The 53,785-nt window shown below is 57.8% G+C and carries 61 protein-coding genes and 2 tRNA genes (1 of these 63 cut by a window edge); 42 read left to right on the top strand and 21 right to left on the bottom strand.

Translation table 11 applies throughout. The annotated features are described in order from the left end of the window. On the top strand, nucleotides 1–154 hold the 3' portion of the coding sequence (locus ACR0DS_RS17165) for a copper chaperone PCu(A)C (RefSeq protein WP_209505710.1). Its footprint begins 320 nt before the window's first position; 154 of the gene's 474 nt are visible here — the last part of the coding sequence; the start codon falls outside the window, past its left edge; it ends in the stop codon at nucleotides 152–154. A 92-nt stretch (nucleotides 155–246) separates the two neighbouring features. On the opposite strand, the gene ACR0DS_RS17160 is transcribed toward ACR0DS_RS17165, so the two are convergent. Both ACR0DS_RS17160 and ACR0DS_RS17155 read right to left on the bottom strand, forming a co-directional pair. Continuing rightward, nucleotides 247–855: an HdeD family acid-resistance protein gene (locus ACR0DS_RS17160; protein WP_480560335.1), complete on the bottom strand. Its 609-nt coding sequence runs from the start codon at nucleotides 853–855 to the stop codon at nucleotides 247–249. Between the two features lie 62 nt (nucleotides 856–917). Next, on the bottom strand, nucleotides 918–1,616 hold the full coding sequence (locus ACR0DS_RS17155) for an NAD-dependent deacylase (protein WP_480560333.1): 699 nt from the start codon (nucleotides 1,614–1,616) through the stop codon (nucleotides 918–920). 27 nt (nucleotides 1,617–1,643) lie between these two features. Between ACR0DS_RS17155 and ACR0DS_RS17150 the strand changes: the two genes are divergently transcribed. Next, nucleotides 1,644–2,087, top strand: a complete 444-nt coding sequence (locus ACR0DS_RS17150) for a low molecular weight protein-tyrosine-phosphatase (RefSeq protein ID WP_480560331.1) — start codon at nucleotides 1,644–1,646, stop codon at nucleotides 2,085–2,087. Here ACR0DS_RS17150 and ACR0DS_RS17145 read toward each other — a convergent pair. Both ACR0DS_RS17145 and ACR0DS_RS17140 read right to left on the bottom strand, forming a co-directional pair. Further along, nucleotides 2,084–3,037 (bottom strand): LysR family transcriptional regulator, encoded by a 954-nt coding sequence (locus ACR0DS_RS17145; protein WP_267365618.1) that lies wholly within the window; start codon nucleotides 3,035–3,037, stop codon nucleotides 2,084–2,086. The two genes, ACR0DS_RS17150 and ACR0DS_RS17145, sit on opposite strands and share 4 nt — an antisense overlap. A gap of 65 nt (nucleotides 3,038–3,102) precedes the next feature. Next, nucleotides 3,103–3,411, bottom strand: coding sequence for a hypothetical protein (locus ACR0DS_RS17140; RefSeq protein ID WP_480473632.1), 309 nt, complete (start codon nucleotides 3,409–3,411; stop codon nucleotides 3,103–3,105). A 190-nt stretch (nucleotides 3,412–3,601) separates the two neighbouring features. Between ACR0DS_RS17140 and ACR0DS_RS17135 the strand changes: the two genes are divergently transcribed. From ACR0DS_RS17135 to ACR0DS_RS17125, 3 genes are all read left to right on the top strand, one after another. Continuing rightward, on the top strand, nucleotides 3,602–4,618 hold the full coding sequence (locus tag ACR0DS_RS17135; protein ID WP_480555988.1) for a hypothetical protein: 1,017 nt from the start codon (nucleotides 3,602–3,604) through the stop codon (nucleotides 4,616–4,618). Between the two features lie 163 nt (nucleotides 4,619–4,781). Then, the gene (gene lepA / locus ACR0DS_RS17130; protein WP_480560328.1) at nucleotides 4,782–6,581 is read left to right on the top strand and encodes a translation elongation factor 4; all 1,800 of its coding nucleotides are present in this window, start codon (nucleotides 4,782–4,784) and stop codon (nucleotides 6,579–6,581) included. Nucleotides 6,582–6,699: 118 nt separating this feature from the next. Further along, the gene (locus ACR0DS_RS17125; RefSeq protein WP_480560326.1) at nucleotides 6,700–7,626 is read left to right on the top strand and encodes a S1 family peptidase; all 927 of its coding nucleotides are present in this window, start codon (nucleotides 6,700–6,702) and stop codon (nucleotides 7,624–7,626) included. Nucleotides 7,627–8,192: 566 nt separating this feature from the next. On the opposite strand, the gene ACR0DS_RS17120 is transcribed toward ACR0DS_RS17125, so the two are convergent. The 4 genes from ACR0DS_RS17120 to ACR0DS_RS17105 all read right to left on the bottom strand — a co-directional run bounded on the left by ACR0DS_RS17120 (nucleotide 8,193) and on the right by ACR0DS_RS17105 (nucleotide 11,183). Further along, complete coding sequence (locus ACR0DS_RS17120; protein ID WP_480616872.1) at nucleotides 8,193–8,957, bottom strand: hypothetical protein; 765 nt, start codon at nucleotides 8,955–8,957, stop codon at nucleotides 8,193–8,195. Nucleotides 8,958–9,395: 438 nt separating this feature from the next. Then, complete coding sequence (locus ACR0DS_RS17115; RefSeq protein WP_480560322.1) at nucleotides 9,396–9,812, bottom strand: type II toxin-antitoxin system Phd/YefM family antitoxin; 417 nt, start codon at nucleotides 9,810–9,812, stop codon at nucleotides 9,396–9,398. Nucleotides 9,813–10,643: 831 nt separating this feature from the next. Next, a complete protein-coding gene (locus ACR0DS_RS17110; RefSeq protein ID WP_209505735.1) occupies nucleotides 10,644–10,781 on the bottom strand; it encodes an entericidin A/B family lipoprotein in 138 nt (45 codons plus the stop codon). 60 nt (nucleotides 10,782–10,841) lie between these two features. Further along, complete coding sequence (locus ACR0DS_RS17105; RefSeq protein ID WP_209505737.1) at nucleotides 10,842–11,183, bottom strand: ArsR/SmtB family transcription factor; 342 nt, start codon at nucleotides 11,181–11,183, stop codon at nucleotides 10,842–10,844. 359 nt (nucleotides 11,184–11,542) lie between these two features. On the opposite strand from ACR0DS_RS17105, the gene ACR0DS_RS17100 reads away from it, so the two are divergent. The 6 genes from ACR0DS_RS17100 to ACR0DS_RS17075 all read left to right on the top strand — a co-directional run bounded on the left by ACR0DS_RS17100 (nucleotide 11,543) and on the right by ACR0DS_RS17075 (nucleotide 15,427). Then, nucleotides 11,543–12,175 (top strand): ATP-dependent Clp protease proteolytic subunit, encoded by a 633-nt coding sequence (locus ACR0DS_RS17100; RefSeq protein WP_480484514.1) that lies wholly within the window; start codon nucleotides 11,543–11,545, stop codon nucleotides 12,173–12,175. 132 nt (nucleotides 12,176–12,307) lie between these two features. Then, a complete protein-coding gene (clpX, locus tag ACR0DS_RS17095) occupies nucleotides 12,308–13,576 on the top strand; it encodes an ATP-dependent Clp protease ATP-binding subunit ClpX (RefSeq protein WP_209505741.1) in 1,269 nt (422 codons plus the stop codon). A 195-nt stretch (nucleotides 13,577–13,771) separates the two neighbouring features. After that, on the top strand, nucleotides 13,772–14,134 hold the full coding sequence (locus ACR0DS_RS17090; protein ID WP_480560320.1) for a RidA family protein: 363 nt from the start codon (nucleotides 13,772–13,774) through the stop codon (nucleotides 14,132–14,134). Nucleotides 14,135–14,214: 80 nt separating this feature from the next. Beyond that, nucleotides 14,215–14,598, top strand: a complete 384-nt coding sequence (locus ACR0DS_RS17085; RefSeq protein ID WP_267364687.1) for an NADH:ubiquinone oxidoreductase subunit NDUFA12 — start codon at nucleotides 14,215–14,217, stop codon at nucleotides 14,596–14,598. A gap of 11 nt (nucleotides 14,599–14,609) precedes the next feature. After that, on the top strand, nucleotides 14,610–15,062 hold the full coding sequence (mlaD, locus tag ACR0DS_RS17080) for an outer membrane lipid asymmetry maintenance protein MlaD (protein WP_267364689.1): 453 nt from the start codon (nucleotides 14,610–14,612) through the stop codon (nucleotides 15,060–15,062). Continuing rightward, the gene (locus ACR0DS_RS17075; RefSeq protein WP_480488407.1) at nucleotides 15,059–15,427 is read left to right on the top strand and encodes a DUF2155 domain-containing protein; all 369 of its coding nucleotides are present in this window, start codon (nucleotides 15,059–15,061) and stop codon (nucleotides 15,425–15,427) included. The genes mlaD and ACR0DS_RS17075 overlap by 4 nt, the downstream gene beginning before the upstream one ends. Here the strand turns inward: ACR0DS_RS17075 and aat are convergent. From aat to ACR0DS_RS17055, 4 genes are all read right to left on the bottom strand, one after another. After that, nucleotides 15,373–16,014: a leucyl/phenylalanyl-tRNA--protein transferase gene (gene aat / locus ACR0DS_RS17070; protein WP_245222579.1), complete on the bottom strand. Its 642-nt coding sequence runs from the start codon at nucleotides 16,012–16,014 to the stop codon at nucleotides 15,373–15,375. The genes ACR0DS_RS17075 and aat overlap by 55 nt on opposite strands. Nucleotides 16,015–16,062: 48 nt before the next feature. Continuing rightward, nucleotides 16,063–17,412 carry an acetyl-CoA carboxylase biotin carboxylase subunit gene (gene accC, locus ACR0DS_RS17065; protein WP_209505751.1) on the bottom strand — a complete coding sequence of 450 codons (1,350 nt, stop codon included), beginning with the start codon at nucleotides 17,410–17,412 and terminating at the stop codon, nucleotides 16,063–16,065. A 9-nt stretch (nucleotides 17,413–17,421) separates the two neighbouring features. Then, nucleotides 17,422–17,916: an acetyl-CoA carboxylase biotin carboxyl carrier protein gene (accB, locus tag ACR0DS_RS17060; RefSeq protein ID WP_480560318.1), complete on the bottom strand. Its 495-nt coding sequence runs from the start codon at nucleotides 17,914–17,916 to the stop codon at nucleotides 17,422–17,424. A gap of 151 nt (nucleotides 17,917–18,067) precedes the next feature. Next, on the bottom strand, nucleotides 18,068–18,604 hold the full coding sequence (locus ACR0DS_RS17055; protein WP_209505755.1) for a LuxR C-terminal-related transcriptional regulator: 537 nt from the start codon (nucleotides 18,602–18,604) through the stop codon (nucleotides 18,068–18,070). 208 nt (nucleotides 18,605–18,812) lie between these two features. Between ACR0DS_RS17055 and ACR0DS_RS17050 the strand changes: the two genes are divergently transcribed. The 5 genes from ACR0DS_RS17050 to ACR0DS_RS17030 all read left to right on the top strand — a co-directional run bounded on the left by ACR0DS_RS17050 (nucleotide 18,813) and on the right by ACR0DS_RS17030 (nucleotide 24,713). After that, nucleotides 18,813–20,105, top strand: a complete 1,293-nt coding sequence (locus ACR0DS_RS17050; protein WP_480560316.1) for a helix-turn-helix domain-containing protein — start codon at nucleotides 18,813–18,815, stop codon at nucleotides 20,103–20,105. Nucleotides 20,106–20,182: 77 nt separating this feature from the next. Next, nucleotides 20,183–20,563, top strand: coding sequence for a response regulator transcription factor (locus tag ACR0DS_RS17045; RefSeq protein ID WP_480484506.1), 381 nt, complete (start codon nucleotides 20,183–20,185; stop codon nucleotides 20,561–20,563). Continuing rightward, complete coding sequence (locus ACR0DS_RS17040; RefSeq protein ID WP_480560314.1) at nucleotides 20,560–20,868, top strand: hypothetical protein; 309 nt, start codon at nucleotides 20,560–20,562, stop codon at nucleotides 20,866–20,868. The genes ACR0DS_RS17045 and ACR0DS_RS17040 overlap by 4 nt, the downstream gene beginning before the upstream one ends. Continuing rightward, nucleotides 20,868–23,546 (top strand): ATP-binding protein, encoded by a 2,679-nt coding sequence (locus tag ACR0DS_RS17035; protein WP_480560312.1) that lies wholly within the window; start codon nucleotides 20,868–20,870, stop codon nucleotides 23,544–23,546. Before ACR0DS_RS17040 ends, ACR0DS_RS17035 begins: the two co-directional genes overlap by 1 nt. A 78-nt stretch (nucleotides 23,547–23,624) precedes the next feature. Continuing rightward, the gene (locus ACR0DS_RS17030; protein WP_480560310.1) at nucleotides 23,625–24,713 is read left to right on the top strand and encodes a FliM/FliN family flagellar motor C-terminal domain-containing protein; all 1,089 of its coding nucleotides are present in this window, start codon (nucleotides 23,625–23,627) and stop codon (nucleotides 24,711–24,713) included. A gap of 12 nt (nucleotides 24,714–24,725) precedes the next feature. Here the strand turns inward: ACR0DS_RS17030 and ACR0DS_RS17025 are convergent, their stop codons facing one another. The 4 genes from ACR0DS_RS17025 to ACR0DS_RS17010 are packed head-to-tail and all read right to left on the bottom strand — an operon-like array spanning nucleotide 24,726 to nucleotide 26,927. Continuing rightward, nucleotides 24,726–25,157 carry a protein tyrosine phosphatase family protein gene (locus ACR0DS_RS17025; RefSeq protein WP_267366616.1) on the bottom strand — a complete coding sequence of 144 codons (432 nt, stop codon included), beginning with the start codon at nucleotides 25,155–25,157 and terminating at the stop codon, nucleotides 24,726–24,728. A 9-nt stretch (nucleotides 25,158–25,166) separates the two neighbouring features. Continuing rightward, nucleotides 25,167–25,601, bottom strand: coding sequence for a DUF6691 family protein (locus ACR0DS_RS17020; RefSeq protein ID WP_267366618.1), 435 nt, complete (start codon nucleotides 25,599–25,601; stop codon nucleotides 25,167–25,169). Further along, the gene (locus ACR0DS_RS17015; protein WP_480488395.1) at nucleotides 25,601–26,029 is read right to left on the bottom strand and encodes a YeeE/YedE family protein; all 429 of its coding nucleotides are present in this window, start codon (nucleotides 26,027–26,029) and stop codon (nucleotides 25,601–25,603) included. Before ACR0DS_RS17015 ends, ACR0DS_RS17020 begins: the two co-directional genes overlap by 1 nt. 34 nt (nucleotides 26,030–26,063) lie before the next feature. Then, on the bottom strand, nucleotides 26,064–26,927 hold the full coding sequence (locus ACR0DS_RS17010) for an MBL fold metallo-hydrolase (protein WP_480560308.1): 864 nt from the start codon (nucleotides 26,925–26,927) through the stop codon (nucleotides 26,064–26,066). A gap of 244 nt (nucleotides 26,928–27,171) precedes the next feature. Between ACR0DS_RS17010 and ACR0DS_RS17005 the strand changes: the two genes are divergently transcribed. After that, nucleotides 27,172–27,387, top strand: a complete 216-nt coding sequence (locus tag ACR0DS_RS17005) for a hypothetical protein (RefSeq protein ID WP_209505776.1) — start codon at nucleotides 27,172–27,174, stop codon at nucleotides 27,385–27,387. A 9-nt stretch (nucleotides 27,388–27,396) separates the two neighbouring features. Here the strand turns inward: ACR0DS_RS17005 and ACR0DS_RS17000 are convergent, their stop codons facing one another. Together ACR0DS_RS17000 and ACR0DS_RS16995 are read right to left on the bottom strand one after the other, a co-directional pair. Next, complete coding sequence (locus ACR0DS_RS17000) at nucleotides 27,397–27,615, bottom strand: hypothetical protein (protein WP_209505778.1); 219 nt, start codon at nucleotides 27,613–27,615, stop codon at nucleotides 27,397–27,399. After that, nucleotides 27,608–27,844 (bottom strand): hypothetical protein, encoded by a 237-nt coding sequence (locus ACR0DS_RS16995; protein ID WP_480560306.1) that lies wholly within the window; start codon nucleotides 27,842–27,844, stop codon nucleotides 27,608–27,610. The genes ACR0DS_RS17000 and ACR0DS_RS16995 overlap by 8 nt, the downstream gene beginning before the upstream one ends. 17 nt (nucleotides 27,845–27,861) lie before the next feature. Between ACR0DS_RS16995 and ACR0DS_RS16990 the strand changes: the two genes are divergently transcribed. Further along, nucleotides 27,862–28,125, top strand: coding sequence for a DUF2312 domain-containing protein (locus tag ACR0DS_RS16990; RefSeq protein ID WP_480560304.1), 264 nt, complete (start codon nucleotides 27,862–27,864; stop codon nucleotides 28,123–28,125). Nucleotides 28,126–28,395: 270 nt separating this feature from the next. Here the strand turns inward: ACR0DS_RS16990 and ACR0DS_RS16985 are convergent. Next, a tRNA-Thr gene (locus ACR0DS_RS16985) sits at nucleotides 28,396–28,470 on the bottom strand. An 83-nt stretch (nucleotides 28,471–28,553) separates the two neighbouring features. Here ACR0DS_RS16985 and ACR0DS_RS16980 point away from each other — a divergent pair. The 16 genes from ACR0DS_RS16980 (at nucleotide 28,554) to ACR0DS_RS16905 (ending at nucleotide 38,281) form a co-directional block, all read left to right on the top strand. After that, nucleotides 28,554–28,709, top strand: a complete 156-nt coding sequence (locus tag ACR0DS_RS16980; protein WP_209505784.1) for a hypothetical protein — start codon at nucleotides 28,554–28,556, stop codon at nucleotides 28,707–28,709. 6 nt (nucleotides 28,710–28,715) lie between these two features. Continuing rightward, nucleotides 28,716–29,984, top strand: coding sequence for a UDP-N-acetylglucosamine 1-carboxyvinyltransferase (gene murA / locus ACR0DS_RS16975; protein WP_480560302.1), 1,269 nt, complete (start codon nucleotides 28,716–28,718; stop codon nucleotides 29,982–29,984). Continuing rightward, nucleotides 29,981–30,457 (top strand): DUF2948 family protein, encoded by a 477-nt coding sequence (locus ACR0DS_RS16970; protein WP_480560300.1) that lies wholly within the window; start codon nucleotides 29,981–29,983, stop codon nucleotides 30,455–30,457. The genes murA and ACR0DS_RS16970 overlap by 4 nt, the downstream gene beginning before the upstream one ends. Further along, nucleotides 30,458–30,979 carry a GNAT family N-acetyltransferase gene (locus ACR0DS_RS16965; RefSeq protein WP_480560298.1) on the top strand — a complete coding sequence of 174 codons (522 nt, stop codon included), beginning with the start codon at nucleotides 30,458–30,460 and terminating at the stop codon, nucleotides 30,977–30,979. 61 nt (nucleotides 30,980–31,040) lie between these two features. Beyond that, entirely contained in the window at nucleotides 31,041–32,342 is a 1,302-nt protein-coding gene (gene hisD, locus ACR0DS_RS16960) for a histidinol dehydrogenase (RefSeq protein WP_480560296.1), read from the top strand. A gap of 98 nt (nucleotides 32,343–32,440) precedes the next feature. Further along, nucleotides 32,441–32,920, top strand: coding sequence for a UPF0262 family protein (locus ACR0DS_RS16955; protein WP_171722821.1), 480 nt, complete (start codon nucleotides 32,441–32,443; stop codon nucleotides 32,918–32,920). A 3-nt stretch (nucleotides 32,921–32,923) separates the two neighbouring features. Continuing rightward, nucleotides 32,924–33,382, top strand: coding sequence for an arsenate-mycothiol transferase ArsC (locus ACR0DS_RS16950; RefSeq protein WP_209505795.1), 459 nt, complete (start codon nucleotides 32,924–32,926; stop codon nucleotides 33,380–33,382). After that, the gene (locus ACR0DS_RS16945; RefSeq protein WP_480560294.1) at nucleotides 33,379–33,777 is read left to right on the top strand and encodes a ketosteroid isomerase-related protein; all 399 of its coding nucleotides are present in this window, start codon (nucleotides 33,379–33,381) and stop codon (nucleotides 33,775–33,777) included. Before ACR0DS_RS16950 ends, ACR0DS_RS16945 begins: the two co-directional genes overlap by 4 nt. Further along, nucleotides 33,770–34,363, top strand: coding sequence for a GNAT family N-acetyltransferase (locus tag ACR0DS_RS16940; RefSeq protein WP_480560292.1), 594 nt, complete (start codon nucleotides 33,770–33,772; stop codon nucleotides 34,361–34,363). Before ACR0DS_RS16945 ends, ACR0DS_RS16940 begins: the two co-directional genes overlap by 8 nt. Before the next feature lie 157 nt (nucleotides 34,364–34,520). Then, a complete protein-coding gene (locus tag ACR0DS_RS16935) occupies nucleotides 34,521–34,979 on the top strand; it encodes a hypothetical protein (protein WP_480488378.1) in 459 nt (152 codons plus the stop codon). A gap of 174 nt (nucleotides 34,980–35,153) precedes the next feature. Next, nucleotides 35,154–36,029 carry a carbon-nitrogen hydrolase family protein gene (locus ACR0DS_RS16930; RefSeq protein ID WP_480560290.1) on the top strand — a complete coding sequence of 292 codons (876 nt, stop codon included), beginning with the start codon at nucleotides 35,154–35,156 and terminating at the stop codon, nucleotides 36,027–36,029. A 91-nt stretch (nucleotides 36,030–36,120) separates the two neighbouring features. Further along, nucleotides 36,121–36,339 (top strand): translation initiation factor IF-1, encoded by a 219-nt coding sequence (infA, locus tag ACR0DS_RS16925; protein ID WP_005978431.1) that lies wholly within the window; start codon nucleotides 36,121–36,123, stop codon nucleotides 36,337–36,339. A gap of 11 nt (nucleotides 36,340–36,350) precedes the next feature. After that, the gene (locus tag ACR0DS_RS16920) at nucleotides 36,351–36,929 is read left to right on the top strand and encodes a Maf family protein (protein ID WP_480560288.1); all 579 of its coding nucleotides are present in this window, start codon (nucleotides 36,351–36,353) and stop codon (nucleotides 36,927–36,929) included. After that, entirely contained in the window at nucleotides 36,926–37,948 is a 1,023-nt protein-coding gene (locus tag ACR0DS_RS16915) for a ribonuclease E/G (protein ID WP_480560286.1), read from the top strand. The genes ACR0DS_RS16920 and ACR0DS_RS16915 overlap by 4 nt, the downstream gene beginning before the upstream one ends. After that, complete coding sequence (locus ACR0DS_RS16910) at nucleotides 37,945–38,127, top strand: DNA gyrase inhibitor YacG (RefSeq protein WP_480488370.1); 183 nt, start codon at nucleotides 37,945–37,947, stop codon at nucleotides 38,125–38,127. Before ACR0DS_RS16915 ends, ACR0DS_RS16910 begins: the two co-directional genes overlap by 4 nt. A gap of 79 nt (nucleotides 38,128–38,206) precedes the next feature. Continuing rightward, a tRNA-Phe gene (locus ACR0DS_RS16905) sits at nucleotides 38,207–38,281 on the top strand. A gap of 27 nt (nucleotides 38,282–38,308) precedes the next feature. Here the strand turns inward: ACR0DS_RS16905 and ACR0DS_RS16900 are convergent. Next, a complete protein-coding gene (locus ACR0DS_RS16900; RefSeq protein WP_480560284.1) occupies nucleotides 38,309–39,433 on the bottom strand; it encodes a tyrosine-type recombinase/integrase in 1,125 nt (374 codons plus the stop codon). A 611-nt stretch (nucleotides 39,434–40,044) separates the two neighbouring features. Here ACR0DS_RS16900 and ACR0DS_RS16895 point away from each other — a divergent pair. The 8 genes from ACR0DS_RS16895 (at nucleotide 40,045) to ACR0DS_RS16860 (ending at nucleotide 53,355) form a co-directional block, all read left to right on the top strand. Further along, on the top strand, nucleotides 40,045–40,467 hold the full coding sequence (locus ACR0DS_RS16895) for a helix-turn-helix domain-containing protein (protein ID WP_480616870.1): 423 nt from the start codon (nucleotides 40,045–40,047) through the stop codon (nucleotides 40,465–40,467). A gap of 668 nt (nucleotides 40,468–41,135) precedes the next feature. After that, a complete protein-coding gene (locus ACR0DS_RS16890) occupies nucleotides 41,136–42,383 on the top strand; it encodes a MotA/TolQ/ExbB proton channel family protein (RefSeq protein ID WP_480560280.1) in 1,248 nt (415 codons plus the stop codon). Between the two features lie 5 nt (nucleotides 42,384–42,388). Next, nucleotides 42,389–43,192 (top strand): hypothetical protein, encoded by an 804-nt coding sequence (locus tag ACR0DS_RS16885; RefSeq protein WP_480560278.1) that lies wholly within the window; start codon nucleotides 42,389–42,391, stop codon nucleotides 43,190–43,192. Continuing rightward, a complete protein-coding gene (locus ACR0DS_RS16880; protein ID WP_480560276.1) occupies nucleotides 43,193–44,203 on the top strand; it encodes a hypothetical protein in 1,011 nt (336 codons plus the stop codon). Then, the gene (locus ACR0DS_RS16875) at nucleotides 44,200–49,704 is read left to right on the top strand and encodes a hypothetical protein (RefSeq protein ID WP_480560275.1); all 5,505 of its coding nucleotides are present in this window, start codon (nucleotides 44,200–44,202) and stop codon (nucleotides 49,702–49,704) included. Before ACR0DS_RS16880 ends, ACR0DS_RS16875 begins: the two co-directional genes overlap by 4 nt. A gap of 550 nt (nucleotides 49,705–50,254) precedes the next feature. Further along, nucleotides 50,255–51,070, top strand: a complete 816-nt coding sequence (locus ACR0DS_RS16870; RefSeq protein ID WP_480560273.1) for a HipA family kinase — start codon at nucleotides 50,255–50,257, stop codon at nucleotides 51,068–51,070. Then, entirely contained in the window at nucleotides 51,067–51,957 is an 891-nt protein-coding gene (locus ACR0DS_RS16865; RefSeq protein WP_480560271.1) for a DUF3037 domain-containing protein, read from the top strand. Before ACR0DS_RS16870 ends, ACR0DS_RS16865 begins: the two co-directional genes overlap by 4 nt. A 216-nt stretch (nucleotides 51,958–52,173) precedes the next feature. Then, the gene (locus ACR0DS_RS16860) at nucleotides 52,174–53,355 is read left to right on the top strand and encodes a DUF3800 domain-containing protein (RefSeq protein ID WP_480560269.1); all 1,182 of its coding nucleotides are present in this window, start codon (nucleotides 52,174–52,176) and stop codon (nucleotides 53,353–53,355) included. A 76-nt stretch (nucleotides 53,356–53,431) separates the two neighbouring features. Here ACR0DS_RS16860 and ACR0DS_RS16855 read toward each other — a convergent pair whose 3' ends face one another. Continuing rightward, nucleotides 53,432–53,692, bottom strand: a complete 261-nt coding sequence (locus tag ACR0DS_RS16855) for a hypothetical protein (RefSeq protein WP_480560267.1) — start codon at nucleotides 53,690–53,692, stop codon at nucleotides 53,432–53,434. Nucleotides 53,693–53,785: the final 93 nt, after the last annotated feature.

Here is a 53,785-nt window from a genome sequence, read left to right as displayed (position 1 = left end):
CCATGTGATGTTCATGGGTCTGACGGCCCCGTTCGAACAGGACGCCATGGTGCCGGTCACGCTGATCTTTGAAAAGGCAGGCGAGGTCGAGATCGAGATCCCCGTCGATCTGGAGCGTCAGGACAAAGGCGGCCACGGATCACATTCGAACTAGGGCAGCGCCTGTCTTCGGGCTGCGCTGCGGCCCTCATCCATGCGTCAGGCCGGGCTCTGCCCGGCCTGTTTTCCACGCGGCTGCGGACAGTGCTATTTGTTGATGGTTTTCATACCGACGCGGTCGCCCGCCTGCCGGAATCGCGAAGCCAGCCAGAACATCACAGCGGCCATGGCCAGCGCCGAGAATGCGATACCCCATCCCAGCGCAACCAGCGCCACCGCTGGCCAGATCATCAGGACAAGCCCGACGACAAGCGCGACAAATCCCGAGACGCGCATGGAACCGCGCTGCGGGTCATTTGGATGCATCTGCCCGGCAGCCGCCAGGGATCCGATCCCGATGATCAGCGCCCATCCGCCCAACAGGAAAAACGCCAGTTTCACCGTGCCTTCCGGCCAGATCAGCAGGATAAGCCCGATCAGAAGCGCGCCGATCGCGGCACCACCCAGCACCCCGCGACGACCAACACCCAAAAGCGTCAGCCCACCGTCGAGGATCAGCAAAACACCGACCAGCCGCAGCAGCAGCGCGATGCTGCCCGATGGCCAGAACAGCGCCGCGATGCCCACAAGCCCGGCCAGCACCCCGCGCAGCAGAAAAGTCCACCACAGGCTGGAAAGCTGTTCCCCCAGCATGTCACGCCCGGCCATGCTGCCGTCATCCAGGATTTCACCGGTGCGGGGGTCTTGATCAGTCATGGCGCATCCTCCAGTCGCTATCGCAGATAGTGTACACAAATTAAGCCAGCGTTGTCTGTAGCTTAAGAATTTTCCGCAAGAAGCTGACCGACCCATCGCGGAACCGTTTCGGATGCCCTGCCGACAATGCGCTCGTCAAAGCCCGACGCCCCGGACGTCGGCTCCAGATTGATCTCGACCGTCCGCGCACCCGCCGCCTGCGCCTCGTGGACAAAGGCCGCCGCCGGATAGACCTGACCCGAGGTGCCGATGGCGGCAAAGATCGATGCGTTGGCAAGGTGGTCGTAGATGTCGTCCATGTAATAAGGCATCTCGCCGAACCAGACCACATCGGGCCGGGCGGTGGGCTGGCCGCAGGCGGGGCAGGGTTCGGCGACGGCCATCTCGGGCGGGGCGGGCCAGCGATGATCACACCCGGAACACAGGGCACCCGCCAATGTGCCATGCATGTGGATGACACCCCTCGCACCGCCCGCTTCATGCAGGCTGTCGACGTTCTGGGTCACGATCACGACCTCTGCGGGCCAGCCCTGCTGCAACCGGGCCAGCGCCATGTGGGCCGCGTTGGGTTGCACAGCGGCGGCCTGAACGCGGCGCGCATTGTAAAACCCCTGCACCAAGGCGGGATCGCGGGCAAAGCCGTCGGGCGTGGCCACATCCTCGATCCGGTGCTGCGCCCACAGCCCGCCTTCGTCGCGGAAGGTGCTCAGCCCGCTTTCAGCCGAAATCCCGGCCCCGGTCAGAATGACGATCTTTCCCATATCCCCTCCGCGCGTTACACCTTGGCCATGACACACCGTATCCTCTTTGTCTGCCTGGGCAATATCTGCCGCTCTCCCGCGGCCGAAGGCGCCTTTCGCGCCCGCGCACCGCATCATGCAACCGACAGTGCCGGAACCATGGGCTGGCACGCGGGCAATCCGCCCTATGGCCCGATGCAGAAGGCCGCAAACCGCAGAGGCGTCGACCTCGGCGACCTGCGCGCGCGCCAGTTCACCGCCGCGGATTTCGACCGGTTCGACCTGATCATCGGCATGGATGCCCAAAACATCGCCGATATCGAAGACCTGCGCCCACCGGGCAACGGCACACCGGTTCGCCTGTTAACGGATTTCGCCCCTCATACCGGTGCCGATCACGTACCCGATCCGTATTACACGCGGGATTTCGACGGCGCGCTGGACCTGATCGAGGCCGCAGTTGACGGGCTTGCCACCCATCTGGACACCTAGCCGCCGGTCACCCGCAACTGGCCACTCAGCCAGGGCAGCTTGGCAAGCGCCGGGTCCACGATCTGGTTCTGCATCAGACGCCGGGTCATGCCCGCAACCTCCTGCGGGACCTGATCGGACCACTCGGTGCGCGCCAGCAGAGATATGTTGCGCGAGAAATCCCCGAACGGGGCAGGGTGCGCCTCCAGCCCCTCATGGAACCGCGCCGCGCGCATGAAGCCCAGCGGCGTGGTGATCGCCCAGCCCAGACCCCGCGCCACCATGGCCATCAGCGCCATGTGCGAGCCGATCTCGAACCGTTCCTCGAACACCTGCGAGCGGCGCGCCAGATGCGCCTCGATCTGGCGGCTGATCAGCTGTTCGCGGGCATAGCGCAGAAACGGCAGCCGCTCCTGCACGGCCTCGACGCCCCCCGATCCCTGCGGGGCCACCAGAATGAACGGATCATGGACCAGCGGGTATTCGACCACCCCCTCCAGCACTTCGCCGCTATGGGCGGTGACCGCCATATGCAGGCGCTGCTCGGCCAGCGCCTCGAACAGATCAAGGCTCGACAGGGTGATCAGCTTGAATTTCGACCGGGTCAGGCTGTCGGCCAGCAAGGTGGCCAGCCGCGGTGTCAGATCATTGTCGAAATCGTCGATCAGCCCGATCGACAGCGTGGTCAGATGCCCCAGATCCATGACCGACAGCTCGCTCTGGGCCATGTGCAGCTCGGACAGAACCGCCTCGGCCCGCGCAAGGAAACTGCGCCCCGCCTGCGTCAGCCGCATCGGTCGCCGCCCGTGATCGACCAATTCGGTCCCCAGCGCGTTTTCCAGATTGCGCAATTGCTGCGAAACGGATGGCTGGCTGAGCCCCGTGATCTCGGCAGCCTGCGCCACCGATCCCGTCCGCGCCAATGCCTCGAACACTTCAAGGCCCCGCAGGGTCAGCCCTTTCATTACCATGCAATACACCTTTCGCTGCGCCTTTCTGGGGCGCAGCGTGGATCAGGTCAAGCATTCTGAACGGGTTAGCTGCAGATCGCCTGCGCCATCTGGCCAAAGTTCTGGTACCGATCCCACAGCGCATCATCGCGCGCGGATTTCGACATCTTCAGCACCTGCGCCTGATGGGGGTCCTTGAACCATTTCGCCACGGTCTTCTGATCACTGCGCGTCAACGCCTGATCCGCCACGCGCTGAATGCAGCTGCACCGGTCCCGCGTCGCCGCCGAGCGGTCCGACGCCATGCACGCCTGCCTGATCTGCGCCGCATCCGCGACCTGAGCCACCGCCGTCAGCGATGCCGCACAAAATGCGATAATGAGGAACTGTTTCATACTCGAGCCTCGTTTTTGCCTGCCCGGACGGGTCTGGCGCCCCTCTCGGTCTGCGGCGGAGTATGAATCAAACGGGGGGTGGGATCAATTGTTTTGACAGTCAATTCAAGCGGTGCTGAATTGACGAGGATAAAAACAACGCACTAAAATACTTCGGAAGTTAATATGAGCAGTCAATTCAAGGGATAGGATGGTGATTTCTATCAAATCTTTTTTTATGTCAGTGCTACTTTGTTTGTCTCCGATAGCGGCCTTGTCGGATACGTCTTTTTTGCAAGGCGAGGATGCGCCGGAATTCAAGGAGGCGGTTAAGGCCTGGTTGGACGGTGATGATTTGGCAGCATTGCAAAGTTTCTCTGAACAGGCGCAACAGGGGAACGCAGCGGCTCAAATATTACTATCGAGCATTGCAAGCCAGAGTAGTTTTCACGCGCATGTAACTTCTGAAATGGATCGCAAGGACCGCATTGCTCTGTTACGAAAACCCGGTGGCCTATCGGGCAAGTCATGGCTCACAGAGGCACAAAACTCTGAACCATTGGCCCTTGCTTTACTGCAAGTGGCCAAATTCGAAGATAAAGCGCCCGCTATCGCAGCGCTAGTCGAACTTGGTGAGCCAATAACAGCAATGTTTGCCGCGCAATCCATGCTTTACGATGGAAGAGGGGCTGATTTGGTTGAGGTTTTGCAAGGCCTGGATCGCAAATTGCCTGAAGAAGCTGGCATATTCTTGTACTGGGCGTCGTACCTGCAGTCACATAGTTCGGATGGTCCAAATTATGGAGGTTCGGCATCGCTGGCCTGGCTTAATACTGGAGATGATCGCTTCAAAGCGGCTGAGTTAGCTTGGGGCATATTCACTCCAAGAGAATTGATAAATGACACCGACATCAGAGAGGCAGCGGCTGAATTGAGCGCGGAGGTAGTAGCTTGGACCCCCATTCGTAACTTTTGTAGTGACTACTGTGCGGAAGAGGTTCCCGATTGCACCGTCACTGCAGCTGCGTTGCTCGCCTCACCTTATTCTCCAAGAAGCCCGCTACAGAGCTTGATCGCCAATGAAGACTATTGGTCGAGTGATCGCATTGAAGGCGACGTTGCGCGTTCAATTCTTGACATCCGGGATGTGGAGTTTGCTTCAGAGTATACGTACAATCAGTGCTTTACATCCAACATGCAGGCCCTTCAGCGAGCGCATTGGCCTTGAAACGGTATTTCGCCGCAATGCAAGTTTATCTCCTGCATCAAGTTTGGTGCTAAGTACAATCCTTGAAGCGATTTGTATGCGATTGGCAATGAAGTTGTATTGGTCGCGGCAGATCATCTTGAACCATTGACCACAGCCCATTTCCGACGCATATCCCCACTCCATGACAGACCTCGCTCATATCCGCAATTTCTCCATCGTCGCGCATATCGACCATGGCAAATCCACCCTTGCTGACCGGCTCATCCAGGAGACCGGGACAGTGCAGGATCGTGACATGAAGGAACAGTTGCTCGACAGCATGGATATCGAGCGCGAGCGTGGCATTACCATCAAGGCCAACACCGTTCGCATCGACTATACCGCCGAGAATGGCGAGACATATGTGCTGAACCTGATCGACACCCCCGGCCACGTGGATTTCGCCTATGAGGTCAGCCGGTCGATGCGCGCGGTCGAAGGCTCGCTGCTGGTTGTGGACAGCACCCAAGGGGTCGAGGCGCAGACGCTGGCCAATGTCTATCAGGCCATCGACGCCGATCATGAGATCGTGCCGGTGCTGAACAAGATCGACCTGCCCGCCTCCGATTGTGACCGCGTGGCCGAGCAGATCGAGGACGTGATCGGTATCGACGCAAGCGACGCCATCCGGGTCAGCGCCAAGACCGGGCAGGGCATCCACGAAACGCTGGAGGCGATCGTGCACAAACTGCCCGCGCCGCAGGGTACTCTGGACGCGCCGCTCAAGGCGATGCTGGTGGATTCGTGGTACGACGCCTATCTGGGCGTCATCGTTCTGGTCCGCATCATGGACGGCACGTTGAAAAAGGGGATGCGGGTCAAGTTCATGTCGAATGGCACCCTGCACCATGTCGACCGCGTCGGTGTCTTCCGCCCGCAAATGCAGATGATCGACAGCCTCGGCCCGGGCGAGATCGGGTTTCTTACCGCCTCGATCAAGCAGGTCCGTGACACCCGCGTCGGCGATACCATCACCAATGACCGGGGCGGCGCCGAAGTCGCGCTGCCGGGCTTCAAACCCGCACAGCCGGTGGTGTTCTGTGGCCTATTCCCGGTGGATTCCGCCGAATTCGAAGACCTGCGCGACGCGATCGAGAAGCTGGCGCTGAACGACGCCTCATTCTCGTATGAGATGGAAACCTCGGCCGCGCTTGGCTTTGGCTTCCGCTGCGGCTTCCTGGGCCTTCTGCACCTCGAGGTCATCCGCGACCGGATCGAGCGTGAATACGATATCGACCTCATCACCACCGCGCCCAGCGTGATCTATCACGTCTACATGAAAGACGGTGAGATGATCGAGCTGCACAACCCCGCCGACATGCCCGACCTGTCCAAGGTCGACCACCTTGAGGAACCGCGCATCAAGGCGACCATTCTGGTGCCCGACGAATATCTCGGCGACGTGCTGAAACTCTGCCAGGACCGCCGCGGCATCCAGATGGACCTGACCTATGCGGGCCAGCGCGCCATGGTCGTCTATGACCTGCCCCTGAACGAGGTTGTCTTTGACTTCTACGACCGCCTGAAATCGGTGACCAAGGGCTATGCCAGCTTTGACTACCAGATGACCGGCTACCGTCAGGACGCGCTGGTCAAGATGTCGATCCTTGTGAATGACGAACCGGTCGACGCGCTGTCGACCATGGTTCACCGCGACCGGGCCGAGATGCGGGGCCGCGCGATGTGCGAAAAGCTCAAGGACCTGATCCCGCGCCACATGTTCAAAATCCCGATTCAGGCCGCCATCGGAGGCAAGGTCATCGCCCGCGAGACCCTGTCCGCCCTGCGCAAGGACGTGACCGCCAAATGCTACGGCGGCGACGCCACCCGGAAACGCAAACTGCTGGACAAGCAGAAGGCGGGTAAAAAGAAGATGCGTCAGTTCGGGAAGGTGGATATCCCGCAGGAGGCGTTTATTTCAGCGTTGAAGATGGACAGCTAAAAGCTGTCGATTTTAACGGTGGGTGGGCGAAAGCGGTTGGCGCAGCCAACTGCGTGCCCACACGTCATTTTATAGGGTAGAACCGTTTGTAAGAAATAGTTGATTGGATTTTCGGATCGTGAAACGAACTCGCGAAAGAGTTTTGAAAAGTATTGAACGGCGACTGCGCTTGAGGCGTCACAGTCATAAACGTGCGACCGATGCTGTGTTTCCTATCACGCTTCGAAGAATTTATCCGACCGGAGGCGAGCATAGCTGTTCTAGTATTGGGACGGCATTTATCGTGAAGTCTTATGACGATCCGTGTTGGTATCTGATTTCAAACTATCATTGCTTTGCAGGAAAAGATCCGTCTTCAGGAAAAGAATTCGGATCCTTTGTTCCAAATTTTGTTGATGTGGAATTTAGATATGAAGTCCCCTCCGATCGAGAAGGGTTTGTAAAAATTTCGTCGATGCCAGTACGCTTTCCCCTTTTGAAGGATGATGACACACCGCTTTATTGGGACCTGCTAGCGGAAGAAGAAAAAACTTATAGAGCTGACTTAGCAGTATTACCGATTGATATCCCTAAATCGCTGCCAAACATACCTGATTCAAGGATTCTAGCTGATCATACCGCGTTTTGGAGTCTCAATGTTGGCGCGAAACTGTCGGTTGGTGAAGATTGCTTTGTTGTTGGCTTTCCCAAGGGGCTGCAGGGTGACGGCCGTATGCCCGTTTGGAAGCGGGCATCAATAGCTTCTGAGCCGGACAATACTTATGATGAGAAACTTGCATTTCTTGTTGATACAGTAACGCGAAAGGGAATGTCCGGATCGCCGGTTGTTGTTCGAAAACCTAAAGATATGGATCAACTGGCTCGATTGCCGGGAGATTTGTCTGAGTTAATGGAAGAGAAATTGGTTGGCGTATATTCCGGGCGAATTGGGAAAGGCGAAGAGGAGGTGCAGTTGGGAATTGTTTGGTCAATTGAGTTGGTCGATTTGTTGATAGCTTCGTTGCCAAACGAAATAGAGATATCTCGACCAGTTTTCCATAATTAACCCACCCGCCCGGCGGCACCGCCGGGCCGCGCCGACCCGTCCCCATGGGGCGGCGCGTTTGCGCCACCCCTCGGGTCGGTCGCGTCCCTCTGTTCTGCTGATCAGCCGTCTGGCCAAGACTGGGTTGCCGAGTTAGGTTCTCAAGATGAATTTTTCTTATCGAAATGTGCTGGAACGCAGACCAATCGTAACCATAGCACTGACATTTCTTTCGTTTTTCGTTATCGGAAGTTTTTTGAACTCATACCATGTCGCGCGGTCTGATTGGGGTTTTAACCCCGTATGGTTGGCTGAGGCAGGTTTGGGTGTATGGATGATTTACACTGTCCTTCAGATCGGTGCCTATTTAGTCAGGACGTTTCGATAGGGTCGTAGGGCGGGCTTCAGCCCGCCAATCCTCCACTCCGCCATCTCCCCGATCCCAAACCAACACGCATGGAAAGGCTGTATCCGGTGGCGGGCTGAAGCCCGCCCTACGGGGTGGGGTTGGTATCAGCGCTTGCGTCCTTGGGGCTTTGGCCGGGTCGCTACCCTCGGGTCTGCGGATCAACCGTCTGACCCACACCTCACCCGCGCGGCACCAGATGCAACCATTGCATCGGAAAGCCGCGTCCCTCAGACAGGATCGGCCATTTGAAATCATCCCCCAACCGGATGATCTCGTCCATCTCGGACGTGTCGCGCACGCTTCCGTCCACATAGGTGATATCAAAATACCCGGCGCAGAACGCTTCGATCGCTTTCAGTTTCGCATTACCATCCTCCACCATCTGGGGGTGCAGTTCGATCAGAAACTCCGATCTGCGGAAATGCGTCAGAAAATCTTCGGTCAACAGGCGGAATTCGACGCCCTCGATATCGATCAGAAAGAAGATGTCCGCCGGGTCGGGGGCCACGCTCGCGATATTTTCCACCGTGTCCGTCAGCGCATCCCCAAACACCGTCACGCGGTCGCCCACGCCGTTATGTTCCGCCGTTTCGCGGATGACATCCCGGCCTTTTGCCGAAACCTCAAAGCACACGCTTTTTTCGAACTGCCCGGCGGCCACCAGCCCGACGCCCCAAAAGCCGTCCGCCGCGCCGATATCCACCAGCACCGGCTTGTCCGAGCTGCTCAGCACCTTCAGGTTCTGCTGCTCATACAGGCCAAAGATTTTCGTGGCCGTATCCGAATGCCCGCCCCAGAATGCGTTTTCGACAAAGCGAAACCCCTTCATCGGCCCGCACAGCACCTGTCCGCGGCTTTGTTCCAGCACGAACAGTGAAAACTCGTTGCGGAACTTGCGCACAACGCTCTTGAACTCTCGATGTTGTCGTTTTGGAAATCGCATGTTCTGTCTGGGGCTTTTCAAGTTGGATCGGACGCCCCTGGATGAGGGCAGTTGCCTGAAACCCCTGTTTAAGTTGTGGCGCGCGGTGTTGGAAGGAAAAACGCAATGCGCGATACCGGGCAGGGTGGGGTTTTCTTCTTGCCCACCTTTCCCGCGCATAAACCCTTGATGAAGTTTCCTTCAGACAGGTTGCAACCGCCGCGCGCGCTTCCAATCTCAGTCACAGGCCAGCACGGCCCGCACCCCAAAGAAGGGTGCCGATCATCAGATCAGAGATTTCCGTAGCCTGCACACCGGGACTGTTTTCGACCCCGTTCCGGCCCGTCAGGTGAACCGAAGCGTTTCCGGCCCGGTCGGGTTGTTAAGGGGTATAAGCCGCCGTTGCTCACGGATTTCGGCGGAGGGGGTGTTGGTATCACCGCCGGGCCGGAACGCTTCTCAGAAACGGAACCAGCGTCTCCAGAGTGAGGAGACAGGCCGGGCGGCCAGTTCACCGCCTGCGACAGGATCCAGACCGCCCCGCGCAAGAATGCGGCGTTCCTCGGCGCGGGTCATCTGGATCTCGCGGACCTTCAGCGCGGCCTCGCGCGCGGTGACAAAGCGGCCGTCCGGTCCCGGTTCCATGCCGGGGATGTTGCGCCCCTTCGACCACATCCCGCGCAGCCCCGACAGCGGGTGCTTCCATCCGATCTCGTCGTCATCCTGCAACTGCCAGATCCGGTTGGCCTCGGTCATCGAGACCAGCGCGGCCAGCGGCTTGCCGTGTCGGGTCAGGATGATCACCTCACGCGGGTCCTGGGCGCGGGTGATCAGCGGCCCCAGATGGGCGCGGGCATAGGAAATGGTGCAGCGCATCGGCGAATCTCCGTCTGTACGATTCGTAAGATTGGGGGTCCGAGCGTTGTACAAATCGCACAATTTTGGCCTAACGGGCCGCGCGGAGCGCTTTGCACCCGCAGCATCGCAGGAATTTCGGGTGCCGGGGTCACGTCCGGTTTTTTCCGCCCTCAACCCTTCGCGGGATCGGGGATTCTCGGGTTATCCACAAAACTCTCCCGCCGGATATCAACATCTTATCCCCGTCTAATTTTCATGCTGCAGTGCTATTTTCTTGTCGGATGCAGGGCGTGGTGCAACAGTCATCTCACCGCACAGGGTCTTCGGAACCGGGGCGGGACGCAAAGGCCAAGGGGGTCTGAGCAGAGAAGGGCGGGTCTTAGGATTTGCGTTTAGCTGCAAAGGCTTACCGGTAGGTGATCAGCCGGAAATGGGTCTTGGACCCAGGTCGGGTGGCCATCTTCTCAGACGGCCAATGCATGTCGCGATGGACCTTAGGGGACAAAGCGGCGGCTGCAGTCTCTCAGGGGGCTGGGGCGACTGGATCGGAGTGCTCCTCGGGGTACGTCGACCCGGTAAGGCGTCAGGGCGTATCCGAAAGGATACATGCAAAGACCGCGTCTGCGCACCTGACGCCTTTTCCTTTGCCGAAATTCGGTTTCATACAGGCTACCACGCACCCCTGCCGAATGGGAACGGGGCTCTTCTGCGTGCGCGAAAGAGCCCCGATTTAGTGTCAGATATGCAATGCCGCGTCTATGCACCTGTAGGTCTAGACTACTGCGTATGGGCGCACTCTTCAACCATATATTGCGTTAATGTCCGGGTTGCCCGCAAGATAAGCGCGTATTACAGGCTTTCCTGCACGTCCGAAGCTGCGTTCTGGATTGCATCCCCGGCCTTTTCGATATCTTTGCCCGCGCCTTTGGCGGTTTCGCAGGCGGTCAGTGCAAACAGGCTCAGGCCAATCAGAATTACGCGGATCATGTGTGTCTCCTCAGTGCTCGATACGGATTCGGTAGCACCTTTCTCGACACCAAGCCAGAGCTAGCCTCTGTCGTCACCGCAGAACAGCTCGTACACCACCTCAAGCATCCGGCGCGGGCGATCATCTGCCAACCGGTAAAAGATGGTTTTGCCCTCTCTGCGCGGTATCACTAGCCCCTCCAGACGCAGGCGGGAAAGCTGTTGCGAAACAGCGGCTTGTCTGGCGGACAGCAGTTCCTCCAGTTCGGTGACAGATTTCTCACCGGACACCAGGTGGCACAGGATCATCAGCCGGCCTTCGTGACTGATTGCCTTGAGGAAGTTGGACGCGCGTGTCGCGTTATCGACCATACGATCCAGGTCGTGTTGCGGCATGTCCTGGGACAGCTGTGGAAGTGCCATCGAATGTGTTCCTTGTGAACCCTTTGACCGGGCATAGTTTCCGTTACGTAAAGCTCGTCGCCTGCGAGCCACTTCAGTACATGTTTCGATCAATTATTGCTATATGTATGAATCAAAAAACCGTGATGAAAAAAGGGGAACCCGCAGCCGTTTTCCCCGCAGCCCCTTTAGCGGGGCGCAATCATGGATAGGGTGCTGCTACGGGACAGCGGCAGGTGTGACAATCTTATTGACGGCGATCCACATTCATTCCGCGTTCTCACCGACACCCCCTTGCAGCCCCCCGGAGCCAACACTAAGACTCAGGTAACACTTGTTGGGATAATGTCCCGATCCACAGCAAAACAGGCAGGTTACGAATGTTCGATCCCGTAGATACCTACATGAATACGCTTGTTCCCATGGTCGTTGAACAGACCAGCCGGGGCGAGCGCGCGTATGATATTTTCTCCCGCCTGCTGAAAGAGCGGATCATCTTCATCAACGGCCCGATTCACGATGGCATGAGCCATCTGATTGTGGCGCAGCTGCTGCACCTTGAGGCGGAAAACCCCAACAAGGAAATCTCGATCTACATCAACTCGCCCGGTGGCGTGGTGACCAGCGGTTTGTCGATTTACGATACAATGCAGTATATCAAGCCGAAATGTTCCACGTTGGTGATCGGTCAGGCGGCCTCGATGGGATCGGTTCTGCTGGCCGGCGGCGAGAAAGGGATGCGCTTTTCGCTGCCCAACAGCCGGATCATGGTGCACCAGCCCAGCGGCGGATATCAGGGTCAGGCCAGCGATATCATGATCCACGCAGCCGAGACGCAAAAGCTCAAGGATCGCCTTTATGATATCTATGTGCGTCATACCGGGCAGACAAAAAAGGCGGTTGAAAAAGCGCTGGACCGTGACAATTTCATGAGCCCGGAAGAGGCCAAGGAATGGGGTCACATCGACGAGATCGTGGAAAACCGCGCAAAAATGGACGCGGATGAGGTCTGAGTTTCGGAGCCTGCACCACCAGTGCAGGAACCATTTTGAGATTGTAGCGGCCAAAGCGCTGGCCTAAGCTGCACGAACAGGCGAAAACGCATTCCCGCCGGGGGTGCTGGGATGAGGCCCGAAAGGTAGATCATGGCGACGAATTCAGGCGGTGACGGGAAAAACACGCTCTACTGCAGCTTCTGCGGCAAAAGCCAGCATGAGGTGCGCAAGCTGATCGCAGGCCCGACCGTTTTCATCTGTGATGAATGTGTCGAACTTTGCATGGACATCATCCGCGAAGAGACAAAGGCCAGCGGGCTGAAATCTTCGGACGGCGTTCCGACGCCCAAGGATATCTGTGAGGTGCTGGACGATTATGTGATCGGTCAAGCCACCGCAAAACGCGTCCTGTCGGTCGCGGTCCACAACCACTACAAACGTCTGAACCACGCCCAGAAAGCGGGCAATGATATAGAACTGGCGAAGTCCAATATCCTGCTGATCGGCCCCACCGGCTGTGGCAAGACGCTGCTTGCGCAGACGCTGGCCCGGATACTGGATGTTCCCTTTACCATGGCCGATGCCACCACGCTGACCGAAGCCGGTTACGTGGGCGAGGATGTGGAAAACATCATTCTCAAGCTGTTGCAGGCCAGCGAATACAATGTCGAACGCGCGCAGCGCGGTATCGTCTATATCGACGAGGTCGACAAGATCACCCGCAAATCCGAGAACCCGTCGATCACACGCGACGTGTCCGGTGAAGGCGTACAGCAGGCGCTGCTGAAACTGATGGAAGGCACCGTGGCCAGCGTTCCGCCGCAGGGCGGCCGCAAACACCCGCAGCAGGAATTCCTGCAAGTGGATACCACGAACATCCTGTTCATCTGTGGCGGCGCTTTTGCGGGTCTGGACCGGATCATTGCACAACGCGGCAAGGGCTCGGCCATGGGTTTTGGCGCCGATGTGCGTGACAATGACGAGCGCGGCGTGGGCGAGATCTTCAAGGATCTGGAACCTGAAGATCTGCTGAAATTCGGCCTGATCCCGGAATTCGTGGGCCGTTTGCCGGTTCTGGCAACGCTGGAGGATCTGGACGAGGAAGCACTGGTCACCATCCTGACCAAGCCGAAGAACGCCCTGGTCAAGCAATACCAGCGCCTGTTCGAGCTGGAAGATGTTGAGCTGGGCTTCACCGATGACGCGCTGAAGGCGATTGCCAAGAAAGCCATCGAGCGCAAAACCGGTGCGCGCGGCCTGCGGTCAATTCTCGAGGATATCCTGCTGGACACCATGTTCGAACTGCCGGGCATGAAAAATGTCAGCGAGGTTGTGGTGAACGAAGAGGCGGTGATGTCCGACGCGCAGCCGCTGTTCATCTATGCCGATGCGGCCAAGGAATCGGCCTCAGCGGGTTGAGGCCGGTCTTTTCGCGGCGGCGGTGGGACTTCAGTTGAACAGGTTCAGGGGGCTCTGCCCCCGCTGCCCTTCGGGCATCTCCCCCGGGATATTTATAGCCAGATGAAGCTGGGGATCCGTCGCTCGTACGCGAAGGCATGCGCAATCAGGCAGCGGGAGCTTAAGCAAGCTTTCGAACAACAAAGGTGACGGGTTATGACAGTGAAGCGCATTTCTTCGGGCGGTGAGTTTGAGGCGAAAGTCGGCTATTGCCGTGCGGTGGTTGCGGGCGGCTGGGTTCATGTCGCCGGGACCGTCGGGCAGGGCGACGACGTGGTGGCGCAATGCCGGTCAGCGCTGGACATCATCGGCAAGGCACTGGCTGAGGCGGGCGCGGGTTTTGAAGATGTGGTTCGGGTCACCTACATGTTGCCGGACCGCAATGAGTTCGCGCCGTGCTGGCCGGTTCTGGCCGAGACGTTTGGCGCCAATCCACCGGCTGCGACGATGATCGAATGCGGTTTGATTGATCCGAAGTACCGGATCGAGATCGAAGTGACCGCCTTCCTGCCGCAGTGACACTGGAAGCCCAAGGGGCACTGGACCTTGGCGAGCCTTTGGTCCATACCTTCTCTCGACCGAAATGCCGGAGGCAGCCGATGGGAATCCTGAACAGTCTTTTACGAGCCGTGACCTGGTGGAACGGGTCAACACTGAACACGCAGCTTTATACGGCGCGCAAGGGTGTGAAAGTGGGCGAAGACAATGAAGGCAATGTGTTTTATCGCACCGCCGACGACAGCAGGCGCTGGGTGATTTTCAATGGCGAGGCCGAAGCCAGCCGGGTTGACCCCGAATGGCACGGCTGGTTGCACCGCACCTGGGACGAACCCCCGACCGACAAACCGCTGCCGCACAAAGCCTGGGAAAAACCGCATCAGGAGAACCTGACAGGTACGGCGCTGGCCTATGCGCCTGCCGGGTCGCTGCGGCGGGCCAAGCCGGTTGAGCGCAGGGATTACGAGGCCTGGAGCCCGGAATAAACGAGGCGAAGATGTCGACCCATAACTGGACCGAAGTTCTTGTCGGAGGCGTCGTTTTGGCCGGTGCCATTGCGTTTGGCGTCTATGCCAGCCAATCAACCGGCCTGTCGCAAGGTGCTGCGGGCTATGAGCTGGGCGCTTCGTTCCGGTCGCTGGAAGGGGTCGGCGTTGGCACGGATGTCCGTCTTGCCGGGGTGAAAATCGGCACCGTTACCGGGGTCAAGCTGAACCCGGACACCTATCGTGCCGACACGACTTTCTCTGTTGCCGAAGGCGTGCTTGTGCCCGATGACAGCGCCATCGTGATCTCGTCCGAAGGGCTGTTGGGTGGAAACTTTGTCGAAGTCATGCCCGGCGGTTCACCCTTCTTTTTTGAACCTGGCGATGAGATTCAGGATACCCAGGGTGCGGTCAGCCTGATCTCGCTGCTGGTCAAGTTCGTAGCCGGAGATGGCAGCGAATGATGCGCGCCGCCCTGATTGCCCTGTTGTTGGCTGGAACCGGCGCCGCCGCGCAGCAGAAAGTCAACTCTGGCCCCGGCGCCATGCTGCGCGGGCTCGACAAAGTCAGTGGCCAGACGGTTGATATCGAATTGCAGACAGGTCAGACCGAAGCTGTGTTCGGGCTGGATGTGGCGCTGGGGGATTGCCGGTATCCGGTGGATAACCCGACAGGCGATGCCTTCGCCTATCTGACCATTTGGGAAACGGGCAAAGCGGATCAGCTATTTGATGGCTGGATGATCGCGACCTCTCCGGCGCTGAATGCGCTGGATCACGCGCGGTATGACGTTTGGGTCATCCGTTGTATCACGCCTTCTGCGGACTGAGTGATCGGCGCAGCAAAGTCGGCGCTCTGGTTCAGGGCTTCTTCCAGTTCTTTCTTGTAAGCGCCACGCGGGATTTCGATCGCCCCAAGGGATGCCAGATGCGCGGTCAGGAACTGCGTGTCAAACAGGTGAAAGCCGGTTTGCCGCAACCGGTCCACAAGATAGGCGAGCGCGATTTTCGAGGCATCCGTGCGGCGCGAAAACATGCTTTCGCCAAAGAACGCGGCCCCCAGCGTCACACCATATACGCCGCCCACCAGCGCCGCTCCGTCCCAGACTTCCAGTGAATGCGCATGACCGGATTGGTGCAACTGGCGATAAAGGGCGTGCAGTTCCGCGTTGATCCAGGTGTCGGACCGGTCAGCGCACCCATCAACAACGCCGGAGAAATCCCGATTGATTGAAATCTCGAACCCGCAGTTCCGGATGCGGCGCGCAAGGCTGCGCGAGATGTGGAACCCGTCCAGCGGAAATATCCCGCGAAACTTGGGATCAACCCAGAACAGTTCAGGATCGTCGCGGTGTTCGGCCATCGGGAAAATACCGATGGAATACCCGTGCAGCAGCAGTTCGGGGGTCAGGCTCATGCCGGTGATAGGGCGAGCAGAGGGCGCGGGCCCTCTGGCACTTGGCCCTTATTTTTCCATGTTCTCCGCAAGCCAGCGCTCCAGCCAGTGGATGTTGTACTCGCCGCTGTGCAGATCGGGCTCCTGCAACAGGGCGTGGAACAGGGGCACGGTGGTGTCGATACCGTCGACGATCAACTCTCCCAGCGCGCGTTGAAGACGCGCCAGCGCCTCGGCCCGGTCGCGGCCCTGCACGATCAGCTTGCCAATCAGCGAGTCGTAATAGGGCGGGATCGAATAGCCGTCATAAAGCGCCGAATCCATCCGCACGCCCAGACCGCCCGGCGCGTGATAGGCCGTGATCTTGCCGGGGCAGGGCGAAAAATTCGGCAGCTTTTCTGCGTTGATCCGAACCTCGATGGCGTGACCGTTGATCTTCAGATCGTCCTGACCGAATGACATCGGTTCACCCGCTGCGACCAAAATTTGCTCGCGCACCAGATCGACGCCGAAAATTCCTTCGGTGACAGGGTGTTCCACCTGCAGGCGGGTGTTCATCTCGATGAAATAGAACTCGCCCTTTTCATACAGGAACTCGATGGTGCCTGCGCCGATATAGTTGATCTTGGCCACCGCGTCGGCGCAGATCTTGCCGATCCGGGCGCGCTCTTCGGCGGTGATGCAGGGGCCGGGGGCCTCTTCAAAGACTTTCTGGTGACGGCGTTGCAGTGAACAGTCACGTTCGCCCAAATGCACCGCATTGCCCTTGCCGTCGCCAAACACCTGAATCTCGATATGGCGCGGCGTGGTCAGATATTTCTCGATATAGACCTCGTCATTGCCAAAGGCGGCCTTGCCTTCGGCGCGTGCGGTCATGAAGGCGCTTTCCATCTCTTTCGCGTTCATCGCGACTTTCATGCCGCGCCCACCGCCGCCTGCCGTGGCCTTGATGATGACGGGATAGCCGAATTCCTCACCGATGCGCTTGGCGTCGGCCAGCGTGGGAACGCCACCGTCCGAACCGGGAACGCAAGGCACACCCAGCGCCTTCATCGTGTCCTTGGCGGTGATCTTGTCGCCCATGACGCGGATATGTTCCGCGGTGGGGCCGATGAACGTGATGCCATGATCTTCGACGATCTGCACGAACTCGGCGTTTTCGGACAAAAAGCCATAGCCGGGATGGATCGCCTGCGCGCCGGTGATCTCACAGGCCGAAATGATCGCAGGCACCGACAGATAGCTTTGCGGGCTGGGCGGGGGGCCGATGCAGACCGATTCGTCCGCCATGCGCACATGCATCGCGTCGCTGTCGGCGGTGGAGTGGACGGCAACCGTCTTTATCCCCATCTCGCGTGCGGCGCGGATGACGCGCAGGGCGATCTCGCCTCGGTTGGCAATCAGGATCTTGTCGAACATGGGCCCGCCTTACTCGATGATGACCAGAGGGGTGCCGAACTCAACAGCGTCGCCATCGCCCACCAGCACGCGCTTGACGGTGCCCGATTTGGGGGCGTGGATGTGGTTCATGGTCTTCATCGCTTCGACGATCAGCAGCGTGTCGCCTTCAGACACTGTCGCGCCGACGGAAATGAACGCGGGCGCGCCGGGTTCCGGCTGCATATAGACCGTGCCTACCATGGGCGAGGTGACAGCGCCCGGATGGCTGGCCGGATCTTCGGCGGTAGCAGGGGCCGCCGCGGGGGCCGCAGCCGGTGCCGCAGCAGGGGCGGGCGCTGCCGCAGGAACAGCCATCTGAACCGGAGCGGCCACGGTCTGTGTCATACGGCTGACGCGCACGTTCAGGCTGTCTTCTTCGCCATATTCGCGTTTGACCTGCAACTCGGTCAGATCGTTTTCGCGCAGCAATTCGGCCAGAGCCTTGATGAATGCCACATCCGCTTCGTGTTTGGTGTCTGTCATGAGTATCCTCGACGGTTCCCCTTTGGCCCGTCTGTTTCTTGCGGGCTCTGATCAAATTACGCAGGGTTATAGGCTAAGCGGCGGTGCATGAAAAGCGCCGACTCGCACCATCTGTCATGCGTTCCACGCGTATTTCAAAGGGTCGGACAGGTCACAGGGGCATCCCCGATAATTTGGCGACCAGTTCAGACAGCTTTCGCGCGCCGAATTTTTCAAGCAAACGGGCGCGGTAAGCCTCGATTGTGCGGTAACTCAGGCCCAGCTCTGCTCCGATTTCCTTGGCCGACAGGCCACGGCAGGACAGGATGGCCACTTCGCGTTCACGGATAGTCAGCTCAACCAGCGGTCGTTCCTCGGATATGTCGGAAAAGCTCCAGATACCGTGGCGGAACGGGTCGTCGGGCGTCAGCGACCGGCCCCGGGCGCGGCACCAGAACAGATCCCCGCTGCGGCGGCGCATGACGCGCTCATCCGTGTAATACCCGGTGCCGCGCATCACTTGCAGGCTGCGTTCGCCGATCCTCTCCCAATCCGCGACCGAAGGGTAAAGGTGCAACAGCGGCATGTTGCGATAGTCGTTTTCTTCTCCGCCAAAGGTGCGGGCAAATTGCAGGTTACAGCGCCGGATGATCCGGTTTTCCAGCTCAACAAGCCCGATCGGCGCATATTCAAAGGCGGGGTCGCTCATGCGTGTATGGTGCCGGGAAAGCGCGCGGAAATGAAGGGGGATGCGGTGTCTTGCGCCAGATTGACGCCCGAAACGGATGCTTTGGTTTGCGTCAGATTGTGAACGTTGTAAATGCCAGCTGAAAAGAAATGATTAACCTGTGGAAACAGATACTATAATCAGAAAACGATCGTGAAATTCGACGGGTCTGAACTCAGGGAAAGTAGACATGCGCGACACGTTGACAGGCAGCCGCATTCGCGAAAGACGGCAAATTGCCGGGCTGCGGCAGGCGGAACTGGCGCGGCAGGCCGGAATATCGGCGTCTTATCTGAACCTGATCGAACACAATCGCCGCAGGATCGGGGGCAAATTGCTGGTCGATATCGCGGCGGCTCTGGGCGTTGAACCTTCGGTTCTGACACAGGGGATCGAGGCAACTCTGGTTTCCGCCCTGCGCGAGGCGGCCGAGGATGCGGTCGGACAGAAGGCCGAGGTTGACGGGCTCGAGGAATTCGCCGGACGTTTTCCCGGCTGGGCCGGTGTTCTGGCGCAAATGCATCGCCGTGTCGTGTCTTTGGAGCGGAACGTCGAAACCCTGTCCGACCGCCTTACGCACGACCCGCAACTGGCCGCGTCGATGCACGAGGTTCTGTCAACCGCCGCCGCGATACGCTCGACCGCCGCGATCCTTGCGGATACCCAAGATATCGAGGCCGAATGGCGCGAGCGTTTCCACAAGAACCTGCATCAGGATGCCGAACGGCTGGCAGGCAGTTCCAAGGCGCTGGTGACCTTCCTCGACGAAAGCGACTCGGCGGTTGATCCGCGTGCCGTTCCCCTGGAAGAGGTCGAAGCCTTCTTTGAAGCCCGCGCCTACACGATTTCCGAACTGGAAGACGGGGGTGATGTGGACGCGGTTGACCTGAGCGGGCTCAATACCTCGGCGGCGCGCACCGTCGCGCGCGAAGTTTTCAGGATCTATCGCGCAGACGCGCAGGCGCTGCCGCTGGAGGCCGTCAAAGCGGTTGTTCAGCAGGGTGATCCGAACCCCATCGAACTGGCGCAGCGGTTCTCGGTTGATTTTGCCACCGTCCTCAGGCGCCTGGCCTTTCTGCCAGATGGCATCCTGTCACAACCGGTCGGCATGGTACTGTGCGACGCGTCCGGAAGTATCCTGTTTCTCAAGCCGATTCAGGGGTTTACCTTGCCCCGACACGGCGATGTCTGCCCGCTCTGGCCGCTGTTCACGGCCCTCAGCCGTCCGCTGGTGCCGGTGCGCAAGCAGGTCGTCCTGACCGGAAGGTCCTCGGCCGTGTTCGACTGCGTCGCTTATGCCTGGCCGCATGCAGTGTCGGGATACGATCAGGACCCGGCTTATCGCTCGGTCATGGTGGTGCGCCCGGTCAGGGACCCGTCAGACGGGGTGCCGGTCACTCAGGTCGGGCCAAATTGCCGTGTCTGCCCAAACCGCGATTGCAAGTCCCGGCGCGAGCCGTCGATTTTGAGCGAAGGTTTTTGACACGTTCATGACAGACCGCTTAATCTGGCGGGAACCGGTCTCGGGATGGAAGACCGGTTATGGGAGGAACTGAACATATGAGCCGAAAGGTTCTGCTGATTGAGGACGAACCGAACATCGCCGAGGCTATCCGGTTCCTGCTGTCGCGCGAGGGATGGCAGGTCGAAACGCATGGCGACGGAACGGATGCGGTTCAGGTGATCCAGGGAGCGCAGCCCGATCTGGTCATTCTGGATGTCATGCTGCCGGGCAAGAACGGTATGGATATCCTTCGGGAACTCAGAAAAATGGAGGAACTGGCAGGCTTGCCGGTTCTGATGCTGACCGCACGGGGTCAGTCGCGCGACCGGGAAATGGCTGAAAACGCAGGCGTCAGCCGCTTCATGACCAAACCGTTTTCCAATGCCGAAGTTCTGACAGCGGTGCGTGACCTTCACGCGCAGGCGACGCGCTTATGATGTCCGGCGAGGGCAACAAGACCAAACCACCGGGCACACGCCCCTCGCTTTTTCTGGAACGACAAAGCTATCGTCGTCACAGGTTGACGGATGCCGCCCGGATTTTGCCCTTTCTGGGCGCGGCTCTACTGGCCCTTCCGTTATTGTGGCCGGATCGGTCTGGCGGGGATGCGGCGGTGCCCTTGTCCTCGGCGATGTATTACATATTCCTCTGCTGGGGCGCGCTGATCCTGGCCGGGTTTGTCTTTGGGCTGGCCGCCCGCCGCATGGCCGCGCGTGAAGGATCGGACACGGGCGCTGAGTGATGGCCACCATAAATATTCTGATTCTGGTTTGCCTTGGCTATGTCGTGTTCCTGTTCGCGGTGGCCTTCGCCGCGGATCGCATGGCTGCGGCCGGGCGTGGCAAATGGTTGCGTTCGCCCGTGATCTACACGCTGTCCCTGTCGATCTATTGCACTGCCTGGACGTTTTATGGCGCGGTGGGCAACGCCGCGCGGTCGGGGCTGGAGTTTGTCACCATCTACCTCGGTCCGACGCTGGTGATGGTCGGCTGGTGGTGGGGGCTGCGCAAGCTGGTGCGCGTCGGGCGCAGCCAGCGGGTCACCTCGATCGCCGACCTGCTGTCGTCCCGGTATGGCAAGTCGAACACGCTGGCGGTCTGCGTGACCATTCTGGCGGTGCTGGGCGGCACGCCCTATATCGCACTGCAACTGCAATCGATTACCCTGTCCTTCTCGATCTTTGCCGAGGCTGACCCGTCAGGCCTCTACCGCGAAGGGTCCAGCGTGTTTTGGGTCGCGGCTGGTCTGGCCGTGTTTGCCATCCTGTTCGGCACCCGCAATCTGGACGTGAACGAACGTCATCATGGCGTGGTCACGGCCATCGCGGTCGAGGCCGTTGTCAAACTGTTTGCGCTGATCGCCGTGGGCGTTTTCGTGGTGTGGGGGATCGCGGGCGGCATTGGCCCGATGATGGACCGGATCGACGCCTCGGAAATCGGCCAGTGGAATGTCGATGCCGGGCGTTGGACGACGTTCATCTTTCTGTCCGCCGCCGCCTTTATCTGCCTGCCCCGGATGTTTCAGGTGATGGTGGTGGAAAACGATGACGAAGGCCATCTCAGAACCGCTGCCTGGGCCTTCCCGCTCTACCTGCTGTTCATGAGCCTGTTTGTCGTGCCCATCGCCGTAGTCGGTCTCGACCTGCTGCCCCAGGGCGCCAACCCGGACCTGTTCGTGCTGACCGTGCCGCTGTCCCAGGGCAATGACTGGCTGGCAATGCTGTCCTTCATCGGCGGGTTTTCCTCGGCAACCTCGATGGTCATCGTCAGTGCGATGGCCCTGTCGACAATGGTGTCAAACCATGTGGTCATGCCCATCTGGCTGAACACGCAGGAAGGCACCGGCTCGGTATCGGGCGATGTGCGCAACATTGTCCTGATGGCACGCCGTGTTTCCATTGCCGCCATCATTGCGCTGGGCTTTTTCTACTACCGGCTGTCCGGGGGCGGTGCGGCGCTGGCCTCGATCGGGTTGATCGCCTTTGCCGGTATCTCGCAGATTCTGCCGGCGTTGGTCGGGGGGCTGTTCTGGCGCAGGGCGACCCGGACCGGGGCGCTGGTCGGGCTGACCGTCGGCTTTGTGCTGTGGATTTACACCCTGCTGCTGCCGGGAATGGGCGGGGCGTGGATGCCCGAAACCGTGCTGCAAAACGGCTTGTTCGGTCTCGGCTGGCTGCGCCCTCATGCCCTGTTCGGGATCGAGGGGATCGATCCGATGGTGCATACGGTGATGTGGTCCTTGTCCCTGAACACGCTTGCCTTCTGCGTCGCGTCCCTGCTCAGCTTTCCCAGCCCGTTGGAGCGGTTGCAAGGGGCGCAGTTCGTCAACGTCTTCGATCACTCGGTCGCGCCGCGCGGGTGGTCCGGGTCGGTGGCGCAAAGCGAAGACCTGATGATCATGACGCAGCGCATTCTGGGCACCGGCCCCACGCAGGAGTTCTTTCAGGCCGAGGCGCAAAAACAGGGTGGCCGTTCGCACCTGCCAGAGCCGACACCGGGTTTCTTGAACCGTCTGGAACGCGAGCTCAGCGGCTCGGTCGGCGCGGCCATGGCCCATGCGATGATCGGCCAGATCGTGGGCGGATCGTCGGTCTCGGTCGAGGATCTGCTGGCCGTGGCAGACGAATCCGCGCAACTGCTGGAATACTCCGGCCAACTCGAGGAAAAGTCCTCCGAACTCAGCCGAACCGCTCGGCAATTGCGCGAGGCCAACGCCAAGCTCACCCAGATTTCCGAACAGAAGGACAGCTTCCTGAGCCAGGTCAGTCACGAATTGCGCACGCCGATGACCTCGATCCGGGCGTTTTCGGAAATCATGCGCGACACCGATGGCCTCAGCCGCCAGGAGCAGACCCGCTATGCCGCGATCATTCATGACGAAGCCCTGCGCCTGACCCGGCTGCTCGATGATCTGCTGGATCTGAGCGTGCTTGAAAACGGGCAGGTCAACCTTAATCTCAGCGATGACAGCCTGCGCTCGGTTCTGGACCGCGCCGTGCCCAGCGCTCTGGCCGGGGCGGACCGAAAGATCACCGTCCGCCGGACCCGCGCGGCCGAGCGTATTTTCCTGCATACGGATCTGGATCGGTTGGGGCAGGTGTTCATCAACCTGATCTCGAACGCGCAGAAATATTGCGACGCGGACGATCCGGTGCTGGTCATTTCCGCCCATGATGTCGGCGGGCGGGTCATCGTCGACTTCATCGACAATGGCAGCGGCATCCCACCGGGCGCGCGTTCGATGGTGTTTGAAAAGTTTGCCCGCGTGGGCGGCGACAAGGCTGGCGGAGCGGGGCTTGGTCTGGCCATCTGCCGCGAAATCATGCAGCGGCTGGGGGGTGAGATTACCTATCTGCCGGGGCAGGGCGGCGCGGCCTTCCGGATCAGCCTGCCGCAAGCCTACCAGCAGGCGGCGCAGTGACGCGGCCATAAAGAACTTGGTAACGCCCGAGGGTGTAAACCGGTTGCCAGGTTCTGGAACAATTGGTGATCGGGCGTCATGTCAAAAGATGTCAATGCCGCGTTGGCGCGCAAACTGTCCGTCGGGCAAAAGGATCTGGGGGATCGCCCGCGCTCGGTTCTGCGGGCGCTGCGCCTTGGGTTCGCACGGGCTGCGGGCGACCGGCTGAACCTGCCGCTGGCGGTTATCGGGGCAAAGCAATCCAACCAGTCGCAGGAGGTGCCGGGGGACGCCGCAGGACAGGATTGGCTGCTGCTGGTGTTTGACGGCCCTGAAGGGCGCGCCGCAGCCTGTCTCAACCCGAATGCGGTCTCGGCCATTGTTCAGGCCCAGACCATTGGTCAGGTCCTGTCCGGTGATCCCGGCGCACGCATGTTTACTGATACCGACGCCGCCATCGTAGCCCCCTTGATCGAAGCCGCGTTGACCGGTTCCGCCGCTTTGTTCGACGCCTCAAGCGATCAGATTTGCCTTGCAGGGCTGGAATTTACCTCGCGCGCCAAGGATTTGCGCACCCTGTCACTGGCGATGACGGAAGAGGCGTACCGCATTTTCGAACTGACCGTCGATCTGGCGAACGGAGAGCAGCAGGGCCGCATCTCGGTCTTTCTGCCAGAACATCCTGCCGTCCCGGACGTGGCCGAAGATGCCGGGGAAAAGGCTGATCTGCGCATGGATCAGTGTTCGGGCGTGATGCGGGCGGAACTGACCGCCGCGCTGTGCCGCATGTCGTTGCCGCTGTCCGACCTGTCCGGAATGCGGATCGGGGACATTCTGCCGTTGCGCGGGGCCCGTCTGGACCGGACCGAGGTTCTGACGATTGACCGGACACGCGCGGGTATCGGTCGCCTTGGGCAATGCGGTGGTCTCCGCGCCGTGCGGCTGAATGAAACCGCTGCATTGCCAGCCCTGACCGGCGCTGACGCGCAGGATTTCATCGCCAGCAAAAGTGGAACACCACCGCAGGATCATCCGGTCGAACCAGCTGTGCATGATGCGCACGCTCAGACCGTCCCGGCCGGGGTGTCAGATCTGACAGATAGCGATCTGATCGTGAACGATTCCGAACGGATGGTCGCTGAAATCACGCAACTGGCGGGGTTGGCACCCCCGGAGTCCACCAGCTAGGTTGAGGGGCACTCAGCCACCAGTGCCGCGGATCTGGTCCAGCATGGGGCGCAAATTGTCCAGCTGATACCCGGCTTTGCCGGTCGCACTCAGGATGTCGTCCGTGCTCATGTGGTCGCACTGGCCCAGCGCCCAAACCACCGAACACCGCGTGCCCGAGGCGCAATAGGCCAGAACAGGACCACTGCCGTTTTCCGCCATGTCGCGCTGCCGCTTCACGTTCTCAGGCGTCATCGTCTGGTGGGTCAGCTCCAGCACCTCGTATTCCATACCGGCAGCCCGCACCGCTTCGCCGATCGCGTCGGATTGCATGGCCGGGGGAACTTCGGCATTGGGCCGGTTGCAGATCACCTTGGCAAAGCCAGCCTCGGCGATGGCCGGAACATCCTCGACCGTGATCTGCGGCGAGACAGCATAGCGGGGGGTAATCTGTCGAATCTCCATGCCAATTCCTTAGGCCGCGTTTGCCGCCCTGTCCAGTTGCGCGCCCAGCGGTGGTGCCACGAACATCCCGGCCGCCATTGCAACCAGAAAGACCAGCCCGCCCAGCCCGCCATAGCTCAGCGAGGCCATTGCCGGTCCGGGGCACAGCCCGGCCAGTCCCCAGCCCATCCCGAACAGAACCGAACCCACGATCAGCCTGCGATCAACCTCGGGCTTTGCAGGGGGTGGAAAGGCTCCGCCGGTCAGGGCGTTTTGCCGTCCGGTTGTCATCCGCCACGCCACAAGCATCGGCAGGATGGCACCGGCCATCACAAAGGCCAGCGTCGGATCCCAGTTGCCAAACACATCCAGCCAGCCCTGAACTTTTGTGGTGTCTGTCATGCCTGAAATCAGCAACCCGGCGCCGAACAGCGATCCGGCGATCAATGAAATGAAAAGGCGCATCAGATCACTCCCAACACATGACGCAGCAGCACAAGGGTGACGCCCCCGGCAAGGATATAGAAAACGGTGGCCACGATGCCGCGCAGCGAGAACCGAGAGATCCCGCACACCCCGTGCCCCGAGGTACAGCCATTGGCGATCCGTGTACCGATACCGACCAGCAGCCCGGCCAGAATGACAACACCCAGATTGCTGGTAAGATGCGTCTGGGCCTCGGGCAGGATCAACGGGCGCAGAAGAAGGGGCATTCCGACAAGCCCCGCAATAAAGGCCAGCTTTTCGGCCATGCTCCCCTTGGCGCTGCCATCGACAAGGCCGCCCAGAATGCCGCTTGCGCCCATGATCCGGCCATTGCCCAGCAGGTAAACCGCCCCGGCCAGACCGATCACCAGACCGCCGCACAGCCCCCAGATCCACTCTATAATCATGTGGGATTTCCCTTTGTGATTTGTTGTGCCCGCGTCACAGCTTGTTGACCGGCAGTTTCAGGAAAACATCGCCCTGTTCATCCGCCGGAGGCATCTGACCGGCCCGCATGTTGACCTGCAAAGACGGCAGGATCAGCCGCGGCATGGCCAGCGTGGCGTCCCGCGCGTCGCGCATCTCCACGAAGTCTTCGATGCTGCGCCCCTGTCCGATATGGACGTTCAACGCCTTTTGTTCACCTACCGTTGTCTCCCACGCGTATTCGTCGCGGCCCGGTGCCTTGTAATCATGCCCGACATAGATACGGGTATTGTCCGGCAGCGACAGAATCTTCTGGATCGACTGGAACAGCGTGGCCGACGATCCTCCGGGAAAATCGCAGCGCGCCGTGCCGAAATCGGGCATGAACAGCGTGTCACCAACAAATGCCGCACCGCCAATCACATAGGTCATGCAGGCCGGTGTATGGCCGGGGGTGTGCAGCACGTCGCCCCGCATCTGGCCGATGTGAAAACTGTCGCCTTCCTTGAACAGCGCGTCAAACTGGCTGCCATCGCGCTGAAATTCGGTTCCTTCGTTGAAAACCTTGCCGAACGTGTCCTGCACGGTGACGATCTGATCGCCAATCCCGATCTTGCCGCCCAGCTCCTGTTGCAGATAGGGGGCCGCGGACAGGTGATCGGCATGGACATGGCTTTCCAGAATCCACTCGACCTTAAGGTCCTGCGCGCGCACAAAATCGATGATCTTGTCCGCCGAGGTTGTCGACGTCCGCCCCGAGGCATGGTCGAAATCCAGTACGCTGTCGATGATGGCACAGGCCCGTCCCTGAGGTTCATGAACCACGTAGGAAACCGTAAAGGTCTGCTCGTCAAAAAACGCTTTCACTTTCGGTGTCATGATCTTCTCCGTTTCGGTCACGCATATCATATATGTGAATTGGAATGTGATGCAATATCGAACCTGAATTTGATGCCGGTCAAAGCAACCGCTGAAATCCTGGCTTAATCTTTAACCTATCCGCGTCAGATTGCCGAAACTTCGACCATGGCAGGCAATTTCCCGCACAAGGCTACGATATTATCTGCGGGTCGTAATCCCGTTACGTATATTGGGGATACTGGCGCCACTTGGGAGGATAGTTATGACACCGACTGGTCTTTATTCCGAAGCCGAGCAGCTTGAACGTAAGCTTGTGAACGCGGGTCTGGAAACGCGTTTGGCGCTTCAGCCGAGTGTGAGTAAGATTGTTGACCGGATGCGGCAGCAGGGGATGGAGGTGCCTTCGCGCCTGCGTCGTCTGGATGCGGCCTTGTGCGAAGATGCGATTGAAGCGCAGTTTGATAACTTGCCGGTGTGAACCGGATGGTCATCCAAGGGAAATCCCGAGGATGACCAGCATCAATCCAAGCACCGACAGAAACAGCGAGGCCAGGTTCCAGGGCAGAACCCCCTGAACCACCGCGCGCAGCTCGTCATCCGACAGACCGGCCTTGCGCGCCCGCATCACGCGAAGAATGCACCAGACCAGACCGGCAAGCCCGGCCACAGACAGGGCTGCACCGCCCCAGGTGATGAATTCAAACATGGTTCCCCGCATATCCTCGTGACCTGATCACGCGCTTAACGGATCGGTTGGGGTCATACAAGTGCGCCGGCCCAATGGGTGCTTGCGACCCGGGCGGCAGCACTGTATCCGGCATTCCACACCAGGGTTTCAGCCTCTGGGACAGGCGTGTTTCGAAGGTGCCCCCGATGATCGGGCCACCGCCGTTCACCGCCAGCCGCAGGCTGACCTCTTCTGGTTGCAGGTCCATAACCGGGAACAAAAAAGATGAGCATGTCTGAAGAAGCAGAAGCAAATTACAAGGTCACCGCGGGCGAGCTGCGCCAGTTTGTGGAACGTATCGAGCGCCTGGAGATGGAAAAGAAAGACATCGCCGACCAGATCAAAGAGGTCTACGCCGAAAGCAAGTCGCGCGGCTATGACGTAAAGGCCCTGCGCAGCATCATTTCCCTCAGAAAAAGGGACAAGGATGACATCGCCGAGCAAGAGGCCGTCATCGAATTGTACAAAGAAGCGCTGGGCATGAACTAAGCCCGACCGCCACGAAACGATCTATGGCTCTGGAATGGGTTCAATGCCCTGAAAGAGCCACTGGCCGGGGGGATGCAACGGGCGCGCAGCGGCTCCCCTTGCCAAGCGCATGGTACTACCACGCACAGCGCTCGACGCCTCCGGGCTGTATCGAACCGCCCATAAACCAAACGCGCACCACAAAAGTCTCTGACACGCCAATAGCCAAAGACGCCGGAACACCCAAACCCTTCCGGATAAAAGCGCGCTTTTTCGCAGGAATATGAAGGATGGTGCTGCTGGAGAGAATTGAACTCTCGACCTCTCCCTTACCAAGGGAGTGCTCTACCTCTGAGCTACAGCAGCGCTGTGGGCGGGTGATTAGACTCAAACGAAACGCGGCGCAAGGGTGTCTGGACGGTTTTTTTCGCCTCCTGTAGAGAAAGATCATGACGGATAAAAATTCACCCAAAAAACAAGGTAAACCCGGCGATGCGCGCGAGGCGCGGCTGAAGGCGGCGCTCAAGGCCAACATGGCGCGTCGCAAGGCGCAGGCCAAGGCGCGCGCGGCCGCGGGGGACAAGCCTGACAAGGACGAGGGATAAGAGCAGATGGATTCGATTCTGGTAACGGGCAACGGCCCGCTGAACGGTCAGATACCGATTGCGGGGGCCAAGAATGCGTGCCTGACGCTGATGCCCGCAACATTGTTAAGCGAAGAACCGCTGACGCTGACCAATGCGCCGCGGCTGAGCGATATCAAGACCATGACCGCGCTGCTGCAATCGCTGGGGGCCGAGGTGTCGTCGCTGCAAGACGGTCAGGTGATTGCAATGTCCAGCCACAGCCTGACCAGCCAGACCGCCGATTATGACATCGTGCGCAAGATGCGTGCGTCTAATCTTGTGCTGGGCCCCTTGCTGGCGCGGTTCGGGCAGGCGGTCGTGTCACTGCCGGGCGGTTGTGCGATCGGCGCCCGTCCGATGGACCTGCATGTCGAAGGGCTCGAGGCGCTGGGCGCCGAGATTGAGCTGAAGGACGGCTATCTGCACGCCAAGGCTCCGGGTGGTCTGAAAGGGGCCGTGCATCAGATGCGCTTTGCCTCGGTCGGGGCCACCGAAAACATCGTCATGGCCGCCACGCTGGCCAAGGGCACCACGGTGCTCAAGAACGCCGCGCGCGAGCCCGAGATCGTCGATCTGGTTGAATGCCTGCGCAAGATGGGGGCGCAGATTTCGGGCGAAGGCACCCCGACCATCGAAATTCAGGGCGTCGACCGGCTGCACGGGGCCACCCATCAGGTTGTCACCGACCGGATCGAGCTGGGCACCTATATGCTGGCCCCGGCGATTTGCGGTGGCGAGGTCGAACTGCTGGGCGGTCGCATGTCACTGGTCGATTCCTTTGCGGCCAAACTGGATGCGGCAGGTGTCAGCGTTTCGGAAACCGCAGGCGGCCTGAAAGTGGCCCGCAAAAACGGGCGCGTGCGCGCGGTGGATGTGGTGACTGAACCTTTCCCCGGCTTCCCGACCGACCTGCAGGCGCAGATGATGGCCCTGATGTGCACGGCCGAGGGCACCTCGGTTCTCGAAGAACGCATTTTCGAAAACCGTTTCATGCACGCCCCCGAACTGGTGCGCATGGGCGCGCATATCGAGGTGCATGGTGGCACCGCCACGGTGACCGGCGTCGAGCGACTGAAAGGCGCACCGGTGATGGCGACCGACCTGCGGGCTTCGGTCTCGCTGATTCTGGCAGGGCTTGCGGCAGAAGGGGAAACAACGGTCAGCCGGGTCTATCATCTGGACCGCGGATATGAACATGTGGTGCGCAAGCTGGAAGGTGTGGGTGCAAAGATTGAACGGATCAAGGGCCAATGACAGACGCAAGTTTTGAAGACGGGCGCGAGGCGCCGCTAAATCTGGGGGCCGAGGATGCAGATGACCTTCAGGTGATCTCGACCCTCGCGCAAGATGCCGTGTTTCCGGTGACCGAGATGAAGTGGCAACCGGCGCAGCGCCGCTTTGGCTTGCTGCTGAACCGCTTCCGCTGGGAAGACAAGGATGCCGCCGCCCGCCGCGACCGCCCGTTTGAACGGGTGCAGTCGGTGCTGGTCTTCGGTTCGGTTCTCTCGGTGTCCAGTCAGGGCATTGATCGCGGTGACACCGACATGATCATGTCGCTGATGTCGGTCGTTTTCGAACCCGGCGAGGATGGCGCGGGCCATGTCCTGCTGACGCTGGCCGGTGACGGCGCGATCCGCCTGACGGTCGAGGCGCTGGATGCCACCCTCAAGGACGTCACGCGCCCTTATCAGGCCCCCTCCGGTCAGGCCCCGTATCATCCCGAATAGATGCAGAACAAGCGCGGCATATCTCAGGCGTTTTCGAAGGTGCCCGAAGGTGTCACTCTGCGTCGCGCCACCGTTTTCGACGTTTTCGACATCAGTCGGGTTCTGATCCGTTCGATCACGCAGCTCTGCGGGGCCGATCATCAGGGTGACCCGCAGGCCATCGCGCAATGGACTGATAACAAGGACCCGGCCTCGATCCGGGGCTGGATCAAACCTGGATCGCAGATCTGGCTGGCTGAACGGGCCGGGCAGGTGGCCGCCGTAGGCGGTTTGTTGGAAACCGGAGAGATCACTCTGCTTTACATCGACCCGGATCATACGGGCTGTGGTCTGGGGGCAGCGGTTTTGAACCGGCTGGAACGGGAACTGGTCGCGGCGGGATGTTCCTCAGCCTCGCTTGAGGCAACAAAAACCGCGCAGGATTTCTATCTGCGCCACGGCTGGCAGGCTACCGGCCGGTGCTGCGGCCACGGGGATTTGTCCTGCTTTGCCATGCACAAATCGCTGCACCCCGTGGGCTGAGGGTTGAGGCCGCGCGCTCCGGGCGATATGTCCCAATGCGCAACGCCCGGAGTGCCAGATCATGCCCGTTTTCCTTGATACCAAATCGCCCGATTTCGAACCCGCCTTCCGGACCCTGCTCTCGGCCAAGCGCGAGGACAGCCCGGATGTGGATGCGGTTGTGGCGCAGATCATCGACGACGTGCGCAACCGGGGCGATGCGGCGGTGATCGAACTGACGGCCAAATTCGACCGGCTGGCGCTGACGCCCGAAACGCTGGCCTTCAGCGCACAGGAGATCGCGGATGCGGTGGCGCAGGTCGGGGCCGACGATCGCGCGGCGCTGGAACTGGCCGCTTCCCGTATCCGGGCCTATCACGAAAGGCAATTGCCCGAGGATCAGGAATGGACGGATGCGACGGGCGCAACACTCGGCTGGCGCTGGTCTGCTGTCTCGGCCGCAGGGCTTTACGTGCCGGGTGGGCTGGCCTCGTACCCGTCATCGGTGCTGATGAACGCCATCCCGGCCAAGGTGGCCGGTGTGGAACGGCTGGCCATCGTGGTGCCCACGCCCGAAGGGCAGGTGAACCCGCTGGTGCTGCTGGCGGCACAGCTGTCGGGTGTGGACGAGGTCTATCGCATCGGCGGCGCGCAGGCCGTGGCGGCGCTGGCCTATGGCACCGACACCATCGCGCCGGTCGACAAGATCACCGGACCGGGCAACGCCTTTGTCGCGGCGGCCAAGCGGCGCGTCTTTGGCAAGGTCGGCATCGACATGATTGCCGGCCCCTCGGAAATTCTGGTCATCGCCGACAAGAACAACGACCCTGACTGGATCGCGCTGGACCTGCTCAGCCAGGCCGAGCATGACGAAAGCGCGCAGTCGATCCTGATCACCGATGACGCCGCATTCGGCCAATCCGTCGCGCAGGCGGTCGAAAAACGGCTGGAAACCCTGCAACGCCGCGCCATCGCCGGGGCCAGCTGGCGCGACTACGGCGCGGTGATCACTGTGCGCAACCTGGACGAGGCCGCAGCCCTGTCCAACCGCATTGCCCCGGAACATCTGGAACTTTGCGTGGCCGACCCGCGCGCGTTGAGCAAAAAAACCATCCACGCCGGAGCCATCTTTCTGGGTCAGTACACCCCCGAAGCCATCGGCGATTATGTGGGCGGCCCCAACCACGTGTTGCCCACCGCCCGCTCAGCACGGTTTTCGTCAGGCCTCAGCGTGATGGATTTCCTCAAACGCACCACGCTTAGTCAGATGACTCCCGAAGCCCTGCGTGCCATCGGCCCTGCCGCCGAACAGCTGGCGCAATCGGAAAGCCTCGAGGCGCATGGCCTCTCGGTCACCGCGCGCCTGAACCGCCTGAATGGCTGAAATGACGCAAAGACCGGGCGCATATGGCGTTTCTGTGCGTTGCCCGTTGAATATCATTGCTATAGGTCTGTGCTGACGCAAGGAATGTGACTGTAAAGATGACCCGCATCTCGCATATCGAACTGGATGATAGAAATCTGCCGCCGCCCACGCCCGAGATCGAGCAGGAGCGCAAGGTCGCCATCTATGATCTGCTGGAAGAAAACAGCTTCTCGCTGCCCAAACGCGACGACCGCGTTGTGCCCGAGGGCCCCTATCGCCTCCAGCTTTCGATCCGCGACAAACGGCTTGTCTTCGACATTGAAACCGAGGCCAACGAAAAAGCGGCCGAGTTTCACCTGTCGCTCGGTCCCTTCCGGCAGGTGGTCAAGGATTACTTCCAGATCTGCGAAAGCTATTTCGATGCGGTGAAATCGCTGCCGCCCAGCCAGATCGAAACCATCGACATGGCCCGCCGGGGTATCCACAACGAAGGCAGCCGCGTGTTGCAGGAACGGCTGGAAGGCAAGGCAGATGTCGACACCGACACCGCCCGTCGCCTGTTCACGCTGATCTGCGTTCTGCATTTTGGGGGCTGACGCGTGAAGCCTCTGCCGCAGTCGGTCTTGTTCTGTTGCGACCACAACGCGGTTCGGTCCCCGATGGCCGAGGGGCTGATGAAGAAATTCTATGGCACCGGCACCTATGTCCAGTCCGCCGGTGTGCATAACGATCTGGAAATCGACGGCTTCAGCATCGCGGTCTGCCACGAGGTCGGCGTGGAACTGTCCCGCCACCGCTCGCGCTCCTTTGACGAGATGCAGGAATGGGGCGATGACCTCAGCTCGTTCGATCTGGTCGTGGCGCTGTCGCCCGCCAGCCAGCGGCAGGCGCTGGAACTGACCCGTGTTTTTCACCTCGATGTCGATTATTGGCCAATAATGGACCCTACCGGGATGGGCGAGACCCGCGAACAAAAGCTACATCACTACCGACAGACCCGCGACCAGATCATTCAGCATCTGAAAGACCGCTGGGGCGAACCAACGGAGGGGACATGAACCAGACCGTCAAAACCTATTTCGATGCCTTCAACGCCGGTGACGTCGATGGCATGCTGGCCTGCCTGTCCGATGACGTGGCCCATCACGTGAACGAAGGCCAGATTCGCGTCGGCAAGGACAAGTTCGCCGCCTTTTGCGCCCATATGAACCGCTGCTACCGAGAAAACCTGACCGAGATCGTTGTGTTCGAGGCTCAGGGCGGCACCCGCGCCGCGGCCGAATTCATCGTCAACGGCACCTATCTGGAAACCGACGAGGGCCTGCCCGACGCGCACGGCCAGACCTATCGCCTGCCTGCCGGGTCGTTCTTTGACCTCAGGGACGGCAAGATCACCCGCGTCACCACCTTCTATAACCTTGCAGACTGGACCAAACAGGTCTCGAATGGCTGACGTCAGTGACGTCCGCCCCCTGACCGGAGCGGCGCTTGGGGCCGCTCTGGACGATGTCGCTCGCCTGCGGATCCGGGTGTTTCACGCCTGGCCCTACCTCTATGACGGCGATCTGGAATACGAGCGCAAATACCTGCAATCCTACCGAGACAGCGACAAGGCCATCGTGGTCGGTGCCTTCGACGGCGACCGCCTGATCGGCGCCTCGACCGGTGCGCCGCTGACCGACCACGCCGACGATTTCGCCGCGGCCTTCGACGGCACCGGGCTGGACCTGTCGCAGATCTTCTATTGCGCTGAATCCGTCCTGCTGCCGGACTATCGCGGGCAGGGAGTCGGCCACAAATTCTTCGACACGCGCGAGGCGCACGCCCGCGCTCTGGGCTTTGCCAAATGCGCCTTTTGCAGCGTGCAACGCCCCACCGACCACCCCCTGCGCCCCGACCACTACCGCCCGCTGGACACCTTCTGGCGCGCCCGCGGATACAAGCCCTTACCCGGCGCAATCGCCCAATTCTCGTGGAAAGATATCGGGGAGGAGGGAGAGACGCTGAAGCCGTTGCAGTTCTGGATCAGGGAGCTGTGACCAAAATTTTGTCGTTATTAGTTGGCAGCGAATGAAGACGATATTGGTGAGTGTGCCCAAAAACCAACAGCCATAGAATGCGGAATCCGGTTGTTGATTTGGCGTTTAAGTGCATTGAAGAACGTGAAACAAATTGAAGGACCAGAATTGCTGGGGCATGAAGAAAATAGGAGTCAACGATTTGATTTATCGCGCAACATCCGCACTGTTTGTTTTATTAACGTTTGCAGCATGCACCCCTCAGGGGCCAAGTCGAGATGAGGTTTGGGAAACCATAGAAGGCTGTGATGGTAATGAGCGGTGTGCATTCGCAACATTGGTGACCAACGAATACAACAAAATTGCGGGTAAGCCTCTGGGGCAAGGAGTTTCTGTGAGAGGAGCGAAAACGGACGGTAAAGTCGTATCACTTGCAGTCAATGTTCCTGAACGCATCAAAACTGAACCGACAAGGGATGGCAGAACAGCGGAACAACAGTTGGCTTACTCTGTCAAAAAGGATCTTTGTGGTAAGAAAGATACTCGGCGGTTTTTCGAAATAGGCGGTGAGCTTGAATTTTCAACTTACCTTCCGACAGGAGAGCGTTTTTCAAAAAGCACTGTGGATTCCTGCTAAATTAACACAGGCTAGTTGCTCAGTGAGACCAGGGAGAAAACTCGGTTCAGTTGCCGCGCTGTGCCTCGTTTGAAAAAGGACGCATTAGCGCATCTGGTGGTGCGACCAAACTATACAGCCCGGGGCGGTATCAACCAGTGTCTAGCGAAAATGTTACTCAAGGGGACCCCATCAATGAAAGTCGCAACCGCCGCATATGATCTCGACTGGCTCGACAGCTGGGCGCAGTACGAGGACAAGCTGGACCGATGGGTTGCCGAAGCTGCCGGGCAGGGGGCCGGGCTGCTGGTGTTCCCCGAATACGGCGCGATGGAGGTGTCGACGCTCGATGGTGCCGAGGTGGCGGGTGATCTCGAACGCTCGATCCGCGCGGTTTCGGACCGGTTCGAGGATGTACAAAATTTGCACTCGCGCCTCGCAAGTGCATACAAAACGTACATTCTGGGTGCATCGGCCCCGGTTGTGGATGGGTCCGGCCGCCCGGTGAACCGCGCCGCGTTCTACGCCCCGGACGGTGGCCGCGACCATCAGGACAAGCAGATCATGACCCGCTTTGAACGCGAGGATTGGGACATTGCGCCGGGTGGTCCACTCAAGCTGTTCGACACCGCACTGGGTAAAATCGGTGTTCTGATCTGCTATGACAGCGAGTTTCCCCTGCTGGGCCGCGCACTTAGCCACGCGGATATGATCCTTGTACCGTCCTGCACCGAAGCGCTGTCAGGGTATTGGCGTGTTCGCATCGGGGCAATGTCAAGAGCATTGGAAAATCAATGTGTTACAGTTATGTCGTCACTGGTCGGAGCCAACGACTGGTCCGTAGCTGTGGACATGAACACCGGCATGGGCGGCGTTTTCGGCCCGCCGGACAAGGGGTTTCCGGCCACCGGAGTGCTGGCCGAGGGCGCTCTGAACCAGCCCGGCTGGACCTATGCGGATGTCGACCTGTCCGCCATCGCCGAGGTCCGCGCCGATGGCCATGTGCTGAACCGGACCCATTGGCCAGAGCAGGACGCCCGAGTCGAAACGGTCACATTATCCGCCCTTTAGATGAATCCGCCCTTGAAATAAGGGAAAAATAGGCTCATTTAAGCGCACATCCCCGCAGATTCTGCGGGCGCAACCTAATGATGGAGACAACATGGCCAAGGAAGATACGCTCGAATTTCCCGGTGTCGTGAAGGAACTCCTGCCTAATGCGACGTTTCGGGTCGAGCTGGAAAACGGCCATGAAATCATCGCACATACGGCAGGAAAGATGCGCAAGAACCGCATCCGTGTTCTGGCCGGCGACAAGGTTCAGGTCGAGATGACCCCCTATGATCTGACCAAGGGTCGGATCAACTACCGCTTCAAATAACGCCTGCCGAGATGGCGTTTATCCTGGGATCGGGCAGCCCAAGGCGGCTGGACCTGCTGGCGCAGCTTGGCGTGCAGCCCGACGCCATCCGCCCCCCTGACATCGACGAAACACCGCTGAAGGGTGAGCTTCCTGTTCCCTATTGCAACCGCATTACGCGTGAAAAAGTAATGACAGTTCAATCAGATAGCGGTGACATCACGCTTTGCGCGGACACGACAGTTGCACTGGGGCGGCGTATTCTGGGTAAGCCCGAGGATGAGGGTCAGGCTGCAGAGTTCCTGTACGCTCTGTCCGGTCGCCGCCACCGGGTGATCACCTCGGTCGCCGTTCGGCGCGGGGATCGCATCCTGCAACGTGATGTCGTCTCGCAGGTCAAGGTCAAACGCCTGTCTGACGTTGAAATCAACGCCTACCTGGCGACCGGTGATTGGCAGGGCAAAGCCGGGGCCTACGCGATCCAGGGCCCTGCTGGTGCGTTCATCCCATGGATATCGGGCTCGTTCACTGGCATCGTGGGGCTGCCCCTGTCCGAGACGGCCGCCTTGCTGCAAGGGATCGGCTACCCACTATATCGCGAGGCATCATGAAAGGTCGCACCATCGTTCTGGACCATATCCAAGGCCGCGAGGCCGCGGCATTGATGATTGACGGAAAGCTTGATGATCTCCTGATTGCCGCCGACGCGCCGGCGCCCGGCACCATCTATCGCGCCCGCGCCGATCGTCCGGTCAAAGGGCAGGGCGGTATGTTCCTGACCACACCCGACGGCCCGGCTTTTCTTCGACAGGTCAAAGGTTTAGCGCCGGGTGCCACGCTTCTGGTGCAGGTGGGCGGATATGCCGAGCCCGGCAAGGCCATTCCTGTAACCAACCGTATCCTGTTCAAAAGCCGCTTTGCCATTGTCACACCCGACGCACCGGGCCTGAACATCTCGCGCAGCATCAAGGATGAAGACAAGCGGGATCAACTGCTTGAAATCGCGCATGAACAAATGGGCGACAGCCCCTACGGGTTGATTCTCCGCTCCTGCTGCATGGATGCGGATGCCGGTGACATTGCCGACGACATTTCGGCCATGCTTGCGCAAGCTGAACAAGTGATGACGGACGAGGGCTCCGACGTCGAACTGCTCAGCGAAGGTGACAGCCCGCATATCCTCGCATGGCGCGACTGGACCGATCCTGCCGAGGTTGTGACGAAAACCGGCAGTTTTGAAACCCATAGTGTGCTGGACGCGCTGGATGTCGCCCTTGGTGTTTCCGAGCCTCTCCCCGGAGGCGGATACCTCTATATCGAACCGACCCGCGCGTTGGTGGCCGTTGACGTGAACACAGGCGCGGATACGTCGCTGGCGGCCGGGACAAAAGCCAACTTCGCTTGTGCCAGAGCTTTGCCACGTGCATTGCGTGTGCGCGGACTGGCAGGGCAGATCACACTGGATCTGGCTCCGATGCCCAAGAAAGACCGCCGAGGGTTCGAATCCGCCCTGCGTGCGGCCTTCAAGTCGGATCCGGACGAGACGATATTGGCGGGATGGACACCTCTGGGCCATTTCGAATTGCAGCGCAAACGCAGCCGGTTACCTGTCGCTGAGGTCCTGAAATGAGCTGCCCGATCTGCGGAGAAGAAACGCAAAAGAAGTTCCGCCCGTTCTGTTCGAAACGCTGCGCAGACATTGATCTGGCCAAGTGGCTGAACGGCTCTTACGCGGTCCCGTCTCAGCGCGAAGACGACCCTGAGTCCGAGGCCGAGGCGGACGAACACAATACAATGCGACCGCACTGAAAAAATGTAAAAAAGCCTCTGGACACTGCCGGTAGCAAGTCATAGAACGCCTCCACCCAACGACAAATGTCGTTCCCGTGCCCGGGTAGCTCAGGGGTAGAGCAGTGGATTGAAAATCCTCGTGTCGGTGGTTCGATTCCGCCCCCGGGCACCATTTAAATATCTGAAAATTAAGTAATTTTTAGGCATTCGGATTATCCTCTTTGTCAGGGTTTGACGGTTTTTCAGGTGGGTTTGACACTTTTGATTTCTGAGAGCGGCGCTCATATTCCCTTTCCCAAAACTGCATTGTCTTTCGGTTCTTGCGGGCCAGAGCTGCGTTCTTAGAGTAATGCAGGCCCATGACCTTCGAATCCTGAGCAAGCAAATCCGAAATTTCGCGCTCGTCTCTTCCAGCCTCTCTAAGCCAAGTTGCCATTGTGTGGCGCAACCCCTTGGGCGTAAGTCCAGGAGCAATCTTTCCGGCTTTCTCAAGTTTTTGGCGAAGTCGCTGCCATGCGCTTGCGAAGCCGTCGTAGGTCCATGGAGTGCCTTTTGAGCTGGCAAGCAGCGTATCGGCGTCATGTGCTGGAGCATCGGCCAGTTCAGCTTCCAACACACTGTTGATTGGGATCGCGGCTCCGACATTTGTTTTGTTGCGCCCTTTCCAAATCACTCCGTCATCTACTTGGTCTTTGCGGAACTCCAACGCGTCGCTTGGGTCTTGTCCCGTGCAGAAAATCATCGCCAATGCTGCCCGGAGCTGAGGGGAGGCTGCATCTAGGGCTGTTCGGACCTCTTCATATGTCCAGGTTCTGTAGGCCACAGGGGTATCCCTCGGGCGCGGTTTCTTAATGACATCCTCAGCGAAGTTCTGGAGAATCAATCCCTTGGGGATACTGAATTTAAAAACTTGTATGAGAAAGTTGCGCACTCGATTAGCCTTGTCCCAACTATACTTCTTCGCCAGTTTGTCATGGACTGCGGCAAGAAGAGGTGTGTCGATTTTCGAAACGGGAGTGTCCCGTATTGGGCGCAATACTTGGGCGCACATGCGATATTCACGCTTTGTCGCCTTGGATCTTTCCAGGAAATGTTCCTCTTCGAAGTATCTAGATATTAGGCCGCCAAGTGTTCCAGGTTTGGGTTCCTGCTGTTTAATGGCTTCGAAAGCTGCTGATATTTTTGAGCATTCTGCCATGAATCCCGCAGTGCCGAGGGGGGCTTTTTCCAAGTCTATTTTAATGTTGGTTATCCGGTGATAGCAGCGCATCTTGCCGTGCCGATCTCGAAATATCTTGAAGCCTTTAACACGAACGTGAGTCATTAAAGCCTTTCAACTATCTGACTTTGCGACAGCGACTCAGACTCGGGTTTCAGTTCATCTAACCATCTATCCAAGTCGGATTTGTCGTAACGGAGGCTTGAGGGCTGTAGCGCCACCGGTTGGACAGGGCACAGGACTTTGAAGTGCTTTATCGCCAATCCACAATAGTGTGCTGCTTCCGACGGATTCATCATGCGTTTTTCAACTACGCTGATGTTTAGATTGGTCGTAGCCATTTGTTGTTTCTCCACTAGTTTTTGCTTGAACGCCTTCCCGGGCCATTGCTTTCTGGTGTGTTGACCTTGGTCGCGTTTTGCTGAAACCGCTCCCAACCCGACAGTGTGAGCATTTTTGTCTTCGAAGAAATCTCCACGAACTCCAACCTGCCATCGTTCATAAGTGCGCGAACTTGCGCAGCACTCAACCCAACCATACTGCCAAGTTGCTTGGGTGAAAGTAGACGCTCTTGCTTCAATCTAGCCTCCAGTGCCTAAAATATGGCGAGATACTTGTCTTCGCGTGTTTCGCATGATCAAGTAAAAGAACAAATGAAACATGCTGTATTTCACGTATACGCACGTTTTTGCGCAATTGACAATTGGAAACACTGCATGGGACGAAAATCGGCAGATTCTCTTATGGGGATTGGTGCGCGGCTCGCGATCACTCGCAATGAGATGGGTTTGTCGCAAGCTGACCTAGCTAAGGTGATTGGGGTCTCGCTCCGCGCCTATCATAGCTATGAGAAAGGTGACCGCGGATTGCCGATTGAAGCTCTTGTCGCTCTTCATGAGAAGTTCAATTCGGACGTGAATTGGATTCTCCTGGGCGTTAAGTCTGTCAGGGTCGAGCATGACATCGAAGCCCTACAAGAGTTTGAAACCTCCTTGGATCGATATCTAACGGATCAAGGCATCACCATAAAAAGTGAAAAGCGTGGAGCAATAGTCGCGCGTTGGTATCGGTCTCTAACCGACGGAAAAGAAATCCAAATGGAAGACGTCTACACTTGGATCGAACTGCTGAGGGAGTAACGTATGCTATTTTCGAATATGTCACACATGCATCGGCATGAATTGGTTGTCCTTGAAAGAATAAAGCAGGGCGTTGACCGATTTACAGGGCCGGTCTTCAATGGGCTGTTCGTCGCAGCGATAATCTACTTGATGTGTTGCGTGAGGATGGAGCTCTTGCCTCCCTCCGAGGGACTTAGCGCAATCAACATTCTATTTGTTGTATCGGCGTCTACGATTGTCTTCGGCGGGCCCATTCTAATTCTTGCAATATTGATTGAGCTTCATCTACGCCGACGTATTTCCAAGACGTCGAAACGGCCAGGCACAAATGACACTTGGCCTACGTCTGCCTAGGCTGTCAGTTACTGCGCCCGCCACGGAATGTCGGCCATTCACTGCGGTTGCAAACGCAAAGGACTGTCGGATTCACGGTATGCGGAGAGGCTGTGTCGAAACTGGTAGAGATTTATTGGCTTCTCATTTGGCGTTGGATTTCGGGGGGCCAAACGCACTGGTCTCTCTGATTGTTTAGATTCCGGCGGGGAGTGTCTGTTGGGCTAGTTCAAATGAACAGCGTAAGCGATGACTTGTAAGTTGATTGCGATTTTGGGAACATCACCCAATGGGTTAGTAGCGGTCCATTCTGACAATACAGAGTATCTTTGACCTTAAAAGGGAGGCGAAGAATGAACTATGCGCGGCATCTCAAACACAATCACAGCGCGGCCATCGTCTTCTCACTGATAGTGGTCGCGGTCGTCTTAATAATAGGTAATTTGATTGCGGATCGGCAGCGTAGCGTGATTGCGCTCATCGATGAGGATATTCGCAGTGAGGGCCTCGGCGTCAATATGGCCACCTTGCTGCATGAGCGTGGCGTACTCTCAGTTACAGCAGAAAACCCAACGTTAGAAAAAGCCTATCAGGCTTTGATCTCTGAGTCACAATACCCAATCTACGTTTTTAAGCTTGATGCCTACCTGCAGGCAAGCAGGGTGATCAACAGCACATTTCGAAATACTCCCGGCGCCGCTCTCAAAATACTTGCCCGTCAAGACCTTCGGAAAACGGCCGCAACTCCCGACACCATCGAGTCGGAGATAGGTTCAGAAGTCGGCACTCCTGCGGCTGAACCCCCCGCGGCAAACGCCGCAGAGTTTAGCGCCGCGCGAAACGTCATTTCAATCCCTTGGTACGTCGTATTCTTTGGTTATGAGCAATATGTCTGCTTCTTTCTGGCGGCCTTTTGCCTAGGAGAGTTATATACAATCCGGCGCCGTCTAAGGGCGGAAGCAATGATCGCCGACGATACTGCCTTGGCATTTGATCTGAAAATCCTCGGTGACAATGAAATCGACGTTCAAACGACACAGAGCATTATCCATAAATTCAACGAGAACGCAGGGGATCTTATCTTCCCAAATGAGACGATTGACGACAACAAGCTACTGCAGATGCAGCGCTTTGCGTGGGTTGCGATGGTCAACAGTCTCCTAGAAGTATTCAGGCGTACTGGGGACCGGCTTCAGTCTTTAGAAGCAGCGACGAGTGCACACGAGGCAGTCCAGACCCGATTTGACGGCAGTTTCCATTTTGAGCAGTATCTACAGTGGGCTATCCCCAGCATTGGTTTTCTCGGTACGATCCGCGGTATTGCGGCCGCCATGAACGCGGCTCAGGTGGCCGACGACCTGCCTATCGTCGTATCCTATCTTGGCGTTGCGTTCTACTCCACCTTGACAGCACTGGTACTGAATCTGCTTTTGATGGGTGTTCGGGCAGTGACTCTTAATCGTGCCGATGAGGTGTTTACCCACTTGGATGAGGTTCTCCGGCGCGACGTAGTGCCTCGATTAATGACTCGCGCCCTCACGCCCGCTCAGGTGCCCCCCGTGATCGTGCAATCGCCACATGAGACGGTAAGCATGGAGTAGGCACAATGTCCAAACGCCGACGCCAAGAGGGAAACACTTTCCAGACAACGATTTCACTCCTCGATTTCGTAACGATCTGCCTTGGCGCAACCTTGCTGCTGGTCGTAATGGTGCCAAACCAATCAAGATCCCCGGCGATTGTCGCGACCCACCAGGAAGCTTTGGAACTCGCGCGGCTGTACTTCTCAAAGGACACCCTGAACCACAACGTTCATCTCAGCGAGGACCTGATCGCACGCCACCCGAGCCTGCCACCACTCAGCCGTCGCGCGCCCTTTGAGTACTTGGGTAAACGTCTGAGTTCCCTCGACGAGAGTCAGCGCGTTCGGCGTGCTGAAGTCTTGGTCGAGATGCCGTTAAGCCAAATTTACCGGCTCGACAAAACGATAGCCATCCTTCGTGAACGCGGGATCGGATTTGTTAATTTTCGCAGCTTTTCAACAGCCGGGAGCGCGTCGGCCTCCGACAGCAGGCTAGCATCAGTACTAAGTGCGTCTGATAGTGGGATTGGCGTTTTCGGCGCGCTCTCTGCTCTGCCTCTTTCCGCGGCGGCAGATGCCTTGCAGTCATCGGAGGATTCTCGTCACCAATCGCCAACACCAGCCGAACCAATAGTGGTCATCGTGGATAGCGTAGATGGGTTAAAGGCCATCGCCGATGCACTGCCCGGAAGCACCTGTCCAACAGCTGACATCTCTGCTCAAGCCACCCTTTTTCTAGTAGGGCCCCCTGTGGATGATACGAACGCAAGTGCAATTCGTACTGCATTAGGCGCCTGCGCGCGCTCTGACTACTTGGTGGTTCGATAGATGGCCAAGATCCGCAGCGCTCAGACACTCAGTCGCGTAGACGGTATTGGCCTATCCGTTGCGGCGCTCGACATGCTGTTTTGTGCACTAGGGGCTGTAATGCTCATTTTTGCCATGCAAGAGCGCGCCACTGTCGAGCAGTCGCGATCACAAGACGCCCAAACAAAAGTTCTCGCATTACAACGGCAGACTGAAAAGCTCGATAGCGTTACTGCGACCCGTCCCGCTCAGTGGGCTGGCGTACAAGCGTTGCCTGCCTTGAAGGGGACAGCCGTATTCGTGCTCGATCTCTCCGGAAGTCTTGCGAACGAAGCACAACGCCGAGCCCAGCGCCACTTGGTCACGCAGTACGTGATGCAGAACGATATCAAGGACTTTGCAGTCGTGTACTTTGCCAATCGCGTTCAAACTCACATACATTTCGGTGAAAGAACGCGCGCAGATTGGGTGAACGATTTGCGAGAAGACCTTGTCGATCAGTACGAAGGCGAAGTGCGCGATGGCGAGAGCTCGCGTGCTGCGAATTTGAAAGCGAAAGGGATTCCGGCCTCGACCGTGCAAAGTATGCAGGAAAGTGGTTTGCTGGAAAAACTAAGTTGGTTCGATGTCATTTCGCGACATGACCTGACGAGTGTCGGGAGTGGAACGCGGGTTGATGACGCTCTTAAAGTCGCCTTGGATGCAGCCGAGACCGGAGGAGTTAAGCCTCACCTCGTGCTAGTTTCCGATGGGCAAATCGGAACGGCAGCTTCCGACCCGAACCTTCGGTATTTTACTTCGCCCGAGCTTATCGAGGAGCATTTCGAAAGCCGCATCGCCATTTCATTGGTGAATCCAAGCGGGAGCGCTTTCACTTCTGGGGTTGTCAACATGGAACGTTTTGCCAGCTCGTCCGGGCACCATACCCTCATCAACGGTTATGGCAGCATACCAGAATCGCCGCCGCTCCCAAAACGCCCGCAAGAACCGACCAGTAAGACCGACTTCTCACTCCAGGGGGCAGCACAATGAAGCAGCTCGTCTATTCACTTATACTAATTTGGAGCGCGACCGCACTTGCGGCAGAGCCGCCCCCCGAAGCATTGCACTTTCCTGTCGCGGAATTTGAGGCTTTCGTGGCGCTCTCGGAGGATGAATTCGATACGAATGAGCAATGGGAGAGCTGGGTAACAGAACACCAGGGGCTGCGGCAACTGCCCACGGCGAGCGGGCACTACCTTGTCTACACGAATGATTCCATTCTGGGTCCTTACAATGTGTTTTTTGGTCCTTATCCGTCGCCCCCCGAGCTAGAGCGCGACCGCCTCTTCATGCGTCTGATGGGATCGGTGCAAAGCCGACCGAGTCTATTGGGCGCTCAGGTGCGATTGGTCGGTCCTGACCAACTCAATCGCATAAAAAAACTGGGACCGGGAAACTGGGCGCGCTCGGAGGCAATGGCAAAAGAGCGATCGCATCGTGCCCTTGCCCAGCTTAATCGCGAAGTCGAAGGCCGCTCCGAAGCAGTTTTATCAGATACCGATCGACTGCAGCTAATAGCCGCGCGCAATGCCCAAGTCCTGGATGAGGCCCCCCTTGGTGTGCTAGGTCAAACACTGGACGCGGACATTATGACCGCTTTGGATCGTCAACTGGGCCAATATCTTTCGATAGAAGCTCATCCGACCTTGGACATTGAGGCCTTAGAGCGAGAAGGTCTCGGTGCGATAGAGGTCGAAACCTTGTATCATAGCCTGTCTGGCGCTATTTCGTCCCGCGCCGCAGGGACGTGGGATTGGATCGAGGACGCAAGTGCTGGCTGGGCCGAGACGGAAATACGGGCCGCGTTGTATCCCAGCGGGACGCCGCAAGCTCTGTCGCCCGAACAAGCCGATATCGCAATTAGGTCGCTCGGACGCATTCTGCCAGCCACGGCGGCTAGGCGTTGGGGCTTATCTCCGGCGCAGATCCTTTCGAACACGCCCTCTCAACGCGAACTTGAGCGTGTCGCTGACCGCCTTGATCGCCACGGAGCGATCCGACCAGCCGAAATGATCCGTGGGCGGCTCGCCATAGCCGGAGCGAGCCTCCCCGACAGCAAAGACATCGGTTCGGCCCTGATCCAGCGCTTCTACTTAGCTGCAAGTCACCCAATCGTGCCCGAGCAGGATGTACTCGACGGCAAGACTGCTTTGACGCGAGCTAGTGAAAAGCTCCTCGAAGTCCCGCTCGATCCAAGTGAAATCGAAAATTGGATCGCGAACGGCGCCTCGAGTGAGGACGTTCAGAGGATCGCGGACATCGCCCAGCGTCTTATCGGTGATCTGCCCACGATTCAGGCCATCGGTAAATCCGCACGTTCGACGAAGCTCGAACCTTCGGCAGAAGCCAATCGCTGGACCAAGGAGGAAGTGCACGACATCATTGGTCGTATCGGTAAAGCCGAGCGTCAAGCACGTTCTGCGGAAACACTAGACGAGAACCACGAAGCCGATATTAAGATCGCCGAAGCTGTAATCGAAGGCGTGACAGCAGGTGAGCGACAGGAGCTTGCTAAAGCGCTTGGGCAAGCCGCCGGTGCCAATGAAGTTGAGGCGGAAGCCAAAGGCGAAGAACTGTTGCAGCAAGCGGGCGCCAATACCTCCGGAGGTGTGACCAGTGACCAGGCAGCAAGCGCCTCAGAGGCCGCTGCGGTTGAAGGTGGTCACTCTTTATCGGGCGAGCCCGGCGATGCCAATGAAGGCGGTACAGGCGATCGCGGCGGCAGCGGCGCCATTCCTGTCCAAAGCTTGCCGGTTCTGGAGATGATTGCGCGCCTCCTTGCGCAGTACTTTGGCGTGGAGGCTTACCTCAAACAGGCCGCGTTGCTGGTCTATATGTTTGCCGGCGATGTCGTGAAGGATCTCGTCGCACAACTCGAAGGCCTGAACGATGCGTTTGGCGACGACTTGAACAACATTGCCCAGGACGTCAACAAACTGCTCGACGCAATGGGTCCCTTTATGGGTGACATTGGAGCACTAGCCGACAAGGCGGTCGAGCAAGGTATGGAGCAAGCCGCCGCCGCTTTGGCTGATCTCGCAACTGCGAAGTTCGAGGAAGCCGCGGTCAATGAACTGAAACGTCGAATTGCCGATGAACTCGGGGTCGATCCTTCTCTTATCGACGTTGAAGGGGCTCTATCCATGGCCTCGGATTTCAGCATGGAAAAGCTCACCGCACTCGCCGAGACGGCCGTGGAAGACGCAGCGCGCGACGCTACGGCGGAATTGCTGGCTGACGTTGGCTTACCAGCGGATGTTCTAAACAGTAAAAACTGGGATGCGGCAGGCGAGGCGGTCATTGGCGTTCTCCAGCAAAAAGCCGCTGGTGAGGTGTCTCGTCGTTTGGGTTTCGATGAAGCGATCGCGGGCGATATCACCGAACTTGCCAATGCCGGTAACTGGACCGAAGTCGGTACAATACTCGTCGACAAAGGACGCGAGAGAGCCATTGCCATTGCGGCGCAAGAAAGCGGCTTGCCACCCGAAGTGCTTAGCGACCCAGTTGCTGCACCTGACAAACTCAAACAGGTCGTCCACGAGGCCGGTTCGGTTGCTATGCTCCTTGGCGAAACCTCGTTTGGCACTACCAAAGAGCTAATGGAGATATCATCAGCCTCACCGGAGGCCATTGCGCGCCGCGTCCTTGAAAAGCAGCTCAAGGACCTAAAGTCGCGCGACCCGCTATTGCATGCTTCTATCGAAGCTTACCAAGAAGGGGGACTGGAAAAAGCCCTTGAGGAAGCTAGGAATGACGCCACGGCTCGGCTCCGTGAGCAAACGAATTCCCTTGAGGCAGCGGTTGAGTTGGCGGCCGGAAAGTGGACCCCGGCGATCCTCGACCAAGCGTTGGACGAATTGCAGGCCTTAGACACTCTCGGCTTAACTGCGGCCGCTTCCGACGCAATCAAGGAAGCGGTCAATCCTACTGACGCCCTTAACCAGCATGTTTTTGATTGGGCGAGTTCGCGTTATACTCTCAAATTCGAGCCCGACAAGCCATGCCGAAAAGCCGTGGACGCTCGCGACCCTTCGGCAATTCGCAACGCTTGTACTCTCTGGTTCCGCGAGGGCTATCGCAAGACAGGGCGATCTATTGAAGCCGAGCTTTCCGCCGACCCCGAGCTCATCCAGTCTGTGAAAGACAGCGGTGATCGCAGCGCCTTAGGTCAAGCACTGCTTCAATATGCCATGCGCGTTGGCAGTGACGACTTGCCTGAAGAGCTTGCGGACATCGGCTGGCAGCAGGTTTTGCAATCCGGCCTGGAGGGCTCTATCACGGAGTGGTCGGAACTGTCGGCGTCAGACGCTGCAAAAGACCTTTTGATCTATGCCGATACCACGGCCACGCAGTCGGTCTTTAGGGCAGTCCAAGCGGGCAAATTCGACCAAGCCGCAATAACCGTATTCGAGAACCAAGATAACCAGGCGCTTCTGGATCGCATGCCATCCACCGTCAAATCTTCCTTCAACACCACTGAAGACACCAGGGAGCTGCTCGACACCATTTCTTTAGAACTGCGCCAGCAAACGCTCAGCGTCGGGCTCGGTGCATTGGAACAAGACCCCAATTTCCATAGTGTTGCCGATGTGGCACGCTGCATCGGAGAAACTAAGGGCCAGCCTGAATGCAACGAACTCTCTGCCACGTTAACCGATCGCGCGTTGAACGTCGGGTTGGCCGGTCAGAACGCCGACCTGAGCCAAGCGATAATGACCCGCGACCCAGCACTCGCGGCCGGTAGCCAACGGGCCGAGATAGAAGCAACCATTCAATCGGCACTTGATGGTGAAGCGCTTACCACCACACGCTGTTTGCCCGCTAATGATCCAGGCTGCATCTTTCGTGAAACGCAATTGATTCCTGAACTTCGGGCCAAGTTTCCGGACCTGTCCGAATCCGCAGCCCGCGAATTGGTTGCTGATTCAGAACTAACTCTGTCAAATCTTAAAGGGTTCGCGCAGGGCGCACTCTCCGATGAATCCACGGTTGCCGCGCTGGGTGCGAGCAAAGAATCCCTGAAGGACTTTGCGGATACGCCAAGCTTGTTGGACGATCCTGAAGCCCAGCATCAACTCAAGCAATCATTTCTTGCGGAAAGCCTAAGCTCCGTTGTCGGTGAAAGTGCTTCAAAGGAACTGTTGTCCAGGATGTCGCAGAAGAATGACGTCTCGCCAGAAGGCCATTGTGTTGATGTCCTTTTGCGTGCTTTCATCCCATCTGCGAAGCTAAGTAACGACAACCCAATCTTTCCTGTTCCTGATGCTACCAATAAGTGGATGATACCAGGCCCGTTGGCAACAGTTTCAGGTTTCAAACCCATTGCACTGTCCAGCAAGGCGCGTGCCAAGCTTGGCGAACCCTCCCCGGCAATGCTTCGGACCTGCTACAGTGGCGACGACAGGGGCTATTCAAGCGATCCTAAAGCGACCAGCCGCGTGTGGCTGCGCTTTACCATGCACGTGGGCGAAACCGCTTTTGAAGTCGACCCAAGTTCGGTACAAAAAGGCACTTACAAGTCTCACGCTCTACACTGCGAAACCGGAAAAGTGATCGCGAGCGCACTTGCTGATGCGGACTCGGTAACGGTTGAGGCCTTGCCTGAATCAGGAGGGCTTGCTCGCGCAAAGGTCAACCTTGCCGGGCAAAATCCGCTGATCCCCACGCTGTTCAGCCCGCAACTCGAACTCGAAGGTACCTTCATCTACGACCGCAAAACACTGAGGATTGATTTTGATGGAGAACGCGAGGCTTTTCCGGCATATGAAGCCTACGCTCGGCTAAACAATGGTGACTGGCAGACCCTGTTTGCAGTTGGCCCTGAGAAAGGCGCCAGCGCGTTCTCAATCGTGGATTACGGCGTTCTTAACTCCGGTTTGCCTCTCACAGCTTCTGTTGAATTGCCGGGCCTTTCGAGTGCTTGCCGCTTGCCGCAGGATGATGCACGTCGTCACGCGCTCCGGCGCGCAGCGAGAGAAGCATTTAAGAAAAGCGTGGATCACTGCGTGACGTTTACTGAGGTTATGAAGATGGCGGCCGACCGAGCTCCAGACATGCTGACCTATCTGGAGGATCTAAGGCTGGTTCTCGTCGGCTCGGACATCTTGAGGCGGCAGGGTGAGCGGGGACCTTACTACATCGGACCAGGGCTCACCAACGACACCGGATTCAAAGCCGAGTTTGTTGACGGCAGCCCGCAGGTTGAACACGCCATGTGGGGAATGTACGCGGGTAGAGGGTCTCTTTCACTGCCAGGCGTTGCGGGCGGTGTCGGGGCTATAGTCGAAACCGCACAGGGCATCCGTCATTTATTGGGCATTGCGATTGAAGACGATCGATACAGCGGTATGAGCGCGTCGGAAGTTGTTCAAGGTTTTTACGCTGACAGTGCCCTCTACGCCGTCGCTGGGACTTTCGCAGAGGGCCTCAGATCTGCAAACTATCGCGACTCCCACCAACTGGCTCGACAGGTGTTTTGCGCTAAGCCATAGTCCAACTTCTTCATAATTTAGTGGTGTTTCTCGGCAATACCCCGCTGCTCATTTGAGGACCATGGCAATCAAGCCGCTTTATTTAAGATGCTCGTAACCAGACACTTGGCGTTGTGCTTCGAATGCCTGATTGATTGCGCTCCACCTACTTTTGACACTGACACGGCGGTGCTTTTGCAGCGAGAGCGGGTCTTTGCATGTAAGATGGTTCCGGGGGAACTCAGCTTGGGTCAAAATGCCTAGGGCACGAAGACTAACGACAATTTCGTCTCCGAAATTGTGTAGTGAGTACACATTTTTCAATGTACGTTGACGCGTTATCGCGCGCCTCGTTGTTCGATCGGGGCTGTCTGCCCCGTACCCCGAGGATGTTTCGCGAAGGTGAGGGCAGCCCTGGAAGAAAGTAATGGATTTGGCGGGGCAGGTCAGTCAGTCAACGGCTGACGGCAGTCACAGAAACTCTAATTGTTTGAGCTTAAAATCAAAAACCGGTTGCAATCAATTTGAGTGAACATACTGTTCCGACAGGACTTACAACATCTGTGTGAATATGGTGCTGACGGTAGAAGCCTCCGAATTTCTTGAACGCGCTACAACCGGCAGATCGCACCCTATGCTGTGTGTTTGCGATGAAAATGACGGAACAAGCCGCTACGTCTATGTGAAATATGAGAACTTCCATGAAGAGCTTACAACTGACCACCTCGTGGCTGAACTAGTCGCAAATATTTTTGCTATAGACTTGGGGCTTCCTGCAGCAGAACCCTGCTTAGTAGAAATCGATGAGCTTTTCGTCGAAACTTTGCCCCACACGCCTGAAGGGGTCGCTCTTCGAACCGCGCTCCAGAATGCACCTGTCACCGCTTTCGGCTCCACGCAGCTTACCCCTGTGAGACGTTGGGAAACAACGGATTTGGTCCATAAAAGCCAGCGTAGAGAGGCAGCCCTACTGTATTTGTTCGACACTTTGGTTGAAAATACTGACCGAGGAAAAGGGAATCCTAACCTCTTAATGTCCGGTTTATCGTTTAAGGTTATTGATTTTGGGCATTCTTTTCAAAGGTGTCATAAAGGTAACAAATTTGACGGTGCCACAATGCCGTGGTGTAACGGTGGGATAGGAAATCACTTCCCTGGCACGATGCAACACATCATGTATCCGAGTTGTCGCAACATAGAAGAAGAAGTCTTGGATGACTTCACAACTGCACTCGAAGCCCTTACAGAAGCGAAGATCGAGGGTTATATTGAAGTCATCCCACCAACGTGGGACCAAGATGCCGCGTGCGAGATTATCGACTACCTGTTGCTAGCGCACAGTCATGCCAACCAGTTCATCGAACAAGTTAGGGGAGTGCTGAAATGAGCAAGAAGTTTTCTTTTAGTTACTGCCTCTTGCAGTATCGTCACAACCCTTGGCTTAAAGAGCGAATGAATATTGGCGTCCTCATGTACGCACGGGACGCGTCTTTTCTGAAGCTATCTGTTCGAGGATGGGATGGACGGATTACTGCCGCTTACCCAGACATAAACAAGGCAGCTTTCACCGAAGACTTGAAACAAATTTCGCGAGCTGTGAACCGCTTCTCGCGCGATCAAATTTCTAGCCCCAATCTTTTGACAGGGCCTACAACTTGGGAAATGCCCTCCGATAGTGGAAATGAAGCGAAACACTTAGCCATGTTGATCGCCTCTGGAATCGATACAAGTTATACTTGGGCAGATGGCGGCGTAGGCGTTTGCAAAGCGCCGGAAGAGCGTCTTGATGAGCTTTTTAGGCGCTTCGTTGTTCCTTTTGACAGAGAAAAACCTCATGTGTCGCGAAGCGACGAGCAGGTCTGGTCGGAAATCAGTAAATTGATTATGGCTCGTAAGTTGGCTGAGAAAATAGAAGTTGAGCCGAAGATTCATACAGATTTGGGACCGATTAGGTTTCAAGCTGGCTATAAGAATGGAAGCTTCCATGCCATCCAATCTTTGTCGTTCGATTTGGCGGATGAGGATCGTATCGGTGCAAAAGCTGGCAAGTGGAGCGGTTTTGCGCAGGCGGTAAAAGCAGCGTCGGGTAAAAGAGACGTCGTGACACAATTTGTCCTTGGGCGACCTACAAACAACCAGCTCATTCCATCTTTCCGTTCTGCACGTACTTTCTTAAAAAGCATTGTCGGTACTGAAAATGTAGTTGAAGAACGCGACGGCGGCGAGTTTGTTGATCGAATTGAGGACGATCTTCGCCACCACCCCATTCATTAACAGACAGCTTCCCGACTAGTCCCACAAACGCAGGTGCCGTTCTCGGAAAGAGTGTGTCTACAAGGCGCTCGCTTAATACTTTGTTAAACTTTGAATTTTAGATGGAAGCGCCGGTCGTATTTGGCTGCCCAAGACTCCCTCATGGAGAACAGGCGCGCGCGCCAAAAACGTTGAAACATAAGATTTTTTTTGGAATATTGAATGAGGAATACCACGATGTTTGCTTACGTAGATGAAACTGGCAATACCGGTAAGAACATCTTTGATTCAGCTCAGCCGGACTTTTTTACCGGCGCGTTGATCACAAAAACAGATTTTGATGTTTTGCATGGTAAGCGCCTTCATTCCATCGCTTTGCGCGCTGGTGTACCGGCATTGCACGCATCAGTTGTGGGAATGGGACCTATTGAAAAGGCGGCAAGCGACGTCCTACGCCTGTTGAAGAGAGTCGATGCCCGCTTCTTTATTTCGCGTGTGGAAAAGAAATACCTATTAGCTACAAAAGTTTACGATGTTTTTTTTGACTCGGGAGAGAACCCAGCAGCCTCGTGGTCTGCCTATAATATCAAGCCGCTCAAAATGATCCTGTGCTTCAAAGTGGCGACACTTATTACAGAGCAAATTGCTCACGACTTTTGGGAAATGCTCATGGCTCGCAATGAAAAGCTAGCCCGTGAAAAAATTCCTGGAATATGTGAAAGTCTTTTGGCGCAGGTCCCAAACCTAGCTGACGCAAGATCGCGGGAAGTCGTATCTGAAACCTTAGAATGGTCTAGAAGTCACCCCGAGGCGTTGGACATCTTCATTGCGGGTCGCCAAGCAAAGAACGGACATATGCCAAACATGGTTGCCTTCGCCAATCTACTTGATGGTTTGGAAGGATTCTCCAAGCGTTGGCAGCGCCCTCTAAAGAAAATCGTTCATGACCGACAATCTCAGTTTGAAGGATCTCTCGCGGAATGGCACAAAATGTTCTCCAACGCTTCCGATGAGCCAATCCATCGGCCAGGTGAAACTATCGTGTTTCAAAAAGTTGCGGGTTCGACCTTTGAAGTTTCTGCTTCCGACGAAAGCGCGGGTATCCAGATTGCCGATCTGATCCTGTGGCTGTTTCGGCAACATTTGTCCGGGAAACGGCTGCCGACTGCATCAGGTCAGTTGCTGAACTACGTCTTCAAGAAGGGTTACCACAGTGATTTTTCCTTCGATGGAGTTGGTCAACAGGTAGAAGAGCAGTACCGCCAGATAATGGCGAAAGAGCTTACACCTGAAATGGAGCAAAAGGCTCAAGAAATGATCACCGACAATGAACGCCACCGGCAGCGTATGATCTCGGCCTATGAAGAAGACGGTTTGATGCCATACCAAAGGGCATCTACAAAGTTGATTGAAAAGTAAGTACCCGCGAACAATCAAGCGTTTGTTTCGTGGGGCCTCTAACTTTTCGCTTTGCGACTACCCGCCAATCAGGGTTTCAATCGAACTCAGCCGATCTAAGATGGCGGTAGCGGCGAAAAACCCGGTACCTTACAAAGCGGGCTTGGCGGTCACCGGACCAACCTTTGTCTTCCATACGACGAAAAAGCTCGATTTCTTCGTCGGTCGCTGGCGAGCCTTCGATCTCTTGCATCGCAAAGGCATGACGTAAAAGTTTGGAACGGATTCCGTCATATCTGGGGCCAAGTGCCATGGGTTTCTCCATTGCCAGAGTCAGAGCTACGAGTTTGTCCGTCATCGAATGATTTGGAACACGAGCGTTTGATTGGCTTAGGAGGATCAGGCTCGCCGCAGTTTCAATCTACGCCGCGTTCTGATGATGCAGCAAGCG

The organism is Ruegeria sp. AF5, from assembly GCF_056541905.1.
This window is presented reverse-complemented; position numbering and strand designations above follow the sequence as displayed.

Coding starts and splice junctions, on each gene's coding strand:
- ACR0DS_RS17160 (WP_480560335.1), bottom strand. CDS start 855: ATGACTGATCAAGACCCCCGCACCGGTGAAATCCTGGATGACGGCAGC.
- ACR0DS_RS17155 (WP_480560333.1), bottom strand. CDS start 1,616: ATGGGAAAGATCGTCATTCTGACCGGGGCCGGGATTTCGGCTGAAAGC.
- ACR0DS_RS17150 (WP_480560331.1), top strand. CDS start 1,644: ATGACACACCGTATCCTCTTTGTCTGCCTGGGCAATATCTGCCGCTCT.
- ACR0DS_RS17145 (WP_267365618.1), bottom strand. CDS start 3,037: ATGGTAATGAAAGGGCTGACCCTGCGGGGCCTTGAAGTGTTCGAGGCA.
- ACR0DS_RS17140 (WP_480473632.1), bottom strand. CDS start 3,411: ATGAAACAGTTCCTCATTATCGCATTTTGTGCGGCATCGCTGACGGCG.
- ACR0DS_RS17135 (WP_480555988.1), top strand. CDS start 3,602: ATGGTGATTTCTATCAAATCTTTTTTTATGTCAGTGCTACTTTGTTTG.
- lepA (WP_480560328.1), top strand. CDS start 4,782: ATGACAGACCTCGCTCATATCCGCAATTTCTCCATCGTCGCGCATATC.
- ACR0DS_RS17120 (WP_480616872.1), bottom strand. CDS start 8,957: ATGCGATTTCCAAAACGACAACATCGAGAGTTCAAGAGCGTTGTGCGC.
- ACR0DS_RS17115 (WP_480560322.1), bottom strand. CDS start 9,812: ATGCGCTGCACCATTTCCTATGCCCGCGCCCATCTGGGGCCGCTGATC.
- ACR0DS_RS17110 (WP_209505735.1), bottom strand. CDS start 10,781: ATGATCCGCGTAATTCTGATTGGCCTGAGCCTGTTTGCACTGACCGCC.
- ACR0DS_RS17105 (WP_209505737.1), bottom strand. CDS start 11,183: ATGGCACTTCCACAGCTGTCCCAGGACATGCCGCAACACGACCTGGAT.
- ACR0DS_RS17100 (WP_480484514.1), top strand. CDS start 11,543: ATGTTCGATCCCGTAGATACCTACATGAATACGCTTGTTCCCATGGTC.
- clpX (WP_209505741.1), top strand. CDS start 12,308: ATGGCGACGAATTCAGGCGGTGACGGGAAAAACACGCTCTACTGCAGC.
- ACR0DS_RS17090 (WP_480560320.1), top strand. CDS start 13,772: ATGACAGTGAAGCGCATTTCTTCGGGCGGTGAGTTTGAGGCGAAAGTC.
- ACR0DS_RS17085 (WP_267364687.1), top strand. CDS start 14,215: ATGGGAATCCTGAACAGTCTTTTACGAGCCGTGACCTGGTGGAACGGG.
- mlaD (WP_267364689.1), top strand. CDS start 14,610: ATGTCGACCCATAACTGGACCGAAGTTCTTGTCGGAGGCGTCGTTTTG.
- ACR0DS_RS17075 (WP_480488407.1), top strand. CDS start 15,059: ATGATGCGCGCCGCCCTGATTGCCCTGTTGTTGGCTGGAACCGGCGCC.
- aat (WP_245222579.1), bottom strand. CDS start 16,014: ATGAGCCTGACCCCCGAACTGCTGCTGCACGGGTATTCCATCGGTATT.
- accC (WP_209505751.1), bottom strand. CDS start 17,412: ATGTTCGACAAGATCCTGATTGCCAACCGAGGCGAGATCGCCCTGCGC.
- accB (WP_480560318.1), bottom strand. CDS start 17,916: ATGACAGACACCAAACACGAAGCGGATGTGGCATTCATCAAGGCTCTG.
- ACR0DS_RS17055 (WP_209505755.1), bottom strand. CDS start 18,604: ATGAGCGACCCCGCCTTTGAATATGCGCCGATCGGGCTTGTTGAGCTG.
- ACR0DS_RS17050 (WP_480560316.1), top strand. CDS start 18,813: ATGCGCGACACGTTGACAGGCAGCCGCATTCGCGAAAGACGGCAAATT.
- ACR0DS_RS17045 (WP_480484506.1), top strand. CDS start 20,183: ATGAGCCGAAAGGTTCTGCTGATTGAGGACGAACCGAACATCGCCGAG.
- ACR0DS_RS17040 (WP_480560314.1), top strand. CDS start 20,560: ATGATGTCCGGCGAGGGCAACAAGACCAAACCACCGGGCACACGCCCC.
- ACR0DS_RS17035 (WP_480560312.1), top strand. CDS start 20,868: ATGGCCACCATAAATATTCTGATTCTGGTTTGCCTTGGCTATGTCGTG.
- ACR0DS_RS17030 (WP_480560310.1), top strand. CDS start 23,625: ATGTCAAAAGATGTCAATGCCGCGTTGGCGCGCAAACTGTCCGTCGGG.
- ACR0DS_RS17025 (WP_267366616.1), bottom strand. CDS start 25,157: ATGGAGATTCGACAGATTACCCCCCGCTATGCTGTCTCGCCGCAGATC.
- ACR0DS_RS17020 (WP_267366618.1), bottom strand. CDS start 25,601: ATGCGCCTTTTCATTTCATTGATCGCCGGATCGCTGTTCGGCGCCGGG.
- ACR0DS_RS17015 (WP_480488395.1), bottom strand. CDS start 26,029: ATGATTATAGAGTGGATCTGGGGGCTGTGCGGCGGTCTGGTGATCGGT.
- ACR0DS_RS17010 (WP_480560308.1), bottom strand. CDS start 26,927: ATGACACCGAAAGTGAAAGCGTTTTTTGACGAGCAGACCTTTACGGTT.
- ACR0DS_RS17005 (WP_209505776.1), top strand. CDS start 27,172: ATGACACCGACTGGTCTTTATTCCGAAGCCGAGCAGCTTGAACGTAAG.
- ACR0DS_RS17000 (WP_209505778.1), bottom strand. CDS start 27,615: ATGTTTGAATTCATCACCTGGGGCGGTGCAGCCCTGTCTGTGGCCGGG.
- ACR0DS_RS16995 (WP_480560306.1), bottom strand. CDS start 27,844: ATGGACCTGCAACCAGAAGAGGTCAGCCTGCGGCTGGCGGTGAACGGC.
- ACR0DS_RS16990 (WP_480560304.1), top strand. CDS start 27,862: ATGAGCATGTCTGAAGAAGCAGAAGCAAATTACAAGGTCACCGCGGGC.
- ACR0DS_RS16980 (WP_209505784.1), top strand. CDS start 28,554: ATGACGGATAAAAATTCACCCAAAAAACAAGGTAAACCCGGCGATGCG.
- murA (WP_480560302.1), top strand. CDS start 28,716: ATGGATTCGATTCTGGTAACGGGCAACGGCCCGCTGAACGGTCAGATA.
- ACR0DS_RS16970 (WP_480560300.1), top strand. CDS start 29,981: ATGACAGACGCAAGTTTTGAAGACGGGCGCGAGGCGCCGCTAAATCTG.
- ACR0DS_RS16965 (WP_480560298.1), top strand. CDS start 30,458: ATGCAGAACAAGCGCGGCATATCTCAGGCGTTTTCGAAGGTGCCCGAA.
- hisD (WP_480560296.1), top strand. CDS start 31,041: ATGCCCGTTTTCCTTGATACCAAATCGCCCGATTTCGAACCCGCCTTC.
- ACR0DS_RS16955 (WP_171722821.1), top strand. CDS start 32,441: ATGACCCGCATCTCGCATATCGAACTGGATGATAGAAATCTGCCGCCG.
- ACR0DS_RS16945 (WP_480560294.1), top strand. CDS start 33,379: ATGAACCAGACCGTCAAAACCTATTTCGATGCCTTCAACGCCGGTGAC.
- ACR0DS_RS16940 (WP_480560292.1), top strand. CDS start 33,770: ATGGCTGACGTCAGTGACGTCCGCCCCCTGACCGGAGCGGCGCTTGGG.
- ACR0DS_RS16935 (WP_480488378.1), top strand. CDS start 34,521: ATGAAGAAAATAGGAGTCAACGATTTGATTTATCGCGCAACATCCGCA.
- ACR0DS_RS16930 (WP_480560290.1), top strand. CDS start 35,154: ATGAAAGTCGCAACCGCCGCATATGATCTCGACTGGCTCGACAGCTGG.
- infA (WP_005978431.1), top strand. CDS start 36,121: ATGGCCAAGGAAGATACGCTCGAATTTCCCGGTGTCGTGAAGGAACTC.
- ACR0DS_RS16920 (WP_480560288.1), top strand. CDS start 36,351: ATGGCGTTTATCCTGGGATCGGGCAGCCCAAGGCGGCTGGACCTGCTG.
- ACR0DS_RS16915 (WP_480560286.1), top strand. CDS start 36,926: ATGAAAGGTCGCACCATCGTTCTGGACCATATCCAAGGCCGCGAGGCC.
- ACR0DS_RS16910 (WP_480488370.1), top strand. CDS start 37,945: ATGAGCTGCCCGATCTGCGGAGAAGAAACGCAAAAGAAGTTCCGCCCG.
- ACR0DS_RS16900 (WP_480560284.1), bottom strand. CDS start 39,433: ATGACTCACGTTCGTGTTAAAGGCTTCAAGATATTTCGAGATCGGCAC.
- ACR0DS_RS16895 (WP_480616870.1), top strand. CDS start 40,045: ATGGGACGAAAATCGGCAGATTCTCTTATGGGGATTGGTGCGCGGCTC.
- ACR0DS_RS16890 (WP_480560280.1), top strand. CDS start 41,136: ATGAACTATGCGCGGCATCTCAAACACAATCACAGCGCGGCCATCGTC.
- ACR0DS_RS16885 (WP_480560278.1), top strand. CDS start 42,389: ATGTCCAAACGCCGACGCCAAGAGGGAAACACTTTCCAGACAACGATT.
- ACR0DS_RS16880 (WP_480560276.1), top strand. CDS start 43,193: ATGGCCAAGATCCGCAGCGCTCAGACACTCAGTCGCGTAGACGGTATT.
- ACR0DS_RS16875 (WP_480560275.1), top strand. CDS start 44,200: ATGAAGCAGCTCGTCTATTCACTTATACTAATTTGGAGCGCGACCGCA.
- ACR0DS_RS16870 (WP_480560273.1), top strand. CDS start 50,255: ATGGTGCTGACGGTAGAAGCCTCCGAATTTCTTGAACGCGCTACAACC.
- ACR0DS_RS16865 (WP_480560271.1), top strand. CDS start 51,067: ATGAGCAAGAAGTTTTCTTTTAGTTACTGCCTCTTGCAGTATCGTCAC.
- ACR0DS_RS16860 (WP_480560269.1), top strand. CDS start 52,174: ATGTTTGCTTACGTAGATGAAACTGGCAATACCGGTAAGAACATCTTT.
- ACR0DS_RS16855 (WP_480560267.1), bottom strand. CDS start 53,692: ATGACGGACAAACTCGTAGCTCTGACTCTGGCAATGGAGAAACCCATG.